The following is a 44,341-nucleotide window of genomic DNA, read 5'->3' as shown; positions in this document are numbered from 1 at the left end:
GGCAATGTGGGGGCCGGATCAGGCGCGCTTGTCCGCGGTTTGCGCGAAGACGATATCGCCAAGCTGCAACTTGTGGCGAAGAACGTACGGCAGGGCACATTTCAGGGTTTTAACACCGCAGGCGGCGTGGCAATAGGTACGCGCATGGCCGAGAATATGGGCTTGGGCCTCGGTGACCGGCTGACGCTGATTTCTCCTGATGGCGATGTGACGCCGCTTGGGATGGCACCACGGGTCAAATCTTACCCGGTGACTGCCATTTTTGAGATTGGCATGTCAGAATATGACGCCTCAATCGTGCTCATGCCGCTCGAGGAATCGCAGCTCTATTTCAATCAGGACAACAAGGTTCAATCGATCGAAATATTTGCCGACAAACCGGATGATGTTGACGCACTGAAAAAGCCGATTGAAGAAGCGGCACAGCGCTCTGTCATGTTGACCGATTGGCGACAACGCAACCAGACTTTCTTTTCCGCACTTCAAGTTGAGCGCAATGTTATGTTCATGATTCTGACGCTTATCGTGCTCGTCGCGGCGTTGAACATCATATCGGGACTCATCATGCTCGTGAAAGACAAGGGCCGCGATATCGCCATCCTTCGAACCATGGGTGCAACGCGAAATTCCATCCTGCGCATATTCTTGATGACTGGCGCAGCCATCGGCGTGACTGGTACGATTGCCGGGGTCGTGCTTGGCGTCGTCGTCTGCCTCAATGTCGAACGGATCAGGGAGTTTTTCTCCTGGCTTTCCGGAACGACACTCTTCAATCCTGAACTCTATTTCCTAAGTACTCTTCCGGCCAAAATGGACTTCAACGAGACCTTTACTGTAATTCTCATGGCGCTTGTCCTATCGTTTTTGGCGACGCTTTTCCCCGCTTGGCGCGCAGCCAAACTCGATCCCGTTGAAGCTCTGAGGTACGAATAAAATGGCCGGGCCTATTTTGCAGCTGACGAATGTCGGTCGCCGCTATGATGAAATCGGCCGCGAACTCATCATTCTCGACAATGCCAGTTTTTCTCTGGGCAAGGGAGAAATGGTTGCGCTCGTTGCGCCTTCGGGTGCAGGGAAATCGACATTGCTGCACACTGCCGGTTTGCTTGAGCGGCCCGATAGTGGCGATGTGATTCTTGACGGGCGCTCCTGCGGTTCTTTGTCGGACGAAGAGCGGACGGCCATCCGTCGCAATGATGTGGGATTTGTTTATCAGTTCCACCATCTTCTGCCCGAATTTTCTGCTCTCGAGAATGTGATGATGCCTCAGATGATTCGCGGCATGAAGCCGGGCGTTGCCTCGGAACGTGCTCAGCAGCTGCTCGACTATATGAAGGTCGGGGCGAGGGCAGCTCACCGCCCGAGCGAACTTTCCGGCGGTGAACAGCAAAGAGTGGCGATTGCCCGCGCTGTGGCCAACGCGCCGCTTGTATTACTCGCCGATGAGCCTACGGGCAATCTCGACCCCGTTACCTCATCTTACGTGTTCGAAGCACTGGAGGCGCTTGTTCGTCAATCCGGCCTGTCGGCAATGATTGCTACGCATAATCATGAACTTGCCCGGCGTATGGATCGACGTGTTACGTTGAAAGACGGCAAGATCACCAATCTCTGATTAGTCAGCAGTATTTACCTCTCATTAGTAATTTGAAAACCATAGCACTCACCATGCCACAGATGCGCTTGACTTTAGAACAAAAATGGAACAAAACATATACATAGTGCAAACAAAGAAGGGTTTTACCGATGAGCGAACTTTTCCAGGATGTGATGTCATTTGTTACCGTCAGTCTCTTCATTGCGACATTCGCGATGTGGGTGAGCGTCATCTGAAGAAACAGACCTTCGGGGATGATTGAGCGAGCCCCGACTATCCACTGTTCACGCGGCCCAAACGTTCAATTTGAGTAGACACCTCATCGCGCATATCGGACTATATGCGCGCGGTGGAATCGGTTCTCCGTTCAGTATCGGAGATAAAAAGTGGCAGATGGGCACGGCAATATGAGCAATGCAGGCAAGCGCCCATTGCGCTTTGTCCATCTGAGAGTTCATTCCGCATATTCATTGCTTGAAGGCGCGTTGCAGGTTCCCAAGGTGATCGACCTTGCTGTGGCCAGCAAGGCTCCCGCCATTGCAATTACTGACACAAACAATCTTTTCGGCGCTCTTGAGTTTGCGCAGAAAGGCTCTAAAGCCGGATTGCAGCCTATCATCGGCTGTCAGATGGATATCGCATTTCACGACCAGACCGAGGAGAGCCGCAATGTAAACCGGCGTGAAGCGCTCGGGCTCGCGCCACTGGTTTTGCTGGCGGCGACGGAAGAGGGCTATGCCAATCTCGTTCGGCTTGTCAGCCGGGCTTATCTTGAAACTCCCTCTGGTGATCCGGTCCACATAGTTTCCAGCTGGCTGGCAGGAAAAACGGATGGCATTATCATGCTATCCGGCGGACCAGAGGGTGCTGTTGCCAAGGCAATCAAGGATGATCGGATTGATCGTGCCCGCCAGCGGCTTTTGATGCTAAAATCACTGTTCGGCGACAGACTTTATGTCGAGTTGCAGCGCCATCGCGGTTATGACAAGGCGTTGGAAGCGACACAGGTGGACCTGGCCTATGAGCTGGAACTCCCGCTTGTTGCCACCAACGACGTGTTCTTCTCCAAGAGTGCCGACTATGAAGCCCACGATGCCTTGCTGGCAATCGCATCTGGATCGCTGCTATCGATTGACGACAGGCGCCGCCTTAGTCCGGACCACTATCTCAAGAGCGAAGATGAGATGGTGGAGCTCTTCGCTGATTTGCCGGAGGCTGTAGAAAACACTGTCGAAATCGCCATGCGCTGTTCGTACTACCCGAAGAATCGCGCTCCGATTTTGCCGCGCTTTACCGGAGAAAGCGCCGATCCTGAAGCTGCATTGGCAGCAGAGGCGGAAGAGCTTGCGCGCCAGGCCCGCGAAGGGCTTGAACAGCGGATTGCGACTGTAGGGCTTGCGGGAGCCCATACACGGGAAGAATATGCCGAACGTCTCGAATATGAGATTTCCGTCATTACCCGAATGAAGTATCCCGGGTACTTCCTTATCGTTTCGGACTTCATCAAATGGGCAAAGGCGCATGATATTCCTGTTGGGCCGGGGCGTGGTTCTGGTGCTGGCTCGCTTGTTGCCTACGCTCTGACTATTACGGATGTCGATCCGCTGCGATTCTCACTTCTATTCGAACGCTTTCTCAATCCCGACCGCGTTTCTATGCCTGACTTTGACATCGACTTCTGTCAGGAACGGCGTGACGAGGTCATCCGTTATGTTCAGGCAAAATATGGGCGCGATCAGGTAGCGCAAATCATAACGTTCGGAACATTGCAGGCGCGCGCTGTCTTGCGTGACGTCGGGCGCGTTCTTGAAATGCCATACGGGCAGGTGGATCGCCTGACAAAGATGGTTCCTGCCAATCCCGCCAACCCGGTAACGCTTTCAAAGGCTATCGAGGACGAGCCAAGACTTCGCGAAGAGCGCGATAAGGAGCCAGTCGTCGAGCGTTTGCTTGATATTGCTTTGAAACTCGAAGGCCTTTACCGGCACGCATCGACGCATGCTGCCGGTATCGTCATTGGTGACCGCCCACTTTCTGAACTCGTCCCGATGTATCGGGATCCGCGTTCCGACATGCCGGTTACGCAGTTTAACATGAAGATGGTGGAAGAGGCCGGGCTGGTCAAATTCGACTTTCTCGGCCTGAAAACGCTGACAGTTCTTCAAACTGCGGTGAATCTGGTCCGTCGCCGCGATATAATCGTGGATCTCTCAAATCTGCCTTTCGACGATAAACCGACTTACGAGATGCTGTCGCGCGGCGAGACTGTCGGCGTGTTTCAGGTGGAAAGTACCGGCATGCGCAAGGCGCTGATTGGTATGAAACCTGACCGGATCGAGGATATTATCGCGCTTGTTGCGCTTTATCGTCCAGGTCCAATGGAAAACATCCCGACCTACAATGCGCGTAAAAACGGCGATGAAGAAATGGCGTCGATCCATCCAAAGATCGATCACCTCGTCAAAGAAACGCAGGGCGTCATCATCTACCAGGAGCAGGTGATGCAGATCGCGCAGGAAATGTCGGGCTATACGCTCGGTGAAGCCGATCTTCTGCGGCGCGCCATGGGTAAGAAAATCCGCTCTGAAATGGATTTGCAGCGAGTTCGCTTTGTTGATGGCGCCGTTGAGCGGGGCGTGACAAAGCCGCAGGCCAACTTTATTTTCGACCTCCTGGCGAAGTTTGCCGATTATGGCTTCAATAAATCCCATGCGGCCGCTTACGCTATCGTATCGTTCCAGACCGCCTATATGAAAGCGCATTACCCGGTTGAATTCTTAGCCGCGTCAATGACTTACGATATGTCGAACACGGACAAGCTCAATGATTTCCGGCGTGAAGCTGTGCGGCTCGGTATCGAGGTTGTCACGCCTTCGGTCAATACGTCCTACCGGCTATTTGAAGTCGGCGAAAACCGCATCTACTATTCGTTGGCCGCCATCAAAGGCGTTGGTGAAGCCGCTGTCGATCATATTGTCGAAAAGCGCGGATCGACGCCTTATGCCAGCCTTGAAGATTTTTGTGAGCGGATCGATCCGCGCGTCGTCAACAGGCGGGTGTTCGAAAGCCTTATCAATGTTGGCGCATTTGACTGTTTTGGACGGGAGCGGCCAGCACTTATCGCCGGTCTGGATCGTATAATTGGTCATGCGCAACGCACACAAGAAGACAGTGTCAGCGGTCAAACGGACATTTTCGGCGGTATGGCAGCAACTGCACAAACAATTCAGCTTCCGTCCGTAAGCCCTTGGCTTTCATCAGAAAAACTGCGACGGGAATTTGAGGCGGCGGGCTTTTATCTTTCCGCGCATCCTCTTGATGAATATCAACCCATCCTCGACAAAATGCGCGTTCAAACCTGGTCAGAGTTTTCTGCGGCAGTGAAGCGTGGTGCCAATGCCGGGCGGCTGGCAGGTACAATTACCGCAAAGCAGGAACGTCGTACCAAAACTGGCAACAAGATGGGAATCATCCAATTCTCTGATTCCTCAGGGCAATTTGAAGCGATCCTATTTTCAGAAGCGCTGGCGCAATTCCGCGACTTGCTGGAACCGGGCCGTTCCGTTGTCATCACAGTTGGCGCAGAGGACAGGCCTGAGGGCATTAGCCTGCGCATACAGACGGCACATTCGCTTGAAGATGAAGCTACACGCATGCAGAAGGCGTTGCGGCTATATATGCGCTCCAGCGAGCCTCTGGCGGCTATTGCGCCCTATTTGACGCCGCAAAATGACGGGCAGATTGTCAGCCTTATTCTGATCAAGCAGAACGGTGCCAATGAAGTTGAGATTGAACTGCCTAACCGCTACCGGATAGGCCCGCAAATAGCGAGCGCCATGAAGGCTATTCCCGGCATTGTCGAAGTTGAAATGGGTTGAATTCAACTAGCGCAACTATATTGCAATTGCAGATTGAATTTTTTCAGCAAAAATCGCCTGTTTTCTGGCATTTTTGAGTAAAAGTTCAGACTATCTCAGCTTTTTTCCGCTAATCTATTTCATCCGGCGCTTCTTTTGCGCGTGATTTTATCTTGCCGAATGTATATCCTGTTTCCACGGCTTGATTGCCAAATTTCCCGCGTAGCTTGTCTATGGCAGTTTCGGCAACTGCGCGTTTAGTAGCCTGCACATCAACAAGATCGAGCGGGTCGGCTCTGCCGTCGTCGGTGAGATCGCTCACTCCGATCCCGATCAAGCGATAGCGGGTGCCGTCAATTTCCTTTTCAAGCAGCGAAACACCTGTCCGAAAAATCCTGTCGGCAAGCTGGGTCGGATCGGCGAGCTGACGATTACGGGTCTTCAATTTGAAGTCGCGTGACTTCAACTTGAGAACGATGGTTCGCCCAGCAATGTCGGCTGCTTTTAACCGTCGGGATACTTTCTCTGACAGGGCCCGCAAAATGGCGACGAGCTCTTCCATTGACGAGATGTCTTCATTGAACGTTGTCTCTGCGGAAACACTCTTGCTTTCACCTTCAGGCTCAACCCGTCTTGTGTCCATGCCGCGAGACAAACGGTACAGCCTCTGACCCATGGTGCCATAGGAGCGCATCAGGGGACCAAGCTCCATGGTTTGCAATTGACCAATGGTACGAATGCCATCTCGCTCCAAGGTTGCATTAAAAGCCTTGCCGACACCCCAGATCATTGTCACGGGCTTGTCGCGCAAAAAGGTGAGGGCCTCTTCTTCACCGATAATTGAAAAGCCACGCGGTTTTTCGAAATCGGAGGCGATCTTGGCGAGGAATTTGCAATAGGAAAGACCGACCGAAACCGATAATCCCAACTCACGTTCAACCCGATTAGAAAATTGCGCCATGACCCGCGCCGGAGGATCATGGTGGAGCCGTTCAGTACCGGAAAGATCGAGAAAAGCTTCATCAATGGACAGCGGCTCAACGAGAGGCGTGAGGTCGCGCATCATCTGCCTGATCTCGCGCCCGACTCGGACATATTTTTCCATATCCGGCTTGATGACAATGGCGTGCGGACATGCTTCCAGCGCCTTGAACATAGGCATGGCGGACTTCACACCATGGATGCGGGCAATGTAGCAAGCCGTTGAAACAACGCCACGTTTTCCGCCTCCAATGATGACAGGTTTGTTGCGCAGTTCGGGGTTGTCGCGTTTTTCAACCGACGCATAGAAGGCGTCACAGTCCACGTGGGCGATGCCCAGACGATAAAGTTCGGGATGCCGAAGCAAGCGAGGGCTACCGCATGATTGGCAACGCTTGGCCTCGTGCGCCTGATTGGCCAGGCAGTCACGGCAAAAACCGAATTGCGGATTGTTAAGACTGGCCATGATGCCCGGAACATAAAATGAACGTCTGGACCTTAGCGAACAGTAGGAGGCGTTGCAACAAGCCTCAGTGACTTACCAACCGTTTCAATAAGCATCCTGACGCCCGCCGGGCAACAGGCGCAATGCCTGCTGAAACAGCGCTGGATCTGTGCCGGTCTCAGTGCAGTAACGCATCAGCGTCGGCTCATGCGCCAGATAGAATTGCAACACGCCCGCAAGAAAACCCGGCTCTTGTGCGGCCGTGCGGATTTGATCGGCGGTAATGCCGGTCAAAGCCAGGAAGCGGGAGAACAATTCGCTGTCTTGCGACATGAACACAAGCGAATTGATGGCAAGGTCGTGTGCTCCATCCAAGTCAATCTTCTGCATCTAGAATATTTCATCCATAAGTTGTGTTGAAGGTCTTGAAAATAAACCACATTACCTCAAGCCTTGGCGCTGCTATCCAAATGAAAAGCTTCAATCCATTTAGACCAGATTAATGAGTCTTGAGCCTAATAGCAGTTGAACATATCCAAAAGAACATGTTGAATAAATGCTTGGTTAAACATGATCAGCAGCATTTCTGAATTAAACGGCAGAGTTTTCTTTTCATCAATCATCAGACGTTATTTCAGAAACTGGTAAAGGTAGGATTGTGTGTCTCGCCGTAAGATTTGCATGGCGTGGACCGTATCCTTCGAGAGTGACCAACAGGAAATTGCCGATGGTAAAGAAAGTCATGATCGTCGAGGATAATGAGCTTAATATGAAGCTCTTCCGCGATCTTATTGAAGCCAGTGGTTATGAAACCATACGCACACGCAATGGCTTGGAAGCGTTGGACCTTGCTCGCGAGCATCGTCCAGACCTTATCCTCATGGATATACAGCTTCCCGAAGTGTCGGGTCTTGAGGTCACAAAGTGGTTGAAGGCCGATGACGACCTTCATGTTATTCCCATTATCGCGGTGACGGCCTTTGCAATGAAGGGCGACGAAGAGCGCATCCGCCAAGGTGGGTGTGAAGCTTACATCTCCAAACCTATCTCAGTTCCCAAATTCATCGAAACAATCAAATCCTACCTTGGCGACGCTTGAACGTCGGGAGAATTGAACATGACGGCCCGTATTCTTGTCGTTGACGACGTTCCAGCCAATGTAAAGCTTCTGGAAGCCCGGCTTCGTGCCGAGTATTATGAGGTGGTTACGGCGACCGATGGTTATGAAGCGCTCGAGATTTCTGAAAACGGCAATATCGATGTCATTTTACTTGACGTAATGATGCCCGGTCTCGACGGATTTGAAGTTTGCCGCCGGTTAAAATCGAGAGCGGCAACGGCCCACATCCCGGTGATTCTCGTGACCGCGCTTGATCAGGATTCAAACCGGATTACTGGCTTGAATTTTGGTGCTGATGATTTTCTGACCAAGCCTGTCGATGATCTCCAGCTCATGGCGCGCGTTAAAAGCCTGGTTCGGCTGAAAAACCTGACGGATGAACTGCGTCTTCGTGTGGCAACGACCCGTGATGTGGGGCTCGAATCCATTCTGCGCCTGCCAACTGGCGTCCACGAGGCGATGAAATTTGCACGCGTTCTGTTGATTGATGAACGTCCGGAAAGCACCGAAAAGATAAAACGCGTATTGGGCGAAGAATGTTCGGTCGACGTGGAGAGTGATCCGCAAACCGGTTTCTTCAAGGCCGTGCAAGGCAATCATGATTGCCTTATTATTTCTTCAAGCTTCGCCGCATTTGATCCATTGCGGATTTGCGCGCAGCTGCGCTCGCTGGACAATACCAGATCGTTGCCGATCATCTTGGTGGCGGATATGGGGGAAGAGCCATTGATCCGACGGGCTTTAGAACTAGGGATAAACGACTATTTGGTGCGGCCGGTCAATCCGAACGAGCTTCTCGCGCGTCTACGCACCCAGCTGCGCCGTAAGGCCTATCATGACGGCCTGCGCGCCAGCGTCGTGAAAACCTATGAAATGGCTGTGACTGACAGTCTGACGGGCCTGCACAACCGGCTTTATCTCGAGACTCATCTGGCAACGCTGTTCAAACGCGCGGTAGAGCGTCGTCGTCCACTATCGATTCTCATGACCGATATTGATCGCTTCAAATTGATAAATGATACATACGGACATGATGGCGGCGATGAGGTTCTGCGTGAATTTGCCAGGCGGCTGCGTCGCAATGTGCGCGGCAGCGATTTGGCCAGCCGCTATGGCGGCGAGGAATTCTTCATAGTGATGCCAGATACAGATCAGACACTGGCCTCCATCGTCGCAGAGCGAATCCGTCGCGAGGTGGCATCGACGCCTTTCCAGATCAACAATATGGGCCCAGCCATACCTGTAACAATCAGCATTGGTATTGCAAGCGTTCTGCAGGAGGGCGACACGGTGCACAATCTGATGAAGCGTGCCGATGATGCGCTTTACGGAGCCAAATCATCGGGGCGCAACAAGGTCGTGTCGGCGGCTGCGTGACCGCGCCTTAGTGGTCGCCGCCTGCATAGATCCACATGGGAACGGTTTTGCCGGCTTTTACGAAACCAAGCGTTTCGTAGAAGGATAGAGCGCCAATATCTGCCGTCAGCATAATTTGATGAAAATCAGCATATCGCTGCAGCATGGCTGTCATCAACTTCCGACCGATGCCCATCCCCTGATAGTCGGGGTGCACAATCAAATGGGGGAAATAGACCCCCAGATGGCCATCAGAAATAGCATTGGCTAATCCCAGCAGCTGGTTATTGGAACGTGCCGTAAGGAGAGTGTGGGAGTTATTGAGTGCTGCCAGCAAAGCTTGGGGCTTTTGCGCGGAGGACCAATTATTGGCTTTGTAAATGCTAACTACTTCGTCTTCACGAAGCGTATCACCGGTTAAAATATCGATTTCCATGTATTTTCCAAAATATAATCAATAAGAATACAGCAATAAATACCACAACAAAAAAGCCGCCCGAAGGCGGCTGATTTGTTTGAAGAAAGCAAGATTACTTGATCTTGGTTTCTTTGAATTCAACGTGCTTGCGTGCGACCGGGTCGTACTTGCGGAAAGACATCTTTTCCGTCTTTGTACGGCTGTTCTTGCTCGTAACGTAAAAGAAACCGGTATCAGCGGTCGACAGAAGCTTGATCTTGATATTCGCAGCCTTAGCCATTTTAAAACTACCTGTTCTGAGTATGAAGGACCGCTATTCAAGTCCAGCAGTGTGGCATCAAGCGGAAAGTTGGTCGGACACATAAACCAACCTCGATAAAAGTCAACCCTTGGCTGGCGATCTCCCGATTTTTAAAGCGTCACCAAGTGCATGGACAACCGGCGCGATGATTTGTGTCTGGCACATTCAACCCTGCGTTTGTTGTTCAGCGTGAAGAACCACGTCATCAATAGCTCGAGTAATTTCAGGTTTTGAAGGCAAAGCAGAAAGCACTCGGCCAGCGGTGCATTGGGGGAGATTGGCTTCTCCAACAACAGGAACAAGCCTTACCTTCAAACTTGGAATTGAACGATGCGGTATCTGCCGTTTTGTATCAGCCTTATTGTGAGAAAACCCGGACGAGCTGGTCAATGACCGTCCGGGTTCAATTCAAACACTAAGGAAAAGAGAGGCGGGCGAAAGCTCGCCTCTCGCTCCGATAACCAATATAAGGCACTTTTAGAGAAAGTCCCAGCACCTTGCAGTTGTAACAATCAACCCTTCCGGCTGATGAGTCGCGAGCCAACCAATAGCGCATAAGCAGCAAAGAACAGCGCCAGAGCAACGGCGAAGCCGCTTGGTCCCATCATGTCCATGCCAATGCCGATTGCCTGCGGGCCAACGAGCATGCCCACTGCATAGCAAAACACAAAGGCTGCATTGGCGGAGGCCAGCTCACGTCCCGTCAATTGTGATCCAAGATGCGCCAAGCCAACCGTGTAGAGCCCGGCCACGGCACCGCCCCACACAAACAACAGGGCAGCGACAAGATACCAGCTATAGTAGATAAAGGGCAAAAGCCCCATGCCGAGAAGCCCGATCAACGTGCAGGCTAAAAGGATCTTGCGTCGGTCTTTCACGTGATCGCTGAGCAGACCAATCGGAATCTGCATCAAAACGTTACCAAGCCCAATTGTTGTCAAAAGCAGGGCTGCATTGGCCTCACTATAGCCGATGCGGGCGCCGAATACCGGAAACAAGGCGAAGCCGCCTGTTTCGACAGCACCGAAAACAAAGACAGCAGCGGTTGCAGTTGGTACTGCCCAGATGAAGGGGGCGAATGGAACATGTTCTTCTTCGTGAAAATCAGGGCTCTCTTTCCATGCGAACAGCACGGGCAGCATGGCTACAACAATAATGCCGAAGCCAACTGCAAAAGGCGTGATTCCCACACTGCCTATTTGCGCAAACAGCCATGGCCCAAGCGCAAAGCCCATGGAAAGCACTGTTCCATAAATGCCGAGCACCAAGCCGCGCCTTTCGGGTGGAGCGGCAGCATTGATCCAGTATTCAGACAGGATGAAGAGCATGGTCAGTGCGAAGTGCAAAAACACACGCAAGACCACCCACATCCAGAAATCGGTGAAAAAATGAAAGCCAAAAAAGGCGAGGCCGCCCATAAGCAGCATTGCCAGCAAAGTGGGCACGACGCCGAATCGCGCAGCGATTGGAGCCGCGAACGGAGCTGCCACAATGGAGGCAATGCCCGCAACAGCGGCGTTCAGGCCAATCATCGTGGCGGAATGGCCGCGGTTTTCGAGGATCACGCTAAGAAGCGGAATACCGAGGCCGATGGCGACACCAACGGCGCTGATCGTTGCTATGGCCGCTACAAGCGCGCGCCAGGACGAACCGATTTTTACTCGGTCAGAATTAAGTGCATCCATGGATCAAATAACCTCGCGGACGAATCGCCCGTATTTTAAACGGTAACGGATCACAGGATTACCGGGATCAAGAGAAGGATTTGCTTCAAGCAAACCTTGCGCTTCGCGGATGATAATTCTGGTGATGTCCGGAATATCAAGTTCCAGCGCTTCAGCAAAGGAAAGCCATGCCAGTTCCTCGAGTTCCTGTGAGGGGCCGGTTTGTTCGGGAAGCGAATCGGCAACCGCCTCGCGAAATGCCAGAAAAAACCGCGTGTCGAAGCGGCGAGGCATGCCGGGCGGGGTGATTGCTCGCGCAAAATAGCGAAGCGCGGAAAGGTCAGGCATGACATTGCGCTCGGCAAAAGCAGCCCAGTCCGGATGGGAAACATTCGAGAACTCAGTTCTTTGACCAAGAAACAGCCCGGCCTCTTCATAGGTCTCGCGGATGGCCGAAAGAGCCAGCGCACGGCAGCGCGTGATGCTCGAACGCCCCGCCATATCATCGAGAAGCTTGGTCCTGTCCTGCTCCGACAATTCTGCGATTGCCTGCATGCGCCCATCGGCCGGCTCTGTCCGGCCACCTGGAAAAACAAATTTCCCTGGCATGAAGACATGCCGCATGTGACGCTTTCCCATGAGAATGCGCAACTCATCGCCGGAACGGTCGACAATCAGAAGAGAAGCAGCATCGCGCGGGCGTATCCGCTTCTTCAGGGTGCCCTGTTGTGCAAGAACCGGCTTCCTCAGCTCATTCACGGCCATTAAATTGTTATTCCGATGATTTTGGATCGCTGCTCTCGCCAAACCCGTGCATGTAATTTGCCCATTGCAAGCCTATAATCGCGCCTTTTACCGGCTGGAGCAACGCGAGCGACATGATGATCGTCAGCGGTACCCATATTGCCAGATGCGCCCAGTTCGACAATATGACAAGTGTTTCCATCGCCAGAAAGCCGCCAAGCACAATATGCCCGACAATTGTGATGGTTATATAGGCGGGGAAATCATCGGCCTGATGATGCGTATAATCTTCACCGCATACGGAACAATTATCGACTGATTTCACGAAGGCTCGGAAGAGTTTTCCTTGGCCGCAATGCGGGCAGCGGCCTAGAAAACCGCGCCACATGGCCTGACCGACAGGCCGATGCGGTTTCGCCTGTGCGATGCTTTTTCCAATAAGCTGTTCTGTCATCCTCGACCTCTCCGGCCTCCCGGCTTGCCGCGCGACCCGCCAGGAAAACGTTTCTGGCCGTTGCCTGCAGAGCGTGTCGCCTTGTGATGCGAGCGCACGCCGCTGGGAACCGGGTGTGGCTCTGTCAGCATTTCAAATCGTAACGCGCCGGCGACGGGCAAGGCTTCCACGAGACGTACCTCGACATTATCACCGAGACGAAATCCCTTGCCGCTGCGTTCGCCGGACAGCGCGTGATTGGTTTCGTCATAATGATAGTAGTCATCACCCAGAGTTGAAATGGGGATGAAGCCATCGGCACCATATGTCGCAAGTGAGACAAAAAGACCAGCTTTGGTCACACCCTGCACGCGGCCTTCGAAACTCGCACCGATCTTATCGGCAAGATGATGCGCTATCAGGCGGTCCACGGTGGCCCGTTCGGCTGCCATGGCGCGTCGTTCAGAGGTGGAAATGAGCGCTGCAATCTCGGCTAGCGCGGCTTCCTCCTTGGGCGTGATGCCATCGGGGCCCAAACCTAACGCTGAAATAAGCGCACGATGCACGATAAGGTCGGCATAGCGGCGGATCGGCGAGGTGAAGTGCGCATAGCGCATCAGGTTGAGGCCGAAATGCCCGATATTGGCTGGATTATACTCGGCCTGCGATTGCGAACGCAGCACGACCTGATTGACCATGTCCTGCTGTTCAGAACCATCAACGCGCTTCAATATATTGTTGAAGTGGCTGGGACGCATATCAGCGCCGCGAGCGAGCGAGATGTCGAGCGTGCGCAGGAATTCCCGCAGGCCTTCCTGTTTTGCCAAAGATGGGGCGTCGTGAATCCGGAAGATGAGCGGCTGTTTCTTGCGCTCCAACGTTTCGGCAGCAGCAACATTCGCCTGGATCATGAATTCCTCGATGAGCTTGTGCGCATCAAGGCGGGGCGGGATAATGACCTTGTCGACACCACCTTCGGGCGTCAGCAAAATCTTCTTTTCCGGCAAATCAAGTTCGAGCGGCTCGCGCGCATCGCGTCCACGTTTCAAAGCGGCATATGCAGCCCAAAGCGGCTTGAGGATCGTATCAAGAATAGGCGCTGTTTTCTCATCCGTTGCGCCATCAATCGCAGCCTGCGCCTGCGGATAGGACAGGCGCGCATGGGAGCGCATCATGATGCGATGGAATGTATGCGAGATTTTACGCCCCTCGCTGTCAAAAATCATGCGAACGGCCAGGGCGGGGCGATCCACCAATTCTTTGAGTGAACACAAATCGTTGGAGATGCGCTCAGGGAGCATCGGCACAACCCGGTCAGGGAAATAAACAGAATTGCCCCGCTTCAATGCTTCCCGGTCGAGCTGTGAATCCGGCGTCACATAGGCCGCAACATCGGCAATGGCAACGGTCGCAATATATCCGCCGATATTCTTCTCGTCCGTATCGGGCTCCGCATATACGGCATCATCATGATCCTTGGCATCGGCCGGATCGATGGTGACGAGCGGGACATTGCGCCAGTCCTCGCGGTGGGCCATGGTCGCGGGCTTCGCCTTTTCCGCTTCGGCCATAACGCTGTCAGGAAAGACGTGCGGTATCTCATGTTCATGAATAGCGATCATGGACAGGGCTTTTTCACTGGCAACTGAACCGATGATCTGGGTAATGCGCCCAAGGGCAAGACCGTAGCGGCTTATCTTCGAGACCTCGACCTCGACCAGATCATTAACCTTGGCGTTGTCGAGTTGTGCCGGATCGATGGCAAGTTCAGCCTGACGACGTTCGACAGGTTCAAGACGCCATTCGCCATTGTCGAGTTTGCGCAGAACGCCAAGCACGGCATCCTTGCGATGCTCAATCTTCTTGATGACGCGGCCCGTATAGGCTGGACCGCTTGGATCAGCACCTTGGAAGATACGGGCAAGCACGCGATCACCAACACCGACAGCAGGGCCTTTGTGCCCGCGCGAGGCGCGGATGAAAACGACCGGCGGGCGTTCATCCGCATGGGTTGCTTCCCATTCGGTTGGTTTTGCTATCAAGCCGCCATCGCCTTCGCGTCCGGTAATGTCAAGAACTGCTACACTTGGCAGGCTTCCAGGCACGGCGAGACGCTTGGCACGTTTTTCAACCAGACCGTCGCCAGCCAGATCGCGCAGAATATCTTTCAGAGCAATACGGGCATCGCCCTTCAGATTGAAGGCCTTGGCGATATCCCGCTTTCCGGCCAGATCGGGATTCTCCTTGATGAACTGGAGAATTTCCTCGCGGCTGGGCATGCGAGCTTCACGAACTGGCTTGATAAGGCCGGAAGTGGCAGAATGGGCAGGCCTTTTTTTTCCGCTGGGTGGAGAGATACGGCGTGCCAATTCTTTATCCTAACTTGCTTTTTTCGCTGCGGCTTTTTTAGGAGCCGCCTTTTTGACTGCGGGCTTTTTTGCCGCTGTTTTTTTGGCTGGCGCTTTCTTTTTCGGCGCCGAACCAGCTTTTGCGGCAATCAATACAAGCGCTTCCTCAACGCTGACGCCAGCCGGATCTTTGCCTTTGGGCAGTGTGGCATTGACCTTACCCCAATTAACGTAAGGCCCATATTTGCCATCGCGAACTGTAATCGGGCCGCCATCGGGATGCTCGCCAAGTTCTTTAAGAGCCGCTGGCGTACCCCGCCCGCGTCCTGGACCTTTGGCCTGCTTCTCCGCAATGACTGTCACAGCCCGGTTCAGACCGATTGTGAAAACTTCATCGGCATTTTCCAGATTGGCATAAGTGCCATCATGGGTAAGATAGGGGCCATAACGGCCAATACCAGCCGAAATCATTTTTTGCGTTTCAGGATGCTGGCCGACATCGCGCGGCAACGACAGAAGTGCCAGCGCCTTTTCATGGTCGAGCGCATCGAATGTCCAGCCTTTTGGCAAGCTGGCGCGCTTGGCTTCCTTGCCTTCGCCGCGTTGCACATAAGGACCAAACCGGCCATTGCGGGCAGTAATATCCTCATCCGTATAAGGATCTTTACCAAGCAGTTTCGGCTCATCGCCGCCATTGCCATTTTCGCTTGCAGCCTCGCTACCGCCCAGCTGACGGGTGAATTTGCATTCCGGATAGTTCGAGCAACCGACGAAAGCGCCGTATTTCCCAAGCTTGAGCGACAGATTACCCGTACCGCAGACCTGACAAATGCGCGGATCGCTACCGTCCTCACGGGGAGGGAACACAAGCGGTCCGAGGCGATCATTCAGTGCGTCGAGCACATTGGTTACGCGCAGCTCCTTGATTCCATCGACAGAACCGAAGAAATCCGTCCAGAAGGCGCGCAGGACATCTTTCCACTTGAGCTTGCCATCGGAAATCTCATCAAGCTTCTCTTCGAGGTCCGCCGTGAAATCATATTCGACATAACGCTGGAAGAAACTTTCCAAAAACGCGATGACCAGACGGCCCTTTGCTTCCGGAATGAGTTTTCTTTTCTCGATCGTTATATATTCGCGGTCACGCAATGTCGCGAGTGTCGAGGCGTAGGTGGAAGGACGCCCAATGCCGAGCTCTTCCATTTTCTTGATGAGCGTGGCTTCCGAATAGCGAGGCGGCGGTTCGGTCGAATGCTGTGTGGCATTGATTTTTTCGCGGGCAAGAGCCTCGCCAGCGCGAACCTCAGGAAGACGTGCGCCGTCTTCATCAACATCTTCTTCTTCGCGATGATCCGTGTAGGCACCCAGGAACCCGTCGAAACGAACGACAGAACCGGTGGCACGTAGCTGGGCCGATCGCGCTCCATTGTTTGCATCGATTTCGACAGTGGTCCGCTCAATATCAGCCGATTGCATTTGGCTGGCAATCGCACGTTTCCAGATCAGCTCGTAAAGCTTGGCCTGATCCGCATCAAGAAACTTGCGCATATCCTTTGGATGCCGGTTGAAGTCCGTCGGGCGGATTGCTTCGTGGGCTTCCTGCGCATTCTTGGCTTTTGTCGAGTAGAAGCGCGGCTTTTCCGGCACATATTTTTCGCCGAATACCTTGCCGATGGTCTGGCGCGCTGCCTGGACAGCCTCCGGTGCCATCTGCACGCCATCCGTACGCATATAGGTGATCAGACCGGCAGTCTCACTGCCAAGATCCATACCTTCATAAAGCTTTTGCGCGATTTGCATGGTACGCGAAGCGGAGAAGCCGAGTTGGCCCGATGCTGCCTGCTGCAAGCTGGATGTGGTAAAGGGAGGTCCAGGGCTGCGCTTGATCGGCTTGGCTTCAACAGACGCCGCCTTGAAAGCTGCGCCTTCAAGCATGGTGCGAATCTCGCCTGCCTGCTCGCCGTTCTTTATGTCCAGCTTGCCGAGCTTCTTGCCATCGACGGAAACCAGACGCGCTTCAAAGCCATCATTACGCGGAGTCTTGAGCAGCGCAGCGATGTTCCAGTATTCTTCGCGAACAAAACGTTCGATTTCCGCTTCGCGATCCGCGACAAGCCGCAATGCAACCGATTGCACACGCCCAGCGGATCGAGCACCGGGTAATTTGCGCCAAAGTACGGGCGAAAGCGTGAAGCCGAACAGATAATCCAGCGCTCGGCGCGCCAAATAGGCGTCAACCAACGGCATATCAATGTCACGCGGGTTGGCCATGGCTTCAAGCACGGCACCCTTGGTTATTGCGTTGAATACAACACGCTTGACCGACTTTTTGCCGATCGCCTTTTTCTGCTGCAAAACCTCCAGCACATGCCACGAAATGGCTTCACCCTCGCGATCCGGATCGGTTGCGAGAATGAGGCCGTCACTGTCTTTGAGAGCCTTTACAATATCCCCAAGGCGCTTGGATGAGGCTGAATCCACCTCCCAGGACATGGAAAAATCATCATCCGGGCGCACAGACCCATCCTTGGCAGGCAGGTCACGGACATGGCCAAACGAAGCCAGGACGGTGTAACCCGAGCCGAGATATTTATTGATGGTTTTGGCCTTGGCAGGCGATTCGACGACAACAACGTTCATTGCAGAATTGAGCTTTCCTGCCCTTGTCAGATTACAAAAGCACTAATTTCAGTTCGGAATTGGCCTGTGAAATGAACAGGCTTACACACAACGTCAAGGTCTGTAAGCGAAAAATCGTGAAATACAACCCTGAGTTGCTCGCCGGTCTTGTGCAATTAATGGTAATTTGAATTCAGGTGCAAAGGGAGAACTGATTCATGCAACTGTTTTTGGTTGCGTGGAAAAAGCATTAAAAACAGAAGCTTATATTAACTTAAATTTGAATGCTCTTAGCCGCGTATAACATATATTTTAGATATTAAATTGTATTTGAGGGTAACATTTATGAGCAGCAAGGAAATTAATGAAATCGAAAGCGCGAGATTTATTCAGCAAATGCTTGGTGAATTACGTGTAATGGCAAAAACCAACAATATGGATATGTTAAGCTATTTGATCGAGATCGCGTATATAGAGAGCAATGACCAATTGCGCAAGCAAATGGGCGTGAAGTCAGTCCCACGCAAGAGAAACGTTACCTCCTGAGTGGCGCTGTAGTCGACCGGCCAGATCAAGTTCCAGCAAAATCAGCATTACCACTGACGGATGTAACTGGCTGGTTCGGATCAAATCATCGATATCCACCGGCACCGGCCCCAGCAGATTAAACAGCCGGTCTCTCTCGGTTTGATCGGGAGGCACTGGCGAGATCCAATCTTCTGAAGGGGCAGGAAAGCCGGTCTCGTCGAGAGTGGGACGGTCAATCAGCGGCACAATAGCGCTGATGATATCTTCGGCGCCCGTTGTCACAATCGCACCGTTTTTCAACAGTGCATTGGTACCTTTTGCTCTTGGATCGAGCGGCGATCCGGGCACGGCGAACACCAGTCTGCCAAGCTCACCGGCCAGTCTTGCACTGATGAGCGAACCTGACCGCTCCGCTGCTTCCACAACGACCAGGCCAAGAGACAAAGCGGCGATTATTCTGTTCCGTCGTGGAAAATCCCTGGCGCGTGGCTCCCATCCCAATGGCATTTCGCTGATGACGGCACCGCCTTGTTCGGGAATAGCCTTGTATAATCCCAGATTTTCCGGGGGATAGGGGTGATCAAGACCGCCCGCCATAGCAGCGACAGTCCCGTGATGCAGGCTTGCTTCATGGGCAGCGGTATCGATACCTCGTGCAAGCCCGGAAATCGTGGCAAACCCAACCTCACCAAGCTCGCGAGCGATGGTTCGGGCAAATTTGATTCCGACCAATGAAGCATTTCGTGCGCCGACAATTGCCACGGGCGGCAAACGGAAAACATCAGGATTTCCCTTTATTGCTACTAGAGGCGGAGGATTGTCGCATTGTTTGAGGTACCGCGGATAATCGGGTTCGCCGATGCCGATGAAGAAAGCGCCCATTTTGGCTGCGGCATGAATTTCCCGCTCGGCATCTTCTTTGCTGGTGACGCGGATGGGCTTTCCTCTGCCACCACGCCGAACGAGATCAGGCAGCATCTCAATGGCGTTCGACGCAGAGCCGCAATGGGCTATCAGCTCACGAAATGTAGCCGGACCCACATTCTCGCTGCGGATGAGCCGAACCCAGCTCAACCTTTGCTCATCAGAAAGGCGAATGCCTTTCTTCTCTTCGTTCATTTTTTGGAGCCGATTCTACCTTCGGTACCCGAAACAAGCCGCTGAATATTGGCTCGGTGTTTAAGGAATACGATGATTGTCAAAATGAGAAATAGAAATGCGATCTGATGATAACCAATAAAGTATAAGGCAATAGGAGTGACGACGGCTGCTACAAGAGCGGCAAGAGACGAATAACGGGTGGCAAAGGCAATCAGCAGCCAGACGGCGGCGAAGATAAGCGCACCTTTCCAGAACAGTCCAAGCAATACGCCAAGATATGTGGCCACGCCCTTGCCGCCTTTGAATTTCAGCCACACCGGAAAAATGTGACCAAGAAAAGCGCCGAGCCCAGCAGCGATTGCAGCCTCGGGACCGGCAATACCGGCAACCAGCACGGCAACGGTTCCCTTCAGCATATCAAGGATCAACGTCGCTGCGGCCAGCTTTTTATTGCCGGTTCGAAGCACATTGGTCGCGCCGATATTGCCGGAGCCAATGCTGCGCACATCACCCAAACCAGCCATGCGTGTCAGAATTAGCCCGAAGGGGACCGAACCCAGCAGGTAACCGAAGATCAATGAGAGGAGCAAAAGTGGAATTCCGGCATTAAAGAAATCCGACATGACCCATCCCCTCGGGTTTTAGATGGAAAAAACTGACTTTCCAGCAACAAATGTCTGGACAACACGGCCTTGAAAACGCGCGCCTTCAAAACAGCTGTTCTTGGAGCGTGACGTCAAATCTTCTTCTCTGACAATCCATGGTTCGTCAAGATCGACTATGGTCATATCCGCGACCGAACCCGGACGAAGCGATCCCGCCTCCAGACCGAAAATCCGGGCCGGGGCGGTGGACAATGCTTCAATGATGCGAAGAAGCGGAACATCGCCATTGTGATAAAGCCGCAGCGCTGCACCGAGCAGGGTTTCAAGACCGATCGCACCCGCTGCCGCATCGGCAAAAGGCAGGCGCTTCGTGTCGACATCCTGCGGATCATGTGCCGATACGATAATGTCGATCGTTCCGTCCCGCAGGCTTTCAACCATGGCGAGGCGATCTTCTTCGAGACGCAGAGGAGGTTGCAGGCGGAAGAATGTCCGGAACTCGCCAATGTCATTCTCATTGAGCGAAAGGTGATTGATGGACACCGCAGAGGTGACATTCAAGCCGTTCTGTTTTGCACGATTGACGACTTCCGCAGACATGGCGGTGGAAATCTGTGCAGCGTGATAGGCGCCCTTCGTCAAGGCAGCAAGGCGCATGTCCCGCTCCAGAGGAATGACTTCGGCTTCGCGCGGTGTGCCGGAAAGGCCGAGCCAGCTGGCGTAAAGGCCCTCATTCATAACGCCATTGACGCCCAGATGAGCATCCTGCGTTTCATGGGCAAGGACGACACCGAAATCCCGCGCATAGGTGAGGGCGCGTCGCAACAATTGCGTATTGGCAATGGAATGGCGCCCTTCGGTGATCGCCACCGCACCAGCCTCACGCAGCAGACCAATCTCGGTCATTTCTTCGCCGGATAAGCCCTTGGTGACCGCCGCCGCCGGATAAACATTGATGACTGCCGTGTCGCGCGCGGTACGCTTGACGAACTCGACCAGTGCAACATTATCGATGACCGGATCGGTGTCCGGCATCATGATGATCGAGGTAACACCGCCTGCCGCCGCTGCATGGCTTGCCGATGCGATAGTCTCGCGGTGTTCGCCGCCGGGCTCACCGATGAAAACACGCGCATCCACCAGACCGGGAAGCACAGCCTTGCCACGGCAATCAATGATGGTCGCATCTTCAGGTGTACCCTGATTGCGGACATCGGCGCCGCTGGCAACGATTTTTCCGTCTTGTATAATCAGCGTGCCAATTTCGTCGAGACCGCGCGAGGGGTCGACAATGCGGGCATTGTTAAGAACCGTGGTGTTCATCCGGCAACTCCTTCCGGATTACGGCGTGGATCAAGCAGGGCTTCCATGACCGCCATGCGAACGGCAACGCCCATCTCCACTTGTTCCTGAATGACGCTTTGCGAGCCGTCGGCAACATCGGAAGCGATTTCGACGCCGCGATTCATCGGGCCGGGATGCATGACAAGCGCATCCGGCTTGGCATATTTGAGCTTCTCTCGATCAAGGCCGTGATAACGGAAGTATTCGCGCACGGACGGGACGAATGAGCCGGCCATACGCTCGCGCTGCAAACGCAGCATCATGATGACGTCCACATCCTTCAGGCCTTCTTCCATGCTGTGGAAGACCTCTGCACCCATATGGGCAATGCCGGCAGGCAAGAGGGTGGACGGCGCAATCACGCGCACCCGCGCACCCAGCGCATTTAGCAGGATGATATTCGATCTCGCGACCCGGGAATGAAGAACGTCACCGCAGATCGCCACCGTCAACCGTGCGACCTTGCCCTTGGCGCGGCGAATAGTCAGCGCATCAAGTAGGGCTTGCGTCGGGTGTTCATGGGCGCCGTCGCCGGCATTGACCACCGAGCAGCCTACCTTTTGGGCAAGGAGCGCCGCGGCACCGGCAGACGCATGACGGATGATAAGAATGTCGGGGCGCATTGCATTGAGCGTCATCGCTGTATCAATCAGCGTTTCACCCTTTTTCACCGACGAATTGCCGACCGACATGTTCATCACATCAGCGCCAAGGCGTTTGCCCGCAAGCTCAAAGGATGATTGCGTGCGGGTGGATGCTTCAAAGAACAGATTGATCTGTGTGCGGCCCCGCAGGACGCTCTTTTTCTTTTCCGATTGCCGCGAAACGGCGACTTCGCTGTCGGCGAGATCGAGAAGATGGATGATATCTTGCGGGGAAAGGCCCTTGATGCCAAGCAAGTGGCGATGGGGGAAAAGCAAAGGAGATGTTTTTGATGTCATATCAAGTCCCCCCTATAAGCGCGATAGTTCACGGCTGCAAGCGCTGCCATGCGTCATTGTCCATCGCTCCCCAATAAAAATTTGAAAAGCCGGAACGGACTTAGCATAGGTATGATGAATATCGACTATCATCGAAGAGTCCATATATTAACCGCTTGTCAGAATGTTCGCTCCATATAAAAGAAAAGCGAATTTGAATCAGGACAGTTTCTTGAAAACCCACGACGTTCTTAACCAGACACCACCAATGACCGGGCAAAACGCTTATCTGGGTGATCCATTGCTGATGCAGATCACCAAGCGGTTCCCGAAAAGCGTACGTGACGAGCTGGAACAGAGCGGTCGTTTTGTGCTGTCGGCTGATGCGTTGGATCTGGCAAGGCTCGCCAATACGGAAGCACCCCGTCTGCGCACCCATGATCGCCAGGGCTTTCGGTCTGATGTGGTTGAGTATCATCCAGCATACCATGCGCTCATGCGGCGGTCTGTCGGGCAAGGACTGCATTCTTCGATCTGGGAAGATGGCAAGGCGGAATCCGGTTTGCGGCATCAGTCGCGCGCAAGCCGTTTCTATCTGACGTCGCAACTGGAATGCGGGCATCTTTGCCCATTGACGATGACAAGCGCTTCACTGGCAGCGCTCATGGCTGCGCCTCATCTCTACCGCGAATGGTCGCCGCTGATCCTGCCGCGCAAATATGATTCCAGCAATAAATCGCCCGCGAAGAAAACAGGCCTGACGCTCGGCATGGGCATGACGGAAAAGCAGGGCGGAACAGACGTCAACACGAATACAACCAAGGCGGAGCCCGCTGGCAGCGGCTTTTATCGTCTGACCGGGCATAAATGGTTCATGTCCGCGCCAATGTCAGATGCATTTTTGGTATTGGCGCAAGCCCGCGAAGGTCTGTCGTGCTTTCTGGTGCCGCGCATACTGCCTGATGGCTCGTCCAATGGCTTTCGATTCCAGCGGTTGAAAGACAAGCTCGGCAATCGCTCGAATGCCTCATCGGAGGTGGAATTTGAGAATGCGCTTGGCCAGATGGTCGGCAATCCTGGTGATGGCGTTAAAACCATCATCGATATGGTGACGTTGACACGGCTCGATTGCTCCATTGCTTCGGCTGGTTTGATGAGGGCGGGCCTGGCCGAGGCAGTGCATCACGCCAGACACCGTGTCGTTTTTGGCGGTCCGCTGATAGACAAGCCTTTAATGCTGCGCGTTCTCGCGGACATGGCGCTGGATTCTGCTGCCGCAACAGCACTGACACTGCGTCTGGCACGGGCATTTGATAATGCAGCCAGAGATCGCGGCGAGGCGGCATTCGCGCGCGTCATGACCCCTGTCGTTAAATATTGGGTGGCCAAAATTGCCCCGGCAATGCTCTATGAGGCAATGGAATGCCTTGGCGGAAATGGTTACATCGAAGAAGGCAATCTGGCGCGGTTTTATCGTGAAGCGCCGGTCAATGCGATTTGGGAAGGCTCCGGCAATGTCATGGCGCTGGATGTGCTTCGCGTATTGAAGCGCGGACCGCAACTTTTCGACGAAGTGCTGAACTGGATCGGCTCTCAGCTTGGCCGTGGTGGGCAGGGGACGGTGGAAGTGCTCCGCGCCGCCATGCGCGTTGCTGAAAATGATGAAGGTGCGGCACGCATCCTGACTGAGCAATTGGCATTGGCTGCGGCAGGAGCGGAATTGCGCTATCTTCAGTCCGAAGATATTGCAGACGCCTTTATTGAAACGCGCCTTGGTGGCCAATGGCGCACGACTTACGGCATGCTGGACGCCCGGCATAACGCCGCCAATATTGTTAATTCACTCTATCCATCTGCAGGCTGATTCGAGTAGCAGAGATGCCGACCGGCGGCCATCTTGCCACCGCTTGCGTGGCATTTGAGTCAAATTTTCCTAAAATAGCTGAAAAAATTTGCCGAAGGCTCGGATAGGGCCCTCGCTAATTCCTTCAATTTGAATTAAATTTTCTTAAATTAACCTTAACAAACGGTTTACGTTGCGGCTAACGTCTTAACAGATATCACTCTGAGTCGAAAAGCCTTCATAAAAACCGAGGGTTAGCCAATGAACCATGCAAGCCCTTCGAGGAGCATTGAATGCGCAATTTCCTGATTTTCTGGGGCGGACCGCTGGTTTTCTTGTGGGGATGGTATTTTCTGTCTTATTACGATCTCAACATGGGCATGCATTTTTTCAGCCGTGAGTTGCATGATCAGGTCTTCATGATCTACGGCAACATCCTCGGAATAGCGCCTGAGAGCATTCCTCCGCTGGTCGCCAGAGCATGTGTTTTCGACACAGGATTGGTTCTATTGCTGATCGCCTTCCGGCGTCGCCGCAAGATTATCGCATGGGTCAAGGCATGGCGCGCAGAGCGTGCGCGTTATTCCGAAGAATTGCCGACTGCATCAGCCTCCTGACGCAGGCCTTGCAGGCGGTCCAATGCGCCTTGCAGAATGAAGGCGGCGGCAGCGGAATCAATCCGCTCCGCCCGTTTTTGCCTTGAAACATCCATGCCGATGAGAGCGCGTTCCGCTGCAACAGTGGATAGACGCTCATCCCAATAGACAAATGGCAGATCGGTAAGTTTCTCCATATTGCGGACAAAGGCGCGGGTGGCCTGGACACGCGGTCCTTCGCTACCATCCATATTAACCGGCAGTCCGATGATAATTGCCCCGACATTGTCTGCGGCGAGCGCCTTCAGCAGGTCTTGCGCATCATGGGTGAACTTGCTGCGCCTGAGAACCGGACGCGGGTTGGCAAAGGAAAAGCCACGATCTGATATGGCGATACCAATCGTCTTTGTGCCAAGATCAAGACCAGCAACAGTCTTACCGTCCGCAACATGCTCTTCCAACTGCTCAATCGCCAAAATTGTCAAACTGTTTGCTTCCTGCGGTTGTCTGATCGGTTTAATCTGTTCACATAACGCTATTAGACGCCTCTGGCGAGGCCTGACCTAAATGATGAAGGATTCTGAACAATGAAAATTACCTGGCTGGGACAATCCGGTTTCCGTATCGAAACTGCGAAGAACATCATCCTCATTGATCCGTTTCTGAATGGGAATCCCGGCGCCAAGGGCGTGGACTTCAAGGATGCAACCAAGGGCGCCAATCACATTATCCTCACACATGGCCATGGCGACCATGTGGGCGATACTGTTGATATATCCAAGGATACAGGTGCGCTGGTGACTGGCAATGCTGATCTTGTGACATGGCTCGGCTCGAAAGGCGTGGCGCGCGTCGATCCGACAAATACAGGCGGAACCGTTTCTTATGACGGATTTACAGTGACTTACGTCAATGCGCTGCACTCATCTGCGCAAATGACCGAGGATGGCGTTTCGCATTCACTCGGCAATGCAAATGGCGTGGTGCTGCATTTTGACGATGAACCTACGCTCTATCATATGGGCGATACGGATATCTTTTCCGACATGGCCTTGATCAATGAGCTGCACCAGCCGGAAATCGGTATTGTGCCGATTGGAGACCGCTTCACCATGGGCGGTGCGGTAGCAGCGCTTGCTTCGCGGCGCTACTTCAAGTTTGGCAAGGTCATACCCTGTCACTATGCTTCCTTTCCGATAATAGATCAGACGGCCGACAAGTTTGTTGCCGGAATGGAAGGTGGCACGAGCGAAGTAATCGTCGCCGAACCAAATAAGCATTTTACTGTTTGATTTGAGTTTGTTAGAGCCGTTGCAAAAGATGATCGCTAGGGTTGTTGACCCTATCGTCAGATAACCGAGCTTTGGAGAATATCTTGCGTAAATTGCTGCTGATTTCCTGTTCTCTGCTGGCGCTAACACCTGCCAGTGCGCAAACGGTCGATGCCAATGGGGCAAAAGAACTGTCAGCTACCTTGTCGAAGTATTTTGGCAAAACCGCTCTTGAGAAGAAGGTTCTGAGTGTCAAGCCGGAAGGAGACAGCTACAAAATCACCTTCAGCACAGGCAAGCTGTTGGAGATTTTGCCAAAGCAGGACCTCTTCAAAGGTGACTTCGGCGAATATAGCTTTTTGACCAAGCCGCTGGCTGACGGCTCGTGGGACGTTTCGTCGAAAACCACCGTGAACGGTTCTGTCGAGATAAATGCGCCAACCGGTAAGGAAAGCTTCAAGTGGTCTATCGACAATATGGATCTTCGCGGCGTCTTTGATCCGAAAATCGGCACTTTCTCCAAGGCTACTTCCACGTATGACGGCTTTAAAATGAGTTCGTCATCGTCGACGCAGGAAATGGAAGCCACTGCCGGCAAGGCAAAGGCTGAAATGGCTGCATCTGCTGGCGCGTCGGGAGGAGTGGACTTCACTCAAGTCCAGACAGCCGAGAACTTCAAGGAAACGATTTCATTCAAATCTGACCCGGCAGTTGAAGAGACAGTGACGGATGGTGAAGCCAAACCAGCCGTCCCGACAACACCGGAAGAGTTTATGAAGGTGGGTATCAGTGCTGCCAACCTTGGTGTCGACGCAAAAGGCAGCGGTGTGAGGAATGTTGAGATTCTGGATCTTTGGGCGTTTTTCGTCGCCCATTCCGACGACTTTGCAAAAACACCGGAAGAAAAGACGAAGCTTAGCGACGCTGAACAAGCCGAGTTGAAAACAAAATTGCTTGCCGCTTTGCCGCTTTGGGAAAAATTGGCTGGCTCATATCGGTTCTCGGATATGAGCGTCGACACCCCGATCGGCCCATTCGTAACGAAGAACATTTCTCAGGAGGTGAACTTCGACGGCATCAGCAAAAGCGGCGCCTATAATTACGCAGTGCGCACAAATGGACTTCAGTATCCGCCTCTGCCAATTCCTGACTGGACCATTCCTTTCCTTCCAACCGATGTGGAGCTTTCTTTCGGCGCCGCAGGGCTTGATCTCGATACGGTGGTGCGTGGCGGGATCAAGGAGATGGATCTGAACAAGGAGAAGTCGATTTCGGATGCGTTTGCCGAGGAAATGGGCACCGCCTTCATGCTCAATCCGCCAAAGGTCACGATCTCGAAAAGCCTTGTGAGAACCGTAGATGCTGAACTTACCGTCGAAGGCGAGGTCACATTTGCCACGCTAAAGCCGCAGAGCCGGACAACTTGGGAAATGGCAGGGTTTGACAAGCTGGTCGACCGGCTGAACAAGGCATCAGAAGAAGAGCCTGAGATCAAGAATTACATCGTCTTCGTCAAACTGGCCAAAGACTTTGGCAATGAGCTGCCCGATGGCCGCATTCAGTGGATTGTCGACCAGAAAAGCGATGGATCGATCCAGGTTAACGGCAATGCCGTCAAAGGTCCCGATGCCGCTGGAAAGCCGCTGTTTGACAGTTCCATCTTCGGGATTGCTCCCGATGATGATACAACTGCGACAGATGACAGTGCCGCTGCATCGGATGATGATGCCTTGGACACTGAAGATGCCCCAGTGGATGGCGAGCAGCAGGAAGTTGCGCCAGACGCGGCGCAGTAACGCTTATCTGTTGTTGTCCGTTGCGCTTGGGCGTAACGGACACTATAGCTTCAACATCAAAATTTGAATTCAGGAATCCCTATGTCCGTCGATACTGCCACTGTAAAACGCGTTGCGAATCTTGCCCGCATCGCGGTCACCGAGGATGATGTTTCCCGGATGACCGGCCAATTGAATGCGATCCTTGGTTTCGTGGAACAGTTGAACGAAGTGAATGTCGAAGGCGTGGAGCCGATGACGTCGGTAACCCCCATGGCGATGAAGAAGCGCCAGGACGTTGTCACCGATGGCGACAAGGTTGCAGATATCGTCGCCAATGCCCCGACAACCGAAGAAAATTTCTTTGTTGTGCCAAAAGTCGTGGAGTAATTGAACCATGGCTGTTTCCATTGCGATAGAAACACCCTTGCAGGACGATGTGCGCTCGCTGGTAAGCGATCTCAATGATCACCTTTCGCCGCTTTCACCGCTGGAATTCCAGTTCAAAATGACTGTCGAGCAGATGGCAGATGAAGACACGACTGTTTTTGTAGCTCGCGATGAAACAGGCAAGGCTATCGGTTGCGGCGCACTCAAAGAACATGATGATGGAATTGGTGAGGTGAAACGCATGTTCACCCGGCCTACCGTGCGCGGACAGCGCATTGGTTCTGCTTTGCTCGATGCAATTACGGCGCTGGCCAATGAAAAGGGCATGAATCGCCTCGTTCTGGAGACGGGCACTACACCGGGCTTTGAACCGGCCTGGCGACTTTATGAACGCTCCGGATTTACCCGCTGCGGTGTGCTGCTTGACTATCCGGATTCCGAATATAGTGCATTTTACGAAAAGCGGCTCGCTTTAGCAGTTGCTCAATAAGGACTTTAAGATGACCGATCTGACCGCTCTCACCATTGCCGAGGCGCGCGACCAGCTGAAAGCCAAGGCGATTACCGCCACGGAACTTACTCGCGCCTATCTTCAGGCAATCGAGAACGCAAATGAGGCGCTGAACGCCTATATCGTCACCACGCCTGAAAAGGCGTTGGAAATGGCGAAGGCATCCGATGCACGGCTGGCGGCTGGCAATGGCGGCGCGCTGGAAGGCATTCCACTTGGCATCAAGGATCTATTCGGTACGGAAGGTGTCCATACGCAGGCCGCATCGCATATTCTGGATGGGTTCAAGCCGCATTATGAATCCACTGTGACAGCAAATTTATGGGCTGACGGCGCGGTGATGCTCGGCAAGCTCAACATGGACGAGTTCGCAATGGGCTCTTCCAATGAGAGTTCCTATTACGGGCCAGTGAAAAACCCTTGGCGCGCAAAGGGCTCCAATGTGGATCTCGTTCCGGGTGGATCATCGGGCGGCTCTGCAGCAGCTGTCGCCGCACGGCTCTGCGCAGGAGCGACCGCAACCGATACGGGCGGTTCAATCCGCCAGCCTGCGGCTTTTACCGGCACGGTCGGAATCAAGCCTACCTATGGCCGTTGCTCACGATGGGGCATTGTCGCGTTTGCATCATCGCTGGATCAGGCGGGACCGATTGCACGCGATGTGCGCGATGCCGCGATCCTGTTGAGGTCCATGGCTTCCGTCGATGCCAAGGATACAACCTCGGTCGATATTGCGGTGCCTGACTATGAGGCGGTTATCGGCAAGCCGCTTGCGGGCATAAAGATCGGCATTCCCAAGGAATACCGCGTTGACGGCATGCCGGAAGAGATCGAAAAGCTTTGGCAGCAGGGCATTAGCTGGCTGAAGGATGCAGGGGCAACCATTGTCGATATTTCGCTGCCGCATACGAAATATGCACTGCCGGCCTATTATATCGTTGCGCCTGCCGAGGCATCGTCAAATCTGGCGCGCTATGACGGCGTTCGCTATGGCCTGCGCGTTCCCGGCAAGGACATTGTCGACATGTACGAAAACACCCGCGCCAAGGGATTTGGCGAAGAGGTGAAGCGCCGTATCATGATTGGCACCTATGTGCTTTCGGCTGGTTATTACGATGCCTATTATTTGCAAGCTCAGAAGGTGCGCACGCTGATCAAGAAGGATTTCGAAGACGCCTTCCATGCAGGTGTCGATGCTATCCTTACGCCAGCTACGCCTTCTGCTGCTTTCGGCATCGCTGATCAGGAAATGAATTCCGACCCGGTGAAAATGTATCTCAATGATATTTTTACCGTGACCGTGAACATGGCGGGCTTGCCGGGTATCGCCGTTCCTGCCGGGCTGGACAGCCGCGGACTGCCGCTGGGTCTCCAGCTGATCGGCCGTCCATTCGACGAAGAAACTCTGTTTCAGACCGCTTATGTGATTGAACAGGCGGCAGGCAAGTTCAACGCGCCGAAATGGTGGTAATCAGGCGCGCTACAGAAGCTGACATAACAGCAATCGCTGCTGTCGGCTCCAGCGCTTGGGCATCAAATATCTTTTCGTTTGAACCGGAACTGCCCGGCATGCGCATGCATGTCGAAAAGGCTTTCAGGGAATTCGCACGAAGCTCTTACAATACGGTACTGGTGGCTCAATTGGAGCAGACGGTGCTTGGCTGGGGCGCTCGGGAAGAAAATAACGACTATATCTCCGATCTTTGGGTGGACCCGGCCGTGCAGGGGCAAGGGGTCGGATCGTCGCTGCTGCGTGAAATGATGGCGGCAATTCGACATGCGGGGTACTTGAAGGCGCGCATCAGCACGCATGCCCGCAATATCGGCGCAATCAGACTCTATCAGCGCGAAGGCTTCAATATTGTCGAACAAGGACCGGAATGGTCTACAAGTCTTGAACGTGAAATTGACAAAGTGCAGATGCTGGCGGAGCTCAAATAGTGTTTTTCGTGCTTTCAAAGGTCTTCTGGTTTTTCGCCCAACCGCTGAACTTCGCTATCATTTTCATAGGATTGACTTTCCTGCTGCTCATCTGGCGCTGGCGGCGTCTGGCAATGGCAACGGCTGCTATCGCATTTCTTGTTCTGGGACTTGGCGCGTGGACGACGCTTGGTGCTTTAATGATCAATCCGTTGGAGGATCGTTTCCAACGCCCAGACGCACTTCCGGCAAAGGTGGATGGCATAATCGTTCTTGGCGGCGGCTTTGAAGGCGGTGTAAATCTGGTGCGCGGCGGCTATGAACTCAATGCCAGTGGCGACCGCTTTGTCGAGGCTGCCATTTTGGCGCGCAAACATCCGGAAGCGAAGGTTGTCGTTACGGGTGGAACAGGCACATTGCTTTTGGATGGCGAAGCCGATGGCGTGACCGCACCGCGCCTGCTGACAGCTCTTGGCGTAGCACCAGAGCGCCTCATTCTCGAAAGCAAGTCGCGCAACACTTACGAAAATGCACTATTTACAAAGCAGATGGTAGACGCGAAGCCGGGCGAAACCTGGCTGCTCGTCACCTCGGCATTCCATATGCCGCGTTCGATCGGCCTGTTTCGCAAAGCGGGGTTTGACGTGGTGCCATGGCCAGCGGATTATCGCGCATCTGGTGCCGAAACCATTGGACTTGCAGAAGACAACCCACAGGATTCATTGCAGAATATGGCGATTGCTGCGCGCGAATGGGCAGGGCTGCTGGCCTATTGGCTGGCTGGTCGAACTGAACAATTATTGCCTGCGCCATGATAAAACAAGTTGACGTTCTCATCATAGGCGCAGGCGCGGCTGGCATGATGTGCGCTATTGAGGCGGGCAAGCGTGGACGTTCCGTGCTGATCATCGATCATGCCGCAACACCAGGCGACAAAATACGCATATCCGGTGGCGGCCGCTGCAACTTCACCAATATTAACGCGGCGCCGCAAAACTACATCAGCAAAAACCCGCATTTCTGTATCTCGGCTTTGCGCCGCTATACGCAGCGCGATTTCCTCGCTCTGGTAAACAGATACGGTATTGCCTGGCACGAAAAGACCCTCGGTCAGCTTTTCTGCGATGGTTCAGCCAAGCAGATCATCGATATGCTGATAACAGAAATGAGGGAGGCCGGGGTCGAGTTACGGTTGCGCACTACGATCGATTCCATCGTAAGGGAAGATAATGGGTATCTGGTTGATCTGGCCGGAGACAAGGTGAGATGCACGTCACTGGTCGTCGCGTGCGGTGGGAAATCCATTCCGAAAATGGGTGCAACCGGCTTCGGCTATGATATCGCCCGCCAGTTCGGCATGAAAATTACAGATACACGTCCTGCACTGGTTCCGCTTACCTTTGACGAAAACACACTTGCTCCGTTGAAACCGCTATCGGGTATTTCGGTCGATGCAGTGGTAAGCCATGGCAAGACAAAATTCGCAGAGGCAATGCTCTTCACCCATCGCGGATTGAGTGGTCCATCCATATTGCAGATTTCTTCTTATTGGCGGGAAGGCGATACGATCAGCGTCGCCATGTTGCCCGGTGTGAAAGTGTTTGATGCTTTGCGCGCAGCGCGAGTCCGCAATGGCCGACAGGCATTGCAAACAGCCCTAAGTGAGCTTCTGCCGAAGCGTCTGGCGCAGTTGATTGCGGAAAATAGCGGCATTGACCGGCATCTGGCTGACCTGACCGATAAGCAATTGCTGGCGGTCGAAAAATCGGTGAATGAATGGCAGGTGAAACCTGCAGGTTCGGAGGGCTACCGGACTGCCGAAGTGACACTTGGCGGTGTTGATACGGATGGCCTGGACCAAAAAACCATGGAAGCAAAGTCAGCGAAAGGTCTTTATTTCATAGGTGAGGTTGTCGATGTAACCGGTTGGCTAGGTGGATATAATTTCCAATGGGCATGGTCTTCCGGCTGGGTGTCAGGGCAAGTGGTTTAGGGCAAAATCACTCGCGATAAGAACGAATGAGCACAAAGCCTGCTGACATGAGGTTGTCAGTGGATGTGCTATATCGATTCCAGGAGACATGTTCAAAGGGGAGGAAATCATGGCCATTTTTGCCAGTTGTCACTGCGGTGCAATCAAGCTCGAAATCAGCGAAGCGCCGGAGTCGGTCACGGTGTGCAATTGCACTTTCTGCAACAAGCGGGGTGCGCTCTGGGCTTATTACACACCCGACCAAGTGAAAATTTCGGTGAAGCCGGAAGCCGATGCCATTTATTCCCGCAACGGCATGAACAAGCATCATCATTGCAATGTTTGCGGCTGCGGTACTTTTTCGGAAGTACCAAACTGGGTGGATTTCAAACCGGATTTTGAGAATCCGCGCGTCAGCGTGAATGTCCGGCTCTTCGATGATTTTGATATTGCGTCGTTAAGGGTAGATCACATTGACGGAAGGAATCTCTGGTAAATTATTGCTTCATTGAGAGAATCCTGCTTCCTTGGTCCTATACAGGGAGGTATGGCCATGTGGATCAAACTCACAGACGTTAATGGCGATCACATCACGCTGAATTTCGACCATGTTGTTTCGTTCAATCCCTATGGGACGGGGACTCATATCGTGACAATCACGGAAGGACTTACCTTCTTCGTCAAAGAAACCGCCGAAGACATCCAAAACAAGGTTGGCGTAAAAAGCAGCTAGAGATCTTGTCGATGTTTTGACCAGATCGGCTTTAGCGCAGTTGGCAACTGCTCACCTGCCATCTTGGCATTATGCGGATCGAGATGCTGGGCGATTGTGGCGAGCACATCGCTGACAATGGTCTCGGGCGGGCTGTGATGCGCCGTGAGATTATCATAGACTTCTTTGGCAAGTTGCACTTCCGACTCCAAAGGAAGCGCAGGAGCGGGCCGCCATCCTTCTAGAAATAGGCCACGCGGCAAAGGCGGCAGCGCGTCCGCAAATGTCAGTATCTGGTCCGTGTCCATGTGGCGGCGCAAACCATGCATAACGCCGCGCATGCTCGCAAAGCTCTGATTGTGGGTCGAAAACATGGATTTCGCTTTGAGCGCAGCCAACCAATCTTGAAATTGTTTCGAAGCCTGAACGATCTCTTGTGGTTGTGTCATGCGCGGTCTCGCTTTCCTCATGATGTAGAAGCCAGTTTAGCGTCATTTTTTGACATTTTTCGGGTCAGGTCCACCACCGATAGCAGGCGAAAGCGCGGATGCCGACGTCGCAGGCGTTTTTCTGGGCTTAGCGGAACCTTTTACCTCGGGATCGGTTTATTCAAATACAAGTCAAAATTGGATACAAATAGTGATTTGTTAAATCGGTTTAGTTTCTCTAGAAGTTCACTATGCAACGGAATATAAACTGTATGCCGGTAGAGGATTACTCTCGCTGAGAGTATTTTTAATGGAGGTATCAAAGAATGATAACAATAAATAAAGATACATCGTCAACAATTGGAACAAATGCACTTAAGATTGCACAAGTGGCCAAAGTTAAGCCTGCGCTGGTAAAAGCTGCGGCGAAACTAAGCGAGCCATGTGACAAGCGTACAATTTCCCAGATTTTACGTGACTCAAGTGGCGGCTTCAGCTTCCGCAGGTAATTTTGAAGTTTCATAAACGGCATCGAAGGCTCCCCATGGGAGCCTTTTTATTGTGTGGTTCTGCTCGGTATTATTAGAGCGGAATATTATCGTGCTTCTTCCAGGGATTTTTGAGATCCTTATTGCGCAGCATGCGCAATGCCCGTGAAATCCGCTTACGAGTGGAATGGGGCATAATCACCTCGTCAACATAGCCGCGCTCGGCAGCAACGAACGGTGACAGGAAGCGATCCTCGTAACGCTTGGTGTGCTCGGCGATTTTCTCGGCATCACCAATGTCTTTCCGGTAAATGATCTCGACAGCGCCTTTTGCGCCCATGACGGCAATCTGAGCGGATGGCCAGGCGTAATTGAGGTCGCCGCGCAGATGTTTGGAGGCCATCACATCATATGCGCCGCCATAGGCCTTGCGGGTAATGAGCGTGATTTTAGGAACCGTTGCTTCCGCATAGGCAAAAAGCAATTTGGCGCCATGCTTGATGAGCCCGCCATATTCCTGCGCGGTGCCCGGAAGAAAGCCCGGTACATCGACAAAGGTTACGATCGGAATGTTGAAACAGTCGCAGAACCGGACGAACCTCGCGGCCTTGCGCGATGCATCGCTATCGAGAACGCCGGCCAGAACCATTGGTTGATTGCCGACGATGCCGACGGTGCGACCTTCGATACGGCCGAAGCCGACCACGATGTTTTTGGCAAAACTTTCCTGAATTTCAAAGAAGTCGGCCTCATCGACAGTTTTGCGAACCAGTTCCTTGATGTCATAGGGCTTGTTCGCATTATCGGGCACCAGACGATCCAATGAGTAATCCATTTCGTCTGTTGGCTGATAGCATTCGATTTGAGGCAGTTCGGCAGTGTTCGAAGCCGGGAGAAAATCGATCAGACGGCGCATCTGAAGCAGTGCCGCCACGTCATTGTCATAAGCGCCATCGGCGATAGATGATTTGGTCGTGTGGATTGACGCTCCGCCAAGCTGTTCTGACGTCACAGTTTCGTTGGTGACGGTTTTCACAACGTCCGGTCCTGTGACGAACATGTATGAAGTGTCGCGGACCATGAAGATGAAATCGGTCATGGCTGGCGAATAAACATCGCCGCCCGCGCAAGGACCCATAATCACCGAGATTTGCGGAATGACGCCGGAGGCCAGTACATTGCGCTGGAAAATTTCCGCATAACCGCCCAGCGCGGCAACGCCTTCCTGAATGCGTGCACCGCCCGCATCGTAAAGCCCGATGACCGGCGCGCGATTGCGCAATGCCATATCCTGGATCTTTTGAACTTTTTCCGCGTGGGCTTCAGAGAGTGAGCCGCCGAACACGGTGAAATCCTTGGCGAAGACAAAGACGGTCCGGCCATTGATGGTGCCCCAGCCGGTAACAACACCGTCGCCAGCAAATTTGGTGTCCTGCATACCAAAATCAGTGGAGCGGTGTTCGACGAATGTGTCAAACTCTTCAAAAGAGCCTTCATCGAGGAAAATATCGATACGTTCACGCGCTGTGAGTTTGCCGCGCTTGTGTTGCGCTTCGATACGGGCCTTTCCGCCACCTTCGCGCGCAAGGGTCCTGCGACGCTCAAGCTCGATAAGCACATCCTTCATAGCGTTCCTCCACATTGACCATTTCTGATAACAGGAGACGTCAAGGCTTGGAAGATGCCGGGGATTGAATTTAGCCGAGTTGCGGTTTTCGCCTGCCCCGAACGACCGGGCAGGCGATGTATTGTGTAGTAGTGCAGATTACCAGGAGCCGGTGTTTGGCATGGATAGCCATGGTTCCTGTGGCGCCAGTGCAGGCCCTTTTTGGATAAGCTCAATAGAGATGCCATCGGGCGAGCGAATGAACGCCATATTGCCATCGCGGGGAGGCCGGTTGATCACGACGCCTTTGTCTGACAAATCCTGACAAGTTTTATAAATGTCATCCACGACATAGGCGAGGTGACCGAAATTGCGTCCGCCCGTATATTCTTCAGGATCCCAATTATAGGTCAATTCAAGCTCGGGAGCACGTTCAGCGGCAGAACGGGTTTCATCTTCCGACGCGGCCAGGAAGATCAATGTAAACCGGCCTTTTTCGTTTTCCGTGCGGCGAACTTCTTTCAAGCCGAACTTGTTGCAGTAAAAATCCAGCGATTCATCGATGTCGCGAACGCGAACCATAGTGTGAAGATAACGCATCTTTTGCCTTTGAATTCTTTTCATGGGATTGAAATAGCAACGTCTGCTCGCCAGCAAGGGCAAGTGACTGGCAATATCGATAACACTAATTGCTTACGCAAACAAATCTGTGAGCTAATTTGACGAGACTGATTGAGGATAAACACGGGTTTTGGTTATAGTTTGAAAGAAAACATCAAGATGATGCTTGCTCTCCGCTATCGGACCGGTGTTATTCTTCAACAAGAGAATCAGTGTTTAGTTTATGGAGAGGAGGGGATCGCTTCATGTCAGACAGAACAGTATCGACCCAGATCTCTCATAACGACCAAGGCGCAAGCGACAGTCTTGATCTTGTCGAGATTTCAGGCTCGATAAAATGGTTCGACGTTGCCAAGGGATATGGTTTCATAGTTCCCGACAATTCTGATCTTCCCGACATTCTGCTCCATGTAACCTGCCTGCGCCGCGATGGCTTCCAGACCGCGCTGGAGGGTGCGCGCGTTGTTTGCGAGGTCAAGCAGGGCGAGCGTGGTATGCAGTGCTTCCGCGTAAAGTCGATGGACAATTCGACTGCGGTGCATCCGACCGAGTTACCGCCAGTGCGTACCCATGTCACGGTAACGCCTTCGAGCGGGCTTGAACGGGTTCTCGTCAAGTGGTTCAATCGCACGAAAGGCTTCGGGTTTCTAACGCGGGGCGAGGGTACGGAAGACATTTTCGTTCACATGGAAACGCTGCGTCATTTCGGTCTCACTGAGCTGCGGCCCGGACAGGTCGTCCTTATTCGTTTCGGCAATGGCGAAAAAGGTCTTATGGCTTCGGAAATTCATCCTGATATCGGCACGCAGATGCCGGTCTCCCACTGAAGATCAGTTGATGAATCGTCTGAGATTATCTCTGGCCGCCGTCATATTCTGCTTGATTTCCGCTTTTCCGGTGCTGGCACAGCAGATGCCTATGCATTTGCCCATCGATCCTGTTGCGCTGACCATTAATACGGCCAAGGGCGATGTGCCTTTCACGGTCGAAATCGCCGATAATGAGGAGGAACGTCAGCGCGGATTGATGTTCCGCACGGACCTTAAAGACAATAGCGCGATGCTTTTTGTTTTTGACCAATCCAGGCTGATCTCCATGTGGATGGAAAATACGCCGTCGGCCTTGGATATGCTGTTTCTCGATCATGGCGGGCGCATTACTGCAATCCATCAGAACGCCGTGCCGTTTTCGCGTGATGTGATTTCGTCCGGCGGTCCGGTGAAATTTGTTGTTGAGGTAAAGGCTGGAACCGTGCAGCGTCTCGGTTTAAGAGTTGGCGATAAGGTGCGGCATCCCGCAATTGCAGCCAAATAACGGACGGAAAAATGCAATTCTTTGAAAATGACGGCTTAAAACTTGCCTATATTGATGAAGGCGAGGGCGAACCGATCCTGCTTATTCACGGCTTTGCATCGTCGTCATTATACAATTGGATTCAGCCGGGCTGGATTTCCACTTTGACCGCATCGGGATACCGGACAATTGCTATCGACAATCGTGGTCACGGCAATTCCGATAAGCCACATGACAAGTCAGTTTACACACCAACCCGCATGGCTGGGGATGCTGCGGCGCTGCTCGATCATCTCGGTATAAAGTCGGCTCATGTCATGGGGTACTCCATGGGTGCACGCATTAGTGCTTTTCTTGCCCTTAAGCATCCGGATCGCGTGCATGATCTGGTGTTTGGCGGCCTTGGTATTGGCATGGTCGAAGGTGCCGGGGACTGGTCGCCGATAGCCGAGGCTCTTCTGGCAGACGACCCTGATGCAATTACTCATCCACGCGGCAAAATGTTCAGGATGTTTGCCGACAAGACCAAGAGCGATAAGATCGCGCTGGCTGCGTGCGTTATCACCTCCAAGGAAGAGATTAGCGCAGAAAACATGGCGCGCATCAAGCAGCCAACGCTTGTAGCTGTCGGCACCAAGGATGACATTGGCGGCAGCGCGCAAAAGCTTGCAGAGCTGATGCCCCAAGGTGAAGCAATCGACATTCCGAACCGTGACCATATGCTGGCAGTAGGCGACAAGGTTTTTAAAGAGGCGGTGCTGGAGTTTCTGAAGCGTAATCCCATTACTGTGTGATTTGCGATCCGGAAATGCTTCATTCCTTGCGAAAAAGCACAGTTTAACTTACCCATGGCGATGCTGGCATTGATCAGCATCAGGCAGATGAATGGTATCTTCAAAATTTCTTGCGCTTGCGGCACTGGATTTTGAGGTGTCAAGAAACCACTTTTGCCGTATAATCCGTTGCAGAGTATAAAATTCGGCTGAATGCCTGGAGCTAGAAAATGTCAGCAAGCCTTCCTATAAAGATGACTGGATCGATCAAACAGATCGACCCGATCTGGCATGCGATCCGGGCCGAGGCAGAAGAGGTCGTGCGCAATGAGCCGCTGCTTGCGACATTTCTTTACACTACCATCCTGAACCATCAGTCGCTGGAACAGGCGGTTATACATCGTATTTCCCAGCGCCTCGACCACCCGGATGTGGAGTCGGAACTGCTGCGCCAGACGTTTACAGCCATGCTCGACGCCAATCCTTCCTGGTCGCAGATTTTACGCGTCGACATACAGGCTGTTTATGACCGCGATCCGGCATGCACGCGGTTTATGGAGCCCATCCTTTATTTCAAGGGGTTTCAGGCTATCCAGACCCATCGTCTTGCGCACTGGTTGTGGCATGAGGGTCGTCATGATTTTGCGCTTTATTTGCAAAGCCGCTCATCTTCAGTTTTCCAGACAGATATTCATCCCGCAGTTCCCATGGGGCAGGGCGTGTTTTTCGACCATGCAACGGGCATCGTTGTGGGCATGACGGCTGTTATTGAAGACAATGTTTCAATCCTGCAGGGCGTTACCCTTGGCGGCACGGGAAAAGAGACCGGCGACCGTCATCCGAAAATTCGTAATGGCGTGCTGATTGGCGCAGGAGCCAATATTCTTGGCAATATCGAAATTGGTTATTGCTCAAAGGTGGCATCCGGTTCGGTCGTTCTGAAGCCTGTCCCGCATAATGTGACCGTGGCTGGTGTGCCTGCCCGTATTGTCGGGGAAGCAGGCTGCTCGGAGCCTTCGCGCGCCATGGATCAGCTCGTTACCAACTTCGAATAAGCCTGGTTCTTACCACTAACGATTGCAGTCAACCCTTTACAGGGCGCCATGCCACATGGCAAACCGCTCTGACTCGACGAATAAGACAGGAGATTTTAGGTGAAACCCGAAGAACTGAAAAAACTCGACAGCTACTTCAAGCGGACATTCCGCAACACAGAATTGGTAGTGAAGGCTCGCCCGCGGAAAGATGATTCCGCAGAACTTTATCTGGGCGACGAGTTCCTCGGTCTGATCTACAAGGATGAAGACGAAGGCGAATTGTCTTATAATTTCTCCATGGCAATCCTGGAAATGGACCTTTAGCCCATTCTTACTATGTTGAGTGGTGCTCGAGCATCACTCAACACTTTTGATGTGGCCACGCGCAAATTCTGCAATCTTTTTGTCCAGAAGCGGCCATTCCTCAAGCATTTCTCTCGGAAACCGATAGGTCAGCTGCAAATCACCGCCGACGAAAATATCGCTTTGGCAGGATGCAAGATTATCGCGGGATGACGGTTCATCAAGACAACGCGCAACAAATGAAGGTTTCGCACCGTGATCCGGTGCAACGAGAAGCTCCTCATTGATGAAGCCGCTATCGCCCCTGAAGCGTTGGAGCGTTAAACCGGCAGGACCGGCAGCGCCGGGCCCTTCGGTCAGTGGAAGATAGACGGGACCATAACGCCCCGGCATATCCTGCGATCCCTGCCTTGCCTCAAATGTCAGGAAGATCAATTTCTTGTCTGGTCCCGCGCCATTGAAATCATTTTTAAATTCTGCGGCGTACCCCTGCATTTCCGGCCAGTGCAGATAAAGGTCAACGCGCTCGGCTATGCCATCGCGCCGCTGCCTATCAAACCGGATCATATTTGCGGGAATCTCGAGCACGTCATTGCCAATGACGATTTGCTGCGCAGAACGATCTTCCGTATGGCCGCCAAGGGAAACTATGTGTCCAAGGAAAAAGCCGGCAAGAGCCAGACATAGGGACAAGAAGCCAAGTGCGACCACGCCATAGAAGACCTTTCGCAAGAGAAAGCTTGCCGAAATTGCCTCTATTTTCTCTGTGGTCGCCTGCATGATGTGGCCCGAAGGTTTCCTTCGGCGCATTCTAACTGCTCATGTGCTGATTTATGGTTAATTGAGTATCAATGAACCGGGTGATTCTGGAGGACGCCAAATGCCGATTTATACGCTTAACGGCCAAGCACCGCAGTTTGAGCACCGAAAATCAAACTGGATAGCGCCTGATGCGACGATTATCGGCAAAGTTTTTCTAGGTGAAAATGCCGGGATCTGGTTCGGCGCTGTATTGCGCGGGGATAACGAGCTCATTCACATTGGTCGCAATACGAATGTGCAGGAACACACGATCATGCACACCGATCTGGGATATCCGCTGACAATCGGCGACGGATGCACCATCGGGCATCGCGCTATGCTGCATGGCTGTACTATTGGGGAAAATACCCTGATCGGTATTGGAGCGATTATTCTCAATGGTGCAAAAATCGGCAAGAATTCTCTGGTAGGTGCGGGGGCTTTGGTCACCGAACGCAAGGAATTTCCGGATAATTCCCTGATCGTGGGATCACCGGCCAGGGTGGTCCGTACGCTGGACGAGGCAGCGGTAGAACAGTTGAAGCTTTCTGCCGCTCACTATGTCGAAAACGGGAAGCGTTTCATGAGCGGTCTGGAGATTGCTTAACAAGCCGGTGTAAATGCACCAGCCAATGGATCCGGACTCATTGCTCGATACTGCCGACCAGCACCTGGCGATCATCATTGATTGAAACCCATGCGCCGGTGTTCTTCGTTGATTGGCGCTTGAGGTAATCATAGTTCGTTTCATTCCATGGCTTGATACGGGCTTCGAGATTATCAAGAATGTAATCGCCCTGGCCGGTGCGCACGGTCAACACGGCGTGACCTTCGCCGTTCATCTGCCGAACGACGGTGATCAATAGATCGCTGAGCGGAATGCCGCCTTCATTCAGCAGCTTGCGCTTCAGGAGAACATAATCCTCGCAGTCTCCAACTGTTGTCGGATAGGACCAGACTTCTGCTTTACCCCAGATATCCATGTCCGTCTCTGGGCGAACCTGCGCGTTTACCTGACTGTTGACCAGAACCAGCAAATTCCATGTTTTTGATGTCAGGCTAAGCGGCGTATCATTGCTACTCTTGACGCTGCATTCGCCGCGATATGTCTGGCAGAATTCATAATGACCAATCGGCTGCGAGGTGCGACCGCCGGTCTTCATGATCATTGCCGAAGTGCCTGCCTCAGCATAGGCGGCGATGCACATTAAAAGGAATGCAGCGCCAAATAGGATTGTCTTTCTTATCATTACCGTCGTCTCCCCGGTTGAGGCGACAATGGCAGAGAGAGTTTGATTGAGCGGAAACGATGACGAGTAAATCCGATCGATTTAGGTAGTAAAAAATAAAGGAATTAGGCAATTACGATGTATTAATGTTTATTATTATTTAGTTTAACAAAGTATAGATTTAAGTAAGTTGCAGAATATTAGAATTAAGCATCGGTTTAAATAAATATGTCGTTATTTCCATTGGCTTAACGCGCTCCATACAGATGCCAGACAAATGCCGTTCTCTCGCAGCAATCGCGCCAAAAATATTTCTGCCGTGTGAAGAAAAACTAAGTCAGAGAAAAACTGGCTTTAACTCTCAAAGGCCGCATCAATGGCGTCGCGGCTTTGCACCGAAGCAAACTCGATTGCCACGCCTTCGTCAAAATGCCGGGCAACACGGCCCCTCATGGTGCCGAGAATGACCTGGCTGTTCAGGGCAGGGCGCATGCGCAGTTCCACCGCTGCACCCGATATGGATAGATCAACAATACGGCAGGGATATTGCCGACCATCGGCCATGGATAGCGTGGTGATTGGGTTGCGCGGTGCGATACGCTGATGCCGGCGATCTTCAGGCGTATCCAGTTCATGTTTGTTTGCAAGCCATGTCAGCTGCGCCGCTATCTTGTTTTTCTTGCGGTCAGAAACGATGAGCGACAGGAGAAAGCCCCCACTAACCAGCTTTTCGACAGTTCCTTCGACACGGCCAATATGGTCTATATAAGCGATAATGCGCTCGCCATTATTGGCCATGATATCTGTGCCGATGACAACATTGCCAGGCGACATTTCGCTGATCTGGCAAACATGTTCCGTGCGGTCTTCGAGCATAAAACGCCCATAGAGCTGCACTTTAACGCTATAATACCTTGTCGTAGCGGTAGGGTTTGGACTTGAGCCATCGTGGGTAGGTTGCATCGTCACGTCCAACTGGCAGAATTCGTTTAGCCTTGATGACAAGCTATTCCATGATTCTTAATGTGGCGGTAATGGTTTCGCGCGCGTTTTAAGTGGTAGCGAGGATTTTCCGCCATCCAGCAATTGCAGGCGGTCAGTATTTTGGCCGATAATTGTATGAATAGCGCCTTTCGGGCTTGGCGATGATCGCGATCCGCCAGCATACTGGCTCCGACTTGTATCCAGCGTCGTGATTGATCTTATGCGGCTTTCGACGATAGAGTCTGACTCTAGCCAGAACGGCTGTCCCAAGGCGACAATCATTCCGATCAGAAACTGTTCATGCACTTCATTGGCAAGCGGCAAGAGGATGAATTCAAACAGCGCGGTGCGCTGGCGTGCGCTTATGCCTTCGGCGTTTATAGCGACGGGGCTTTTTCGGGTTATCGAATTGGCAAGCAAACGCGAGATACTGCGGCGATCTCGTGCCTGCCAAAGCAATTCGAAAGCTGAATCTTTCAATTCGCGGCCATGAATTGAGCAAATCCGGGTGCCCGCAAGCCGGAACTTTGCTTCGGTATCCTGACTGGCCTGCAAAATGAATATATCGGCCAATTGGCGGGGGATGGCAGCAGGCGCTATCTCGCTGCGTTCGGGCGCAGCGCGTGTGCCACGCAACTGCTCCCAATAAGCGATAAGCTCGTTTGATCTTCCGTGCTGCATAAATTTGTCTGTTTGTCCGATCGGATGTCCGCGGACTGTGTCACCGACGGCAGGGTAACGCCACGTTTCATGTGTCCATGTCCACCGTGGCGGGCTGTTAGGGTTAATAAGTGGTTTACGTTGAGGTGTCGCAACGAATGTGAGACAAGGGTTTACGAGATTTCATACCTGACCTTAAATTTAAGGCCGTCCGTAACCGGGCGGCCTTCTTTCTGTTTATGCATCGGATTATTCGAAAACCGGGATTCCACTTGCCGGCTTGATACTATAGCTTGCCGGGACCGAAACGAGGCCGATACAGAATGACCGAACCAGACATAGCGCGGGACAAACCATCAGGCGGAGAGCCGATGTTCAACATTCCGGGTATTATCCTCGCAGCTATCGGCATCTGCATCGCAGTATTTCTCTACCAGACCTATATTCTTGACGATGGACAGGCTGTCGAGTTTCTCTGGTACTATGCGTTTATTCCTGCACGCTTTGCGCAAATGGGCGGCCAGGGCGACGTGTGGACATGGTTTACGACGATCTCCTATTCATTCATGCATGGAAGCGTGGCTCATATCGCATTAAACATGATCTGGCTGGCAGCATTCGGATCCCCGCTTGCGGCGCGCATTGGCCCGGTGCGTTTGACACTTTTTTGGATCGCGACATCCATCGCCGCCGCATTGACGCATTATGCTATTTACTCTGATAGCATGGCTCCCCTGGTAGGCGCGT

At 52.9% G+C, this 44,341-nt stretch carries 46 protein-coding genes (1 of these 46 running past the window's edge); 24 read left to right on the top strand and 22 right to left on the bottom strand.

The window, feature by feature from the left end; all coding sequences use genetic code 11:
* The 3 genes from V9K92_RS22220 to dnaE form a co-directional block, all read left to right on the top strand.
* On the top strand, nucleotides 1–933 hold a 933-nt coding region (locus tag V9K92_RS22220; protein WP_337354993.1), incomplete at its 5' end, for a lipoprotein-releasing ABC transporter permease subunit.
* A gap of 1 nt (nucleotide 934) precedes the next feature.
* Nucleotides 935–1,615 carry an ABC transporter ATP-binding protein gene (locus tag V9K92_RS22215; protein WP_115053204.1) on the top strand — a complete coding sequence of 227 codons (681 nt, stop codon included), beginning with the start codon at nucleotides 935–937 and terminating at the stop codon, nucleotides 1,613–1,615.
* 389 nt (nucleotides 1,616–2,004) lie between these two features.
* On the top strand, nucleotides 2,005–5,475 hold the full coding sequence (gene dnaE / locus V9K92_RS22210) for a DNA polymerase III subunit alpha (protein ID WP_337354998.1): 3,471 nt from the start codon (nucleotides 2,005–2,007) through the stop codon (nucleotides 5,473–5,475).
* 109 nt (nucleotides 5,476–5,584) lie between these two features.
* Here the strand turns inward: dnaE and V9K92_RS22205 are convergent, their stop codons facing one another.
* Together V9K92_RS22205 and V9K92_RS22200 are read right to left on the bottom strand one after the other, a co-directional pair.
* On the bottom strand, nucleotides 5,585–6,901 hold the full coding sequence (locus tag V9K92_RS22205) for a DNA polymerase IV (RefSeq protein WP_337354992.1): 1,317 nt from the start codon (nucleotides 6,899–6,901) through the stop codon (nucleotides 5,585–5,587).
* A gap of 84 nt (nucleotides 6,902–6,985) precedes the next feature.
* Complete coding sequence (locus tag V9K92_RS22200; protein WP_115053202.1) at nucleotides 6,986–7,270, bottom strand: DUF3572 domain-containing protein; 285 nt, start codon at nucleotides 7,268–7,270, stop codon at nucleotides 6,986–6,988.
* A 337-nt stretch (nucleotides 7,271–7,607) separates the two neighbouring features.
* Between V9K92_RS22200 and V9K92_RS22195 the strand changes: the two genes are divergently transcribed.
* The gene (locus tag V9K92_RS22195; RefSeq protein ID WP_008122893.1) at nucleotides 7,608–7,979 is read left to right on the top strand and encodes a response regulator; all 372 of its coding nucleotides are present in this window, start codon (nucleotides 7,608–7,610) and stop codon (nucleotides 7,977–7,979) included.
* A gap of 18 nt (nucleotides 7,980–7,997) precedes the next feature.
* Nucleotides 7,998–9,377 carry a PleD family two-component system response regulator gene (locus V9K92_RS22190; RefSeq protein ID WP_115053201.1) on the top strand — a complete coding sequence of 460 codons (1,380 nt, stop codon included), beginning with the start codon at nucleotides 7,998–8,000 and terminating at the stop codon, nucleotides 9,375–9,377.
* Between the two features lie 7 nt (nucleotides 9,378–9,384).
* Here the strand turns inward: V9K92_RS22190 and V9K92_RS22185 are convergent, their stop codons facing one another.
* The 11 genes from V9K92_RS22185 to V9K92_RS22135 all read right to left on the bottom strand — a co-directional run bounded on the left by V9K92_RS22185 (nucleotide 9,385) and on the right by V9K92_RS22135 (nucleotide 22,402).
* Complete coding sequence (locus tag V9K92_RS22185) at nucleotides 9,385–9,792, bottom strand: GNAT family N-acetyltransferase (RefSeq protein ID WP_337354991.1); 408 nt, start codon at nucleotides 9,790–9,792, stop codon at nucleotides 9,385–9,387.
* Between the two features lie 94 nt (nucleotides 9,793–9,886).
* Nucleotides 9,887–10,054 carry a 50S ribosomal protein L33 gene (gene rpmG, locus V9K92_RS22180; RefSeq protein WP_008122896.1) on the bottom strand — a complete coding sequence of 56 codons (168 nt, stop codon included), beginning with the start codon at nucleotides 10,052–10,054 and terminating at the stop codon, nucleotides 9,887–9,889.
* A gap of 533 nt (nucleotides 10,055–10,587) precedes the next feature.
* A complete protein-coding gene (locus tag V9K92_RS22175) occupies nucleotides 10,588–11,760 on the bottom strand; it encodes an MFS transporter (RefSeq protein ID WP_337354990.1) in 1,173 nt (390 codons plus the stop codon).
* Between the two features lie 3 nt (nucleotides 11,761–11,763).
* On the bottom strand, nucleotides 11,764–12,504 hold the full coding sequence (locus V9K92_RS22170; protein ID WP_115053198.1) for an NUDIX hydrolase: 741 nt from the start codon (nucleotides 12,502–12,504) through the stop codon (nucleotides 11,764–11,766).
* A 7-nt stretch (nucleotides 12,505–12,511) separates the two neighbouring features.
* On the bottom strand, nucleotides 12,512–12,937 hold the full coding sequence (locus V9K92_RS22165; protein ID WP_115053197.1) for a DUF983 domain-containing protein: 426 nt from the start codon (nucleotides 12,935–12,937) through the stop codon (nucleotides 12,512–12,514).
* Nucleotides 12,934–15,195: a ribonuclease R gene (gene rnr, locus V9K92_RS22160; RefSeq protein ID WP_337354997.1), complete on the bottom strand. Its 2,262-nt coding sequence runs from the start codon at nucleotides 15,193–15,195 to the stop codon at nucleotides 12,934–12,936. Before rnr ends, V9K92_RS22165 begins: the two co-directional genes overlap by 4 nt.
* 99 nt (nucleotides 15,196–15,294) lie before the next feature.
* Nucleotides 15,295–17,904 (bottom strand): type I DNA topoisomerase, encoded by a 2,610-nt coding sequence (gene topA / locus V9K92_RS22155; protein ID WP_115053196.1) that lies wholly within the window; start codon nucleotides 17,902–17,904, stop codon nucleotides 15,295–15,297.
* A 492-nt stretch (nucleotides 17,905–18,396) separates the two neighbouring features.
* Complete coding sequence (gene dprA / locus V9K92_RS22150; RefSeq protein WP_337354989.1) at nucleotides 18,397–19,530, bottom strand: DNA-processing protein DprA; 1,134 nt, start codon at nucleotides 19,528–19,530, stop codon at nucleotides 18,397–18,399.
* A complete protein-coding gene (gene plsY, locus V9K92_RS22145; RefSeq protein ID WP_307284717.1) occupies nucleotides 19,527–20,135 on the bottom strand; it encodes a glycerol-3-phosphate 1-O-acyltransferase PlsY in 609 nt (202 codons plus the stop codon). The genes dprA and plsY overlap by 4 nt, the downstream gene beginning before the upstream one ends.
* Before the next feature lie 18 nt (nucleotides 20,136–20,153).
* Nucleotides 20,154–21,440 (bottom strand): dihydroorotase, encoded by a 1,287-nt coding sequence (locus V9K92_RS22140; protein WP_337354988.1) that lies wholly within the window; start codon nucleotides 21,438–21,440, stop codon nucleotides 20,154–20,156.
* A complete protein-coding gene (locus V9K92_RS22135; RefSeq protein WP_307284723.1) occupies nucleotides 21,437–22,402 on the bottom strand; it encodes an aspartate carbamoyltransferase catalytic subunit in 966 nt (321 codons plus the stop codon). Before V9K92_RS22135 ends, V9K92_RS22140 begins: the two co-directional genes overlap by 4 nt.
* Nucleotides 22,403–22,613: 211 nt before the next feature.
* Here V9K92_RS22135 and V9K92_RS22130 point away from each other — a divergent pair, with 211 nt between their 5' ends.
* The gene (locus V9K92_RS22130) at nucleotides 22,614–24,245 is read left to right on the top strand and encodes an acyl-CoA dehydrogenase family protein (RefSeq protein ID WP_307284726.1); all 1,632 of its coding nucleotides are present in this window, start codon (nucleotides 22,614–22,616) and stop codon (nucleotides 24,243–24,245) included.
* Nucleotides 24,246–24,517: 272 nt separating this feature from the next.
* Nucleotides 24,518–24,841: a DUF6105 family protein gene (locus V9K92_RS22125; RefSeq protein WP_115053189.1), complete on the top strand. Its 324-nt coding sequence runs from the start codon at nucleotides 24,518–24,520 to the stop codon at nucleotides 24,839–24,841.
* Here the strand turns inward: V9K92_RS22125 and ruvX are convergent.
* The gene (gene ruvX, locus V9K92_RS22120; protein ID WP_115053188.1) at nucleotides 24,805–25,305 is read right to left on the bottom strand and encodes a Holliday junction resolvase RuvX; all 501 of its coding nucleotides are present in this window, start codon (nucleotides 25,303–25,305) and stop codon (nucleotides 24,805–24,807) included. The two genes, V9K92_RS22125 and ruvX, sit on opposite strands and share 37 nt — an antisense overlap.
* A 102-nt stretch (nucleotides 25,306–25,407) precedes the next feature.
* On the opposite strand from ruvX, the gene V9K92_RS22115 reads away from it, so the two are divergent.
* The 10 genes from V9K92_RS22115 to V9K92_RS22070 all read left to right on the top strand — a co-directional run bounded on the left by V9K92_RS22115 (nucleotide 25,408) and on the right by V9K92_RS22070 (nucleotide 33,392).
* Nucleotides 25,408–26,112, top strand: coding sequence for a metal-dependent hydrolase (locus V9K92_RS22115; protein ID WP_115053187.1), 705 nt, complete (start codon nucleotides 25,408–25,410; stop codon nucleotides 26,110–26,112).
* 83 nt (nucleotides 26,113–26,195) lie between these two features.
* Nucleotides 26,196–27,887: a hypothetical protein gene (locus V9K92_RS22110; protein ID WP_337354987.1), complete on the top strand. Its 1,692-nt coding sequence runs from the start codon at nucleotides 26,196–26,198 to the stop codon at nucleotides 27,885–27,887.
* An 81-nt stretch (nucleotides 27,888–27,968) separates the two neighbouring features.
* Nucleotides 27,969–28,256 carry an Asp-tRNA(Asn)/Glu-tRNA(Gln) amidotransferase subunit GatC gene (gatC, locus tag V9K92_RS22105; protein WP_115053185.1) on the top strand — a complete coding sequence of 96 codons (288 nt, stop codon included), beginning with the start codon at nucleotides 27,969–27,971 and terminating at the stop codon, nucleotides 28,254–28,256.
* Between the two features lie 7 nt (nucleotides 28,257–28,263).
* Nucleotides 28,264–28,746, top strand: coding sequence for a GNAT family N-acetyltransferase (locus V9K92_RS22100; protein WP_115053184.1), 483 nt, complete (start codon nucleotides 28,264–28,266; stop codon nucleotides 28,744–28,746).
* A 10-nt stretch (nucleotides 28,747–28,756) separates the two neighbouring features.
* Nucleotides 28,757–30,238 carry an Asp-tRNA(Asn)/Glu-tRNA(Gln) amidotransferase subunit GatA gene (gene gatA / locus V9K92_RS22095; RefSeq protein ID WP_337354986.1) on the top strand — a complete coding sequence of 494 codons (1,482 nt, stop codon included), beginning with the start codon at nucleotides 28,757–28,759 and terminating at the stop codon, nucleotides 30,236–30,238.
* Nucleotides 30,229–30,708 carry a GNAT family N-acetyltransferase gene (locus tag V9K92_RS22090; RefSeq protein ID WP_337354985.1) on the top strand — a complete coding sequence of 160 codons (480 nt, stop codon included), beginning with the start codon at nucleotides 30,229–30,231 and terminating at the stop codon, nucleotides 30,706–30,708. The genes gatA and V9K92_RS22090 overlap by 10 nt, the downstream gene beginning before the upstream one ends.
* On the top strand, nucleotides 30,708–31,502 hold the full coding sequence (locus V9K92_RS22085; protein WP_337354984.1) for a YdcF family protein: 795 nt from the start codon (nucleotides 30,708–30,710) through the stop codon (nucleotides 31,500–31,502). The genes V9K92_RS22090 and V9K92_RS22085 overlap by 1 nt, the downstream gene beginning before the upstream one ends.
* Nucleotides 31,502–32,680 (top strand): NAD(P)/FAD-dependent oxidoreductase, encoded by a 1,179-nt coding sequence (locus tag V9K92_RS22080; RefSeq protein WP_337354996.1) that lies wholly within the window; start codon nucleotides 31,502–31,504, stop codon nucleotides 32,678–32,680. Before V9K92_RS22085 ends, V9K92_RS22080 begins: the two co-directional genes overlap by 1 nt.
* Nucleotides 32,681–32,789: 109 nt before the next feature.
* On the top strand, nucleotides 32,790–33,155 hold the full coding sequence (locus V9K92_RS22075) for a GFA family protein (protein ID WP_337354983.1): 366 nt from the start codon (nucleotides 32,790–32,792) through the stop codon (nucleotides 33,153–33,155).
* A 57-nt stretch (nucleotides 33,156–33,212) separates the two neighbouring features.
* Complete coding sequence (locus V9K92_RS22070) at nucleotides 33,213–33,392, top strand: flagellar FlbD family protein (protein ID WP_115053179.1); 180 nt, start codon at nucleotides 33,213–33,215, stop codon at nucleotides 33,390–33,392.
* On the opposite strand, the gene V9K92_RS22065 is transcribed toward V9K92_RS22070, so the two are convergent.
* The 4 genes from V9K92_RS22065 to gloA all read right to left on the bottom strand — a co-directional run bounded on the left by V9K92_RS22065 (nucleotide 33,389) and on the right by gloA (nucleotide 36,493).
* Complete coding sequence (locus V9K92_RS22065; protein WP_336440176.1) at nucleotides 33,389–33,820, bottom strand: DUF2267 domain-containing protein; 432 nt, start codon at nucleotides 33,818–33,820, stop codon at nucleotides 33,389–33,391. The genes V9K92_RS22070 and V9K92_RS22065 overlap by 4 nt on opposite strands.
* A gap of 298 nt (nucleotides 33,821–34,118) precedes the next feature.
* Nucleotides 34,119–34,331 (bottom strand): hypothetical protein, encoded by a 213-nt coding sequence (locus V9K92_RS22060; RefSeq protein ID WP_307284753.1) that lies wholly within the window; start codon nucleotides 34,329–34,331, stop codon nucleotides 34,119–34,121.
* A 50-nt stretch (nucleotides 34,332–34,381) separates the two neighbouring features.
* Nucleotides 34,382–35,914 (bottom strand): acyl-CoA carboxylase subunit beta, encoded by a 1,533-nt coding sequence (locus V9K92_RS22055; RefSeq protein ID WP_337354982.1) that lies wholly within the window; start codon nucleotides 35,912–35,914, stop codon nucleotides 34,382–34,384.
* A gap of 138 nt (nucleotides 35,915–36,052) precedes the next feature.
* Complete coding sequence (gene gloA / locus V9K92_RS22050) at nucleotides 36,053–36,493, bottom strand: lactoylglutathione lyase (protein WP_115053175.1); 441 nt, start codon at nucleotides 36,491–36,493, stop codon at nucleotides 36,053–36,055.
* A gap of 266 nt (nucleotides 36,494–36,759) precedes the next feature.
* On the opposite strand from gloA, the gene V9K92_RS22045 reads away from it, so the two are divergent.
* The 5 genes from V9K92_RS22045 (at nucleotide 36,760) to V9K92_RS22025 (ending at nucleotide 39,941) form a co-directional block, all read left to right on the top strand.
* A complete protein-coding gene (locus V9K92_RS22045) occupies nucleotides 36,760–37,341 on the top strand; it encodes a cold-shock protein (protein ID WP_115053174.1) in 582 nt (193 codons plus the stop codon).
* 10 nt (nucleotides 37,342–37,351) lie between these two features.
* Nucleotides 37,352–37,828 carry a DUF192 domain-containing protein gene (locus V9K92_RS22040; RefSeq protein WP_336440174.1) on the top strand — a complete coding sequence of 159 codons (477 nt, stop codon included), beginning with the start codon at nucleotides 37,352–37,354 and terminating at the stop codon, nucleotides 37,826–37,828.
* Nucleotides 37,829–37,839: 11 nt separating this feature from the next.
* Complete coding sequence (locus tag V9K92_RS22035) at nucleotides 37,840–38,601, top strand: alpha/beta fold hydrolase (protein ID WP_435530128.1); 762 nt, start codon at nucleotides 37,840–37,842, stop codon at nucleotides 38,599–38,601.
* Between the two features lie 209 nt (nucleotides 38,602–38,810).
* The gene (cysE, locus tag V9K92_RS22030; protein WP_337354981.1) at nucleotides 38,811–39,635 is read left to right on the top strand and encodes a serine O-acetyltransferase; all 825 of its coding nucleotides are present in this window, start codon (nucleotides 38,811–38,813) and stop codon (nucleotides 39,633–39,635) included.
* A gap of 99 nt (nucleotides 39,636–39,734) precedes the next feature.
* Nucleotides 39,735–39,941 (top strand): DUF3126 family protein, encoded by a 207-nt coding sequence (locus V9K92_RS22025; RefSeq protein ID WP_008122972.1) that lies wholly within the window; start codon nucleotides 39,735–39,737, stop codon nucleotides 39,939–39,941.
* A 33-nt stretch (nucleotides 39,942–39,974) separates the two neighbouring features.
* Here V9K92_RS22025 and V9K92_RS22020 read toward each other — a convergent pair whose 3' ends face one another.
* Entirely contained in the window at nucleotides 39,975–40,730 is a 756-nt protein-coding gene (locus V9K92_RS22020) for a hypothetical protein (protein ID WP_337354980.1), read from the bottom strand.
* A 70-nt stretch (nucleotides 40,731–40,800) separates the two neighbouring features.
* Between V9K92_RS22020 and V9K92_RS22015 the strand changes: the two genes are divergently transcribed.
* On the top strand, nucleotides 40,801–41,328 hold the full coding sequence (locus V9K92_RS22015) for a gamma carbonic anhydrase family protein (protein ID WP_307284773.1): 528 nt from the start codon (nucleotides 40,801–40,803) through the stop codon (nucleotides 41,326–41,328).
* Between the two features lie 37 nt (nucleotides 41,329–41,365).
* Here the strand turns inward: V9K92_RS22015 and V9K92_RS22010 are convergent, their stop codons facing one another.
* The 3 genes from V9K92_RS22010 to V9K92_RS22000 form a co-directional block, all read right to left on the bottom strand.
* A complete protein-coding gene (locus tag V9K92_RS22010; RefSeq protein ID WP_337354979.1) occupies nucleotides 41,366–41,971 on the bottom strand; it encodes a transglutaminase-like cysteine peptidase in 606 nt (201 codons plus the stop codon).
* 333 nt (nucleotides 41,972–42,304) lie between these two features.
* Nucleotides 42,305–42,913 carry a PilZ domain-containing protein gene (locus tag V9K92_RS22005; protein ID WP_337354978.1) on the bottom strand — a complete coding sequence of 203 codons (609 nt, stop codon included), beginning with the start codon at nucleotides 42,911–42,913 and terminating at the stop codon, nucleotides 42,305–42,307.
* A gap of 57 nt (nucleotides 42,914–42,970) precedes the next feature.
* Nucleotides 42,971–43,615, bottom strand: a complete 645-nt coding sequence (locus V9K92_RS22000) for a PAS domain-containing protein (protein ID WP_337354977.1) — start codon at nucleotides 43,613–43,615, stop codon at nucleotides 42,971–42,973.
* A gap of 302 nt (nucleotides 43,616–43,917) precedes the next feature.
* Here V9K92_RS22000 and V9K92_RS21995 point away from each other — a divergent pair, with 302 nt between their 5' ends.
* Nucleotides 43,918–44,341 carry the 5' portion of a rhomboid family intramembrane serine protease gene (locus tag V9K92_RS21995; RefSeq protein ID WP_337354976.1) on the top strand. The gene runs 284 nt beyond the window's last position, so 424 of the gene's 708 nt are visible here — the first part of the coding sequence; its start codon is at nucleotides 43,918–43,920; its stop codon lies beyond the right edge, outside the window.

Origin of the sequence: Phyllobacterium sp. CCNWLW109, from assembly GCF_037203905.1 — a bacterium.
Lineage (GTDB): Bacteria > Pseudomonadota > Alphaproteobacteria > Rhizobiales > Rhizobiaceae > Phyllobacterium > Phyllobacterium ifriqiyense.
Note: the sequence above shows the minus strand (reverse complement) of the source record. Positions and strands in the feature narration are given on the sequence as shown.

Excerpts from the sequence above, each read along its gene's own strand:
- V9K92_RS22215 (WP_115053204.1), top strand. The coding sequence starts at position 935 with ATGGCCGGGCCTATTTTGCAGCTGACGAATGTCGGTCGCCGCTATGAT.
- dnaE (WP_337354998.1), top strand. The coding sequence starts at position 2,005 with ATGAGCAATGCAGGCAAGCGCCCATTGCGCTTTGTCCATCTGAGAGTT.
- V9K92_RS22205 (WP_337354992.1), bottom strand. The coding sequence starts at position 6,901 with ATGGCCAGTCTTAACAATCCGCAATTCGGTTTTTGCCGTGACTGCCTG.
- V9K92_RS22200 (WP_115053202.1), bottom strand. The coding sequence starts at position 7,270 with ATGCAGAAGATTGACTTGGATGGAGCACACGACCTTGCCATCAATTCG.
- V9K92_RS22195 (WP_008122893.1), top strand. The coding sequence starts at position 7,608 with ATGGTAAAGAAAGTCATGATCGTCGAGGATAATGAGCTTAATATGAAG.
- V9K92_RS22190 (WP_115053201.1), top strand. The coding sequence starts at position 7,998 with ATGACGGCCCGTATTCTTGTCGTTGACGACGTTCCAGCCAATGTAAAG.
- V9K92_RS22185 (WP_337354991.1), bottom strand. The coding sequence starts at position 9,792 with ATGGAAATCGATATTTTAACCGGTGATACGCTTCGTGAAGACGAAGTA.
- rpmG (WP_008122896.1), bottom strand. The coding sequence starts at position 10,054 with ATGGCTAAGGCTGCGAATATCAAGATCAAGCTTCTGTCGACCGCTGAT.
- V9K92_RS22175 (WP_337354990.1), bottom strand. The coding sequence starts at position 11,760 with ATGGATGCACTTAATTCTGACCGAGTAAAAATCGGTTCGTCCTGGCGC.
- V9K92_RS22170 (WP_115053198.1), bottom strand. The coding sequence starts at position 12,504 with ATGGCCGTGAATGAGCTGAGGAAGCCGGTTCTTGCACAACAGGGCACC.
- V9K92_RS22165 (WP_115053197.1), bottom strand. The coding sequence starts at position 12,937 with ATGACAGAACAGCTTATTGGAAAAAGCATCGCACAGGCGAAACCGCAT.
- rnr (WP_337354997.1), bottom strand. The coding sequence starts at position 15,195 with ATGCCCAGCCGCGAGGAAATTCTCCAGTTCATCAAGGAGAATCCCGAT.
- topA (WP_115053196.1), bottom strand. The coding sequence starts at position 17,904 with ATGAACGTTGTTGTCGTCGAATCGCCTGCCAAGGCCAAAACCATCAAT.
- dprA (WP_337354989.1), bottom strand. The coding sequence starts at position 19,530 with ATGAACGAAGAGAAGAAAGGCATTCGCCTTTCTGATGAGCAAAGGTTG.
- plsY (WP_307284717.1), bottom strand. The coding sequence starts at position 20,135 with ATGTCGGATTTCTTTAATGCCGGAATTCCACTTTTGCTCCTCTCATTG.
- V9K92_RS22140 (WP_337354988.1), bottom strand. The coding sequence starts at position 21,440 with ATGAACACCACGGTTCTTAACAATGCCCGCATTGTCGACCCCTCGCGC.
- V9K92_RS22135 (WP_307284723.1), bottom strand. The coding sequence starts at position 22,402 with ATGACATCAAAAACATCTCCTTTGCTTTTCCCCCATCGCCACTTGCTT.
- V9K92_RS22125 (WP_115053189.1), top strand. The coding sequence starts at position 24,518 with ATGCGCAATTTCCTGATTTTCTGGGGCGGACCGCTGGTTTTCTTGTGG.
- V9K92_RS22115 (WP_115053187.1), top strand. The coding sequence starts at position 25,408 with ATGAAAATTACCTGGCTGGGACAATCCGGTTTCCGTATCGAAACTGCG.
- gatC (WP_115053185.1), top strand. The coding sequence starts at position 27,969 with ATGTCCGTCGATACTGCCACTGTAAAACGCGTTGCGAATCTTGCCCGC.
- V9K92_RS22100 (WP_115053184.1), top strand. The coding sequence starts at position 28,264 with ATGGCTGTTTCCATTGCGATAGAAACACCCTTGCAGGACGATGTGCGC.
- gatA (WP_337354986.1), top strand. The coding sequence starts at position 28,757 with ATGACCGATCTGACCGCTCTCACCATTGCCGAGGCGCGCGACCAGCTG.
- V9K92_RS22090 (WP_337354985.1), top strand. The coding sequence starts at position 30,229 with ATGGTGGTAATCAGGCGCGCTACAGAAGCTGACATAACAGCAATCGCT.
- V9K92_RS22075 (WP_337354983.1), top strand. The coding sequence starts at position 32,790 with ATGGCCATTTTTGCCAGTTGTCACTGCGGTGCAATCAAGCTCGAAATC.
- V9K92_RS22070 (WP_115053179.1), top strand. The coding sequence starts at position 33,213 with ATGTGGATCAAACTCACAGACGTTAATGGCGATCACATCACGCTGAAT.
- V9K92_RS22065 (WP_336440176.1), bottom strand. The coding sequence starts at position 33,820 with ATGACACAACCACAAGAGATCGTTCAGGCTTCGAAACAATTTCAAGAT.
- V9K92_RS22060 (WP_307284753.1), bottom strand. The coding sequence starts at position 34,331 with ATGCCGTTTATGAAACTTCAAAATTACCTGCGGAAGCTGAAGCCGCCA.
- V9K92_RS22055 (WP_337354982.1), bottom strand. The coding sequence starts at position 35,914 with ATGAAGGATGTGCTTATCGAGCTTGAGCGTCGCAGGACCCTTGCGCGC.
- gloA (WP_115053175.1), bottom strand. The coding sequence starts at position 36,493 with ATGCGTTATCTTCACACTATGGTTCGCGTTCGCGACATCGATGAATCG.
- V9K92_RS22045 (WP_115053174.1), top strand. The coding sequence starts at position 36,760 with ATGTCAGACAGAACAGTATCGACCCAGATCTCTCATAACGACCAAGGC.
- V9K92_RS22040 (WP_336440174.1), top strand. The coding sequence starts at position 37,352 with ATGAATCGTCTGAGATTATCTCTGGCCGCCGTCATATTCTGCTTGATT.
- V9K92_RS22035 (WP_435530128.1), top strand. The coding sequence starts at position 37,840 with ATGCAATTCTTTGAAAATGACGGCTTAAAACTTGCCTATATTGATGAA.
- cysE (WP_337354981.1), top strand. The coding sequence starts at position 38,811 with ATGTCAGCAAGCCTTCCTATAAAGATGACTGGATCGATCAAACAGATC.
- V9K92_RS22020 (WP_337354980.1), bottom strand. The coding sequence starts at position 40,730 with ATGCGCCGAAGGAAACCTTCGGGCCACATCATGCAGGCGACCACAGAG.
- V9K92_RS22015 (WP_307284773.1), top strand. The coding sequence starts at position 40,801 with ATGCCGATTTATACGCTTAACGGCCAAGCACCGCAGTTTGAGCACCGA.
- V9K92_RS22010 (WP_337354979.1), bottom strand. The coding sequence starts at position 41,971 with ATGATAAGAAAGACAATCCTATTTGGCGCTGCATTCCTTTTAATGTGC.
- V9K92_RS22005 (WP_337354978.1), bottom strand. The coding sequence starts at position 42,913 with ATGCAACCTACCCACGATGGCTCAAGTCCAAACCCTACCGCTACGACA.
- V9K92_RS22000 (WP_337354977.1), bottom strand. The coding sequence starts at position 43,615 with ATGCAGCACGGAAGATCAAACGAGCTTATCGCTTATTGGGAGCAGTTG.